This is a genomic window from Deltaproteobacteria bacterium, from assembly GCA_020848905.1.
Classification (GTDB): Bacteria; Myxococcota_A; Polyangia.
The window spans coordinates 1-57,671 of record JADLHG010000031.1; the positions used below are offsets into that span (position 1 = coordinate 1).

Below are 57,671 nucleotides of genomic sequence, written 5' to 3' on the forward strand. Positions count from 1 at the left end.
AGCCGGCAGCGGGGCGGAGTGGGCCGGCGCAAGCGGCGGCTCGGGCCCTCGCGCCAGCCGCGGATTGGGGGGAGGGAGGGCGGCTGGCACTCGGGACGCCGCCCGGGCCTCGCGTCACCTCGCGCCCCCTCCGTACCCCCATGTCCGAGAACTCGACCGCCCTGCCGCGCGCCCTTCCATTGACCCGGCGGGTCCGGCCCGGCTACACCTGCGTGCGATAGTTCGACGGCTCCTCGGGAGGGTCTCTCGTGACGACGCGCATTTCGATCGATGGGCAGGTCGGCGACGAGGGCTCGGCCAAGATCTCGGTCCTCGACCGCGGGTTTCTCTACGGGGACAGCGTCTACGAGGTCCTGCGGACTTACGGGGGGCGCCCCTTCGCCCTTCCCGAGCACCTCGAGCGCCTGCGCCACTCCGCCGAGCTGCTCGAGCTGCCGATGCCCCTCGACGACGCGGGGCTCCGGCAGGAGATCGCGGCCACCATCGCCGCCACCGGGAACGCCGAGTCCTACGTGCGGGTGATCGTGACGCGCGGCGCGGGACCCATCGGGCTCGACCCGGCCCTCGCGGCGGGCCCGTGCCGCGTGATCATCGTGACCGCGCTGAAGCGCTGGCCCGACGAGCTCTACGCGCAAGGAGCTCCTATCGCACTGGTGCCGACCGGTCGCCCCGCGGAAGGGCCCGCGGGAGGGGCGGCCAAGAGCGGAAACTACCTGACAAACCTCCTGGCGCTCGGGCGCGCGCGTCGGTCGGGCGCGCACGAGGCGTTGCTCCTCGACGCGGAGGGGCACGTGGCCGAGGGCTCCTCTAGCAACGTCTTCGTGGTGCGGGAGGAGGGGCTCCTCACGCCCCCCGTCGAGGCGGGGATCCTGGAGGGGATCACGCGGCGCAAGGTGATCGCGCTGGCGCGCCGGGCGGGGATCGCGGTCCACGAGCAGCCGCTCACCCCCGAGGACCTCTTCGGCGCCTCGGAGGTCTTCATCACCAGCACGCTGCGAGAGGTGATGCCCGTGACGCGCGTGGACGACCGCGCCGTTGGCGGGGGCGTCCCCGGTCGCCTCACCACGCGCTTGCGCGAGCTGTTCACCGCGTACGTTGCGGCCTGGCTCGCGCGCGCGGACTGACGCGACCCGAGCTACAGCACCGGCGCCAGGGTGCGGGCGAAGCTCTCGGCCATGCGTCGGCCGAGCCCTCGTCCGTCCAGGAGCTCCTTGGTGATCTCCTCCGCGTCGCGTAGGTCCTTCTCGAAGAGTTCGGCGAGCTGTCGCGCGAAGTCGGGGCCGTAGACCACCGCGTTGATCTCGAAGTTGAGCCGAAAGCTCCGCATGTCCATGTTGGCCGAGCCGACGGTGGCCCAGCTCTGGTCCACGACCATCGTCTTGGCGTGCAGGATGCCGGGCCGGTACTCGAAGACGCGCACCCCCGCCTCGAGCAGCTCGTCGTAGTAGGACCGGCCGGCGTGGAGCGCGAGCGACTGGTCCGAGCGGCGGGGCAGGAGCAGCCGCACGTCCACGCCGCGCAGCGCGGTGGTCTGGAGCGCGACGAGCATCGCCTGGTCGGGCACGAAGTACGGGGTGGTGAGGTAGACGCGCTCCTTGGCCGAGGTGACCACGGTGAAGAAGATGCGCTGGATGGGCTGCGTGTCGGTGTCGGGACCGCTGGCCACGATCTGCACCATGAGATTCCCGGCGCGGTGCTGCTCGGGGAACCACTCCGGGTCGTCGGGCTCTTCCCCCGTCGAGAAGAACCAGTCCTCGGCGAAGGCTTCCTGGACGTGGTGCACCGCCGGCCCTTCGAGCTGCACGTGCGTGTCGCGCCAGAGGCCGACCTTTCGCTTGCGGCCCGTGTACTCGTCGCCGATGTTCACGCCGCCGGTGAAGGCCACGCGTCCGTCCACGACCACGTTCTTGCGGTGGTTGCGCAGGTTCGCGTGCCAGTGGCGGGAAAAGAGCCCCACCGGCAGAAACTCCGCGAACTGGCCGCCGGCCTGCACGAGCGGGATCATGAAGGTGTCGAGCCCGAAGGAGCCCACGCCGTCGGTGAGGACGCGGACCTTGACCCCCTCCTTGGCCTTCTGGATCAGCAGGTCGCGAAAGCGCAGCCCGGTGTCGTCCTCGTTGTAGATGTAGAACTGGAAGTGCACGTGCTTGGTGGCGGCGCGGATCGCGTTCTCCATCGCCTGGTAGGCCTCGTTCGCGTCCACGAGCAGGCGCACGTCGTTGCCGAAGGTGGGCTGCCGACAGCCCATGCGATTCGAGAGCCGCACGAGCTCGCGGTCCGGGGGCCGACTGATCGATACGGAGTCGAAGCGTCCCGAGCTCTCGGTGATCTCGAGCCGCGCGAGGTGCGGCTCGAGCGCGGCGGCTCGTGCCCGCCGCCGGCGTACCTGGCGGGTCAGGCGGTGCCGCCCGAGCAGCAGATAGAGCAGCACCCCGAGATACGGCACCAGCATCATGGTGAGCGCCCAGGCCAGGGTGGCCGTCGGCTCGCGGCGCTGCATCACGATGCGCAGAGTGACGGCGAAGGCCAGCAGGTAGCCGCCGACGACGATGATCCAGTTGGGAATCACGGGGGCAGTCTGTGGGCCGCGTGGCGCCAGGGCCCAGTCTACCCGAAACCGCCCTGCTTTGCTCGGCGCGGGGCCGAACGGGCTGTTGAGCGGCCGGACAAAAGCATATAGGGTCGCCTCGCCTCGGAGGCCCCCGCGCGGTGAAACCCAACGAAACGAGCGACCTCAGCTCCCTCGCCGACGTGCGGCAGCTCGGTCTCTGGGCGGCCATCGCCAGCCTGAGCTACGTCTTCTGGATCGTCGGCGTGATGGAGATGATCGAGCGGCTGGCCTACTACGGGGTCAAGGCCGTGGCCACCCTCTACGCGCGCGACCCCGCCTCGAAGGGAGGCCTCGGCCTGGACATGTCCCAGTTCGGGACGATCCTGATGGTCTGGGCCCTGCTGCAATCCGTGGTGCCGGTCTTCACGGGGGGGCTCTCCGATCGCTACGGGTACAAGGAGACGATCTTCGCCTCTACGGTGGTGAAGATCGCGGGCTACCTGGTGATGGGCTTCTTCCCCACCTTCAACGGCTTCTTCGCCGGCGCGGTGCTCCTCGCCACGGGGACGGCGATCTTCAAGCCCGGCATCCAGGGGACGCTGGTGAAGTCCACGACCCGGCAGAACAGCTCGATGGCCTGGGGGATCTTCTACCAGACGGTGAACATCGGCGGCTTCATCGGGCCGCTCGTGGCCGGGAAGATGCGAAAGCTGGCCTGGCGCAACGTGTTCTTTGCGTGCGCGGGGATCATCTCCTGCAACTTCCTCATGCTCCTCACCTACCGCGAGGTGGGAAAGGACGAGCGGCTCCGGCGGGCCCGTCTCCGCAAAGAGGGGAAGCTCGAGCAACGGAGCCTCGCCGGCGAGGCGCTGCGCGAGCTCGGCAAACGGCACGTCTGGGTCTACCTCCTCATCTTCTCGGGCTTCTGGTTCATGTTCAACGCCATCTTCGACGTGTTGCCCGCGTACCTCGAGGACTGGGTCGACACTCGCGGCGTGGTGACGACCCTCTTCGGAGCGGGGGGGGCCGAGAGCGCGCTGGCCAAGTTCTTCATCGTGATGAGCAAGGACGGCAAGGAGATCCAGCCCGAGGGGATGCTCAACCTCAACGCCGGGTTGATCATGACCACCTGCTTTCTCTTCGCGGCGCTGAGCGGACGCCTGCGCGCTACCTCGAGCATGGTGATAGGGACGCTCTTCGCCGCGCTGGCTCTGGTCCTTTCGGGCTACGCGACGGTGGGCTGGCTCTCGGTCTTTGCGATCCTGGTCTTCAGCGTCGGCGAGATGCTCTCCAGTCCCAAGTTCAGCGAGTTCATCGGCAACTTCGCCCCCGACGACAAGAAGGCCATGTACCTCGGGTTCTCGCAGATCCCGCTCGCCGTGGGCTGGACGCTCGAGGGGAAGGTGGGCCCCTGGCTCTACGAGACCTTCGCCTCGAAGGATCGGTTTGCGCGGGAGCTCCTGCGCGACAAGGGGCTCCCCGCCGAGCGGGTGGCGAAGATCCCGAACGGCGAGGCCTTCGACCACCTGGCGCTGCTGACGCAGGAGAGCGGCGCCCTCGATTCGTCGCGGATGGCGCTCCTGCGCGACCCGGACGGTGCGGCCCGGGCGCTCCTCGCCCGCCAGGGGATGTCGGCGGGGGAGCTCTCGGAGCTCAAGGTCGGCGGCGCCTTCCGGGCGCTGGCAGAGCGGATGGACAAGGAGCACAAGTGGCAGCTCACGCGGGCGCTCCACCGGACGCACCCGCGGATCGGCATGGTCTGGTACATCATGGCCGCCGTCGGCCTCGTGACGGCCCTCGGGATCTACCTCTACGGCCGGTGGATCGCGGGCCTCCGGGAGAAGGCGGGGCGGCGAGCGACCGAGGGCAGTCCCTCGTGAACGGAAGGAGCAAGGTCAGCATGAGGACGAGCGAGCCGAAGAGGCGACGGTGGGTCGGAGTAGCTGTCGCCGCGCTGTGGGTCGTGGCCGCGCCGGCGACCGGTCGAGCGGACCCCGCGGCGCTCCCCGCGAAAGATCGCGATGCGTTCTGGGGTAGCGAGGAGGATCTCCTCGACAAGAAGGTCTGCGAGGGGACCCGCAAGCGGGTGATGCTCACCTGTCGCGACGCGACCTCCTACGTCGTGATGAACGAGTGGTACCACGAGCTCTGGCGCCCCTACCTGGAGAAGGCCGGCGGCGCCTACGTCGGGATCGCCTCGGACCAGAACTTCACGCTCATCGCCTGGCAGCGGGCCGAGCTGGCCTGGATGATGGACTACGACCCGCTCGTGGTGCGCGTGAACCAGATGCACGTGGCCTTCATCAAGGCCTCGGAGAGCATCGAGGCCTACCTCGCGCGGTTCGACAAGGCCGAACGCGAGAAGAGCCAGGCGCTCCTGCGCAAGGAGTACGAGAAGCACGCCGAGCTGAAGGAGATCCTCGCCGCGCATCGTGGCCTCGCGAACAGCATCGGCGCTCACCTGCGCAAGGTGCGCAGCATCGGCAAGCGCAGGGTCTCGCACTGGCTCCATTCGGCGGAGGACTACGCCTACCTGCGTGGGCTGATCCAGGCCGGGCGGCTGCGCGTCCTGAAGGGGGACCTGCTGAAGGACAAGACCCTCGCCGGGATCGGCAAGGTGAGCCACCAGCTGAAGGTCCCGGTGCGTGCGATCTACCTCTCGAACGCCGAGGAGTTCTGGCCCTACCCGAAGACCTTCCGGAATAACTTCATCGGGCTCAACATGGACGACCGGACGGTGGTGCTGCGGACGCGCCACAGCAACAAGTACGGGCCAAAAATCGGCCAATACCTGTATATCGTGCAAGGCGGGAAGGACTTCCAGAAGCGGCTCGCCGACCCCGCGACGCACGGGCTCTGGAACATGATGAACGCGCGCCAGCCCGGCCGCCCCGGCTTCTTCACCATCGGTATCCCCGTGCGGCCCGAGTCCAAGGTGGTGCCGCAGGCGCGTGGCGGCGAGAAGGAAGCCGCCGACGAGGGACAGTGAGCTAGGGGGGGCGCCTCGCGGCCGAGGTGCCCCTGACTACGGCAGGCGCTCCAGGTACGACGCAGCGGCCTGAGCCGCGCTCGCCCCGCGTCCCATCGCGTTCGCCACCGAGGAGCAGTCGGGGCCGAGGATGTCTCCGGCGCCATAGGCCCCGGTCGCTTCGAGGACGCGTCCGTCGGCGTCCGTCCGGAGGTAGCCACGCTCGTCCAGCCACGCGGTAGGGAGCGCCTCGTTGTTCGGACGCCAGCCGATGCGCAGGAGCGCGGCGTCGGCCGGCAGCGCCTCGGGTCCCGACGCCCCGTGCAGGAGCACGCGCTCGAGCCGCTCCCGTCCCTCGAAGCCCACGACCGTCGTGGCCAGTCGCCGCTCTAGCTCCGGGTGCTGCAAGACCGGTCGCCGGAACTGGCCTCGCGCCGAGAGCTCGGCGCCCCGGTGGACCAAGGTGACGCGCGCTCCCGCCTCGGCGAGGAGCAGCGCGTTCTCGCAGGCCGCGTCGCCGCCTCCCACCACCACCACGCGCCGTCCCGCCAGCTCGCGCGTCCCCTTGGCGGCCGTGGCGAGCAGGCCTCGTCCGGTGAGCTCGGCCTCGCCCGGCACGCCGAGGGTCCGGCGCCGCACGCCGGTGGCCACGATCACCGTACGTGCGCGAAGGGTCAGCGGCCCCTCCGCCGCCGCGGCGCGCAGCAGGTAGCTTCCGGCAGCGGGCTCCACGCGCTCCACGCGGGCGCGGAGCCAGACTCCGTGGTGGAGCTCGAATTGCCCGAGGAGGCGTCGCGCGAAGGCCGGCCCGGTGAGCGGCGGCAGCCCGAGGAGGTCCGGCATCGGTCGATGCGCCAGGTGGAGCTGGCCGCCGAGCCGCTCTTCCGACTCGACGAGCACCGCGCGGTGCCCGAGTCGCCAGCACCAGAGGGCCGCGCTCAGCGCCGCGGCGCCCCCTCCCACGATCGCCACCGGCTCCTCGGCGCGCAGGGCCTCGCGCGCGGTCGCGAGCGGGTGGACGTCGTCCCCCTCGCGATCCACGACCACCTCCACCCCGGCGGCCGCGGCGTGTCGCAGGCAGGCGAGCTTCTCCAGGCGGACGCGCACTCTCTCGGCCCCCGGGCGCGCCAGCACCGCCCGCGCGACGGCGGTGGCCAGGCTCTCGACCAGGGGATAGTGGCGCTGCTCGACCACTCGCCGCGCGGTGCGGGCGATGGCCACGTAGTCGAGCGTCTCGCGCAGGGCCTCGGTCTCCGCGGCCCGGTCGAGCTCCGCCACCTCCACGTCGAGGTCCAGGGTGATCGGCTGCTCGGCCCCGAGCTCGGCGGGGTTGACTCCCACTCGCGCGGAGAGTCGCAGCTCGCGCACGAAGATCGTCGCGTGGCGAATCGGTCCGTCGCTCATGCCCGCAGCATACGCGGCGCGGAGCGCGGAGGCTACGGGGTGGTCTACCAGCCCGGGCGGCGCGGATACTCGCTCGGATAGACGACGGTGACCCCCGCCACGACCAGGTGTCGCGTGAGGTCCGGCACGGGGGCCGTGGCGCTCGCGTGGCGTTGCGCGCCGAACTGGTACCGCAGCTCGAGCTCCACGTGGTCGGAGAGCCGCCACTGGAGCGCGCCGTCGGCGAGGACCAGATGCGCCGCCCGGTCCAGGCGGCTCAGCGTGGCGCTGATGCGCTGGCCGTAGAGGTACGAGCCCTCCACCGAGACGAGCACGCGGTGGCCGGGATCCAGCGGCAACGCGCCCTTGAGGTGGACGCGGTCTCCGATGAGCGTGTCCCCGCGCAACAGGTTCGGCGACGCGTCGTGGTCGTAGCCGAGCTCGAACCCGGCGCGCAGCGAGAGGTGCTCGCGCACCTCGCGCCCCTGAAAGCGCACGAGGACCTGGCCCGTGGGCTGCACGACCCACCAACTGCTCGAGTCGCCGCGCAGCGCGAAGAGCGCGCCCGCGGCCAGCCGCAGATCCCACGCCCGACTGAAGGCGTGCCGCCAGGCCGCGCTTCCGGCCGCGAGGACCTGCTCGCTCTGAGGAACCGCGGAGCCGTCGAAGCCGGTGTAGCCCAGGCTGTGCGCGTAGGTCGTGCTCAGCACCGCGCCGAGCTGGTCGTCGCGGAACTGGCGGTAGACCTCGGCGTTGCCGTCGAGCTGCAGGCGGCTCGGCCAGGTATCGCCGTCCACGTAGGCCGGCACCAGCGCGCGGATCGTGAACCACTGCGAGAAGTACCAGTGGGGGGTGATCTGCCAGTCGAAGGCCTCTCGGGCCCGCGCCGTGACGAAGATGGCCTTCGCGGGACGGTCCGAGCCGAAGAGCACGTACGTGCCGGCCCAGAGGAGATTTCCCAGGTTGTACTGCTCCTCGATCCCCGCCAGCTCGAGGGTGAGGTTCGTGTTGCGGGAGGTCTCGAGGTTGACCCGGTAGAGCAGGCGCCCGCTGTAGAGGTTGTAGCGCGTGCTCAGGAAGTTGAGTCGGCCGAGGAACTCGCCCTCGATGAGGTGATTCGACGCCGGGCGGTCCACGCGCAGCACCACGCGGGGCACGACCTCCACGAAGCCCTCGTCGCGACGCGTGGTGGGGGTCACCACCGAGCCGGCCTCGGGCGCGTCCACGTTCCCTTCGTAGCCGGAGGTGGTCTTGAGGAGGCCGCGCAGCCTGGTCTGCGCCTGCGCGTCCATGGGCAGGTGGAAGAGCGTCGTGATGCAGGCCAGCGCGAGCGTTCGTCGCGTCGCGCGTCGAGGCGGGGGTGGAGATAGCGCGCGCCTGGCGCCCCGCGAGCTCTTGCGCTCGAGCATTTCGAAACGATATCCTGCTTTGGTCGACAAGTCACCACGACGACCTCGTCAGGAAAGCGACACCGGACCATGCGCGCTGTAGCTCTGGGGTGGGCCGCCCTGCTCGCCTGCTCTCACACCGCCCACGCCGAGCTCGCCGCGGTCTGGGCCCTGGACGACGGCACGAAGGTCAACGCAGATCAGCTCGCGCACCCGCTCCGGGCGGGGAACGCCGTCTTCAGCAAGTACCCGCCCCTCGTGCGGCTCTTCGCCGCGCGTAACGAGACCGTGGCCTTCCAGGTCATCTTGCAGGGCGGCGCGGCGGAGACCGCGCGAGTGGGCGTCGAGCTCGCGAACGTGGGCCCGATCCGCAACGTCCGCACGACCGACCAGCCCGACCGCTACTTCGTCGGACGCCGCATCGAGCTCTTGAAGGAGCTCTACCTGCCGGTGAAGCAGGGCTCGAAGGGGTTCGTCTGGCGCGCCGGCAGCGCCGCGGAGCCCTCCACGGCCAAGGGGCTCGTCCCCGATCCGCTCGTGCCGCTCCGCGCGGGCGAGCGCTTCACCGTCCCCGGCCGGCGCAACCAGGGCGTGTGGATCGACGTCTACGTGCCGCGCGACACGCCGCCGGGAACCCACCGCGGAACGGTGCGCGTCAGCATCGGCGGGGCGAAGTGCGCGCTCCCCACCTGTGAGCTCCCCGTGGAACTGCAGGTGCTGCCCGCGACGTTGCCGGACGTCTCGTCGACCAAATCGATGCTCTACTTCTCGGGCCACCCCGAGGAGCTCTCGCTCTCGCCGCGCTACTTCGGCCGCGGGGCCAAGGTGGCGCCGAAGGTCTTCGACGCGCTGGTCCTCCGGCACCACCGCCTGGCCCGGCGGCACCGCGTGGAGCTCTTCGCGGGGCACGACAAGGCCCCCACGGCGCTCATGAAGGAGCTCCACTCGGGGCGCGCGTACACCGCGGCAGCGGGGTACGAGGGGCCAGGAATGGGGGTGGGGCAGGAGATCTATTCCATCTCCACCTACGGGGGAAAGCTCAGCGGCAGCCAGGTGGCCCTCTGGACCTCGTGGTTCGCGCGCCACGCGCCCAAGACGCGCTTCTTCCTCTACGTGAAGGACGAGCCCGGCCGGAAGGACTTCCCCGAGATCAACCGGGTGGCGGCGGCGGCTCGGCCGGTCCTGTCGTTCGTGACCAACCGCTTCGAGTCCGGTCTCGAGGTGGACATCTATTGCACCTACGCTGGGGAGTTCTCGGTGCGCCGCATGGCCCAGGCGCAGAAGAAGGGCAAGCACGTCTGGATCTACAACGGCAGCCGTCCGTTCAGCGGAACGCTCCTCACCGACGACAGTGCGATCGCTCCCCGCGTGAATCCGTGGATCCAGTACAAGCACGGCATCCCGTGGTGGTTCTACTGGGAGTCGACCTACTACGACGACTTCCAGGGCAAGCGGGGGCCGACCAACGTGTACGCCGACCCGCTCACCTTCACCAACACCCACGGCGACCGTCTCCTCGGGGACGGCGTGCTCTTCTACCCGGGCCGCGACCGGCTCTTCCCGAAGGAGGATCGCGGGATCGACGCGCCGCTGCCGAGCATCCGGCTCAAGAACTGGCGCCGCGGGATCGAGGACGTCGAGTACCTGGTGCTGGCGCGGCAGAAGGGGCACGGCGCGGCAGTGGACGCCCTCCTGCGCGAGCTGATCCCGCAGGCCCTCTCCGACGAGACGAAGGTGGGCGAGGCCGTCTCCTGGTCCGAGGAGGGGCAGGACTGGCTGGCCGCTCGCAAGCGCCTGGCGCGGCTCATCGCCGGCAGCGCGGGCGGAAAGCTGCGCTGAGCGCTGGGAGCCAGGGCATGACCCCGCTGTGCGCCGAGGAGATCGCCTGATGCGCGTCGTTCATTTGATGAAAGGGAGCGCGTGCGTCTACGGCGCGGAGCGCGTGCTCCTCGCCGAGCTGGCGGAGCTCCGAGCCCAGGGGGTCGACGCGCGCTTCGTCATGCTGCAGGAGGCGCGGCTCGGCGAGCAGTCCGACGTGCTCGGACAAGCCGTGGAGGCGCTCGGGCTGCCCGTGGCGCGGGTCCCGGTGGAGAGCGTGTTCTCGCGCCGGGTGGTGGCCGACCTGCGCCGCGTCCTCGAGGAGGAGCGGCCGGCGGTGGTCCACTCGCACGGCTACAAGGCCGACGTGATCGGCCTGCTCGCCTGCCGCCTGGCGAAGCTCCCGATCGTGGGCGAGGTCTCGGGCTGGCTCTTTCCGAAGGAGGACTACAAGGTCCGCTTCTACGAGTGGCTGGACGTGCAGGCGCTCAAGCGAATGGACCGCGTGATTGTCCTCGCGGATCACTACCGGCGCATGACGCTCCGCATGGGGATCGGCCGGGAGCAGCTACGGCTCATCCCGAGCGGCGTGGACCCTGCCAGCCTGCGCGCGCGAGCCGGTCGCGCAGAGCTGCGTCAACGGCTGGGCCTTCCCGTGGGAGTGCCCACCGTGGGGATGCTCACCCGCCTCAGCCCGGAGAAGGGCGTAGACATCTTTCTGCGGGCGGTGGCCCTCGTCGCGCCCGCGGTGCCGAGGATGCGCGCCGTGATCTTCGGGACGGGGCCCGAAGAGGAGACGCTACGGGGCCTCGCCGCCGAGCTCGGCATCGAGCAGTGGGTCGTCTGGGCCGGCTACGTGGACGAGGCGATGGATGCGCTCCTCGCCCTCGACGTGGTGGCGCAGACCAGTCGCACCGAGGCGCTGCCCCAGACGCTGATGGAGGCCATGGTGATGGAGCGACCCGTGGTGGTCACGGCGGTCGGCGGCTGCCCGGAGCTGGTCGTGGACGGCCGGACGGGCTTCGTCTCGCCGTCGATGGACCCCGAGACGATCGCGGCCCGGATCCTGTGCCTCCTCACGCGGCCCGAGCTCCGGCGGCAGATGGGAGTGGAAGGGGCGCGGCGCATCGACGAGCGGTACACGCTCAGGAAATGGGCGCAGGACACGATCCAGCTCTACGAGGAGTTCCGGCACTGAGCCGGCGTCACCGGTTGCGCGTGCAGTGCCCCGTGTAGGGCAGGCGCGGGCCGGCGTCCACCATCTCGAAGTCCGTCACCTTCAGCTCTCGCAGGTCCTCGGTGTCGAGGAGTCCGCGCCACTTCGCCTGGGTGTTGCGATCGCTCTGCACCGGCAGCACGGCCTCGCCCCCGTCGGCGAGCAGCATGCCGTAGCGCTGGAGCGCGACGGCCAGGACACGCGCCCCCTCGCTCGGGAGCCGCTCGACGGGGAAGTTGGCGCGCAGACGCAGGCGGGCCCCGTACGGCGGCTTGTCGTCGCCGCCGGCGGCGGAGGGGGTGGAGTGGGTCGCGGGGTGCACGTACACGCCGGCGCGAATGCGTCCGTTCGGCAGGATGAAGCGCATGGCGTGCTCGACCGCCCCCGATTGCACCTCGTCGGCCGTGGGGAGCAGGGGTGCGATGGGCATCCCCGCCGCGTCGGCGCTGCTGCACTGTTCGCCGCGCCCCGACGGACCGTAGTCCCGGTCGAGGTCCCAGGTGGCCAGGCAGCCCCCGCGGAAGCTGCTGCCCTGGATGTCGGCCCGCCACATCTCGTAGAGCCTCCGCCGGTCCCGGTGCACCACGATGAGGTGGCAGTCCTGGTCGGGTCCGGGGCACCGGTAGTCCGGCGAGCCCTCGACGGCGCCACCGACGGGCACGGGCATCGGTTCGTGGTCGCAGTCCGGCGTGTAGAAGTCCTCGGTCGGGGTGAAGGTCTTCACCGGCGAGGCGTCGTCGGCGATGAGGACCGTCATGAGGAAGTTCACCACGAAGACGCCGTGGGCCCAGCCCCCGGCACGCTGCAGGCCGTCGATGACCTTGTCCGACTCGGGGTCCTTTGCCCGGGTCGAGACGTCCTGGTACCAGGGCGCCGTCGAGGGAAAGTAGGGCGTGGAGCCCGACGAGCAGCCGGCGAGCGCCACGGTGGCCGTGGTGCAGAGCAGCGTCGCGCGCGTCCTCAGTCGGAGCGATGACATCGTCCCGATGCTAACCCAGAGGGGTTGGCTGTCAATTCGAGCCTTTGGGCCCGGCGCCACGGCGCGGCAGCGCGCGCGTCTCAGGGGTTCCGCACGCAGCGGGCGGTGTAGGGGATGCGTTGCCCGCCATCCACCACCTCGAAGTCGCTGACCTTCAACGCGGACAGGTCGTTGTAGGCCAGAAGCCCCTTCCACTTGGCGGTGGTGTACCGGTCGTGCTGGGCCGTCAGCGTCGTCCCGCCGCCGTCGGAGAGGAACATGCCGTACTTCTGCAGTGCGCGAGCCACCACGCGCGCCCCCGCGTTCGGCAACCGGTCCATCGCGAAGCTGGCCTTCAGGCGGAACCGGACGCCGTAGGGCGCCGCGTCGGAACCTCCCGAGGTGGAGGGGGTGGAATGCGTCGCGGGGTGGAGGTAGACCCCGTTGCGAATGCGGTCGTTTGGCAGGACGAAGCGCAGGGCGTGATTGATCGCACCCGCCTTCACCTCGTCGGCGGTGAAGGTGAGCGGGGCGATCGGAAAGCCGGCCGCGTCGGCGCTGGTGCATTGCTCGCCCCGCCCCGATGGGCCGTAGACGCGCGTGAGATCCCAGACCGCCAGACAGCCGCCGTAGAACTCCCCGTCCACGAGGTTGGCTCGCCACATCTCGTAGAGCTTCTTGCGCGTCTTGTGAACCACGATCAGGTGGCAGTCTCGGTTCAGATTCGTGCATTCGAAGCCCGATTCGCCCTCGATGGAGCCGACGCTGGGTACCGGCACGGCCACCTTGTCGCAGTCGGGGTTGTAGAAGTCCTCCGTGGCGATGAAGTGCCGCGAGGAGGTGGAGTCGTCCACGTAGAGCACGTGCAGCAGGAAGTCGATGGTGAAGCTGCCGTAGGCCCACCCGCCGTTGTTCTGGACCGAGGAGATGATGGACCCTGATTGGCTGTCCAGCGGGGCCTTCGAGATGTCCTGGTACCAGATCGATTGGATGGGGAAGTAGCCGGTGGGCGGTGGCGCCGCCTGATCCGTCGTGGGCGGGCGGGAGTCGCGGGTCGGCGGCCTCAGGTCGTAGGGGCTTGGGCCGTCGCGCAGGATGCCGCGGTCGTCGACCCAGCCGCCTCCGTCGGGATACCCGTAGTCGCTCTCGGCGAGGTCCCCGGTCCCCCCCGACAGCCGTGCCGTGCACCCGCACACGCTCGCGATGCAGAGCGTCAGAGCCGTGCGGAGACGCGGCGTATGAAGCATCCCTACATATGCTATCGCGCGACGCGGGGGTGTCAATCGCGCAGGTCGAAGCGTGGTCCGGGACTTCCCGGGTTTCGTACGCCGCAGGGCGCCACGCGCAGGGCTCAGCGCCGGGCCAGGAGCCGTGCGCGCAGCCGCAGCCACCGCTCGCCGCCGAGCCGCTTGAGCGGCTTCTTGAGCTGCCAGACGGCCCACTGGCGATAGCGCGGCACGAGGTCCCCGCGGGCCATGGCCGCCGCCTCCACGGCGGAGGTGTCGCGACGCACCGCGTACCGGCCGAGGACGGCGCACGTGCCCTCCTTCCGCACGCAGGTGCACGGCTCCGAGGTGAAGAGAAACCGGACCCCCTCCTCGGCCGCGAGGCGCTCCACCTGGCGCGAGGTGAAGCCGCCCGGCACCGACGCGAAGGGCACCTGCTGGCCGAGGAGCTGCTCCAGGCGGGCGAGGCTCTCCTTCCATTCGCGCCGGATCTCGTGCTCCGGAAGCTCGCTCATGCGGGGCGGGTGGCTGCACGAGTGCGAGCCGATGCCGTGCCCGCGCCGCGCGAGCTCGCGCAGGTCGGCCTCGGTCACGAACCCCGGGCTACCGATGCGGCCGGTCGTGACGTGAAAGATCCCGCGCCAGCCGTGGCGCTCGAGCAGGTCGGCCGTCTCCGGCAGCGCGCTCGCGCCTCCGTCGTCGAAATGGAGCAGCACGCCGTGCCGCGGTAGCGCCTCGGCGGGCGGAGCCACGCGCAGCGCTCCGGTGGCGCCGACCGCGCGCAGGTGCGCCTCGAAGACCGCCGGCGCGACCTTGTAGAGCGCCGCGTCCGCGCTCGGGAAGCCGCTCGCGGTGGCGCGGTCGGGATCCACCACGTCGTGATACATGAGGGAGACGAGGCTCATCCGGGCTCCTCCGTGCTGCACCGGGCGCATGATATACTCGGGGCCGTTCGTCCACAGCCCCGAGGAACCTCACCGTGTGGATTTCCACCACCGCGCTCTACTGGTCATCGCTTGGCGTGGTCGCGTACACCTACGCGGGCTACCCGCTGCTCATCAACGTGCTCTCCCGGCTGCGCCCGCGCCCCTCCTCCGAGGCGCTGGACGCGTTCGAGCCGGTGGTCACCGTGGTGCTCGCCGCCCGCAACGAGGAGGCGCGCCTGGCCGGCAAGCTCGAGAACCTGCTCGCGCTCGACTACCCGGCGGAGAAGCGACAGATCATCGTGGTGAGCGACGGGTCCACCGACGGTACCGACGAGCTCGTTGGCCGCTACGCGCACCGCGGCGTCGAGCTCGTGCGGCTCGACCCGGCGGGGGGCAAGGCTCGGGCCATCAACGCGGCCGTAGCACGCGCGCGCGGGGAGCTCCTGCTTTTCTGCGACGCGCGCCAGCGCATCGACCCGCAGGCGCTGCGCTCCCTCGTCCGCGTTTTCACCGACCCGGCCGTGGGCGCGGCGAGCGGCGAGCTGATGCTGGGGCGCGAGCAGGGGCCCGGCCTCTACTGGAGCTACGAGAAACTGATCCGCCAGGCCGAGGGGCGCTTCGATTCGGTCGTCGGGGCGACGGGGGCGCTCTACGCGATCCGGCGCGCGCTCTTTCGCGAGCTCCCCGAGGGCTGCCTGCTCGACGACGTCTTCGTGCCGATGAGCGTCGTGCGGCAGGGGAGTCGCGTGCTCTTCGTCCCCACGGCCCAGGTCTTCGACGACGAGGCGGCGATCGAGGGCGAGTTCTCCCGCAAGGCGCGCACCCTGGCCGGGAACTTCCAGCTCCTGACCCAGCTCCCCTGGCTGCTCGACCCACGCGAGAACCGCCTCTGGATGCAGTTCGTCTCGCACAAGCTCCTGCGTCTCGTCTGCCCCTTCGCCCTCGCCACGCTCTTCGCCTCGAACGTGGCCCTCGTCGCCACCGGGGCTCCCGGCTGGCCGCTCTACGCCGCCACGCTCGCGGCGCAGCTCGGCGTGTACGGCCTCGCGGCCTACGCCCAGCTCGCGGGCCCGGCCGAGGTCGGACGCCTCGCCCGGGTCAGCCACACCTTCGTGGCGTTGAACGCGGCGGCGGTGGAAGGACTCCGACGCTTCCTGATCGGCGACCTGGGCTGGACCACGCACCGCGCGCCGGCGTGAACGGCGCTAGGCGTCGTCGCCCGCGCTCCCGACCCCCCGATAGCGACCCGCGAGGCGCTGGGGCATCGTCTTCGCCAGGTGCCAGCCGAGGTCGCCCCACCGGCGCAGAAAGGGGGCGGGGTCGTCCGGGGCGAAGAAGGCCTCGACCCTGACCCCGGCGAAGGAGCGCAGCCAGTCGAGCACCGGGAGTTGGCCCCGCCGGAAGAGCGTCGCCGCGGCCACGAGGTCGCTGTCGAGGCCCAGCCACCGCACGCCCTCGGTGGGCTCGTGCAGCGCTGGTCTCTCGCCGAGGACCAGGTCGGAGTAGGCCAGCCACTCCAGGTCGCACCCCGCGGCGGCCGCCAGGCGGTTCTGCATGATCGGGCGCGCGTTCACCTCGATGAGCTTCTGCACCCCGTCCCGCGGGTCGAGCGCGAACTCGAGCTCCGCGAGGCCCTGGTGGCCAATGCGTCGCAGGAAGTCGTTGCCCTCGGCGATGAGCGCCGCCTCCTGCCGCGTCTCCACCAGCGAGCCCACGCCGAAGTCCACCGGCCACTGGCGTCGCTTGTGAAAGCCGACCGAGGCGAGGGCTGTGCCGTCGCGCGTGAGGTAGGTGGCATAGCAATAGAGCGCGGGGTTCGGGATGCGCTCCTGCACCACGGCCCGGATCCCCTCTCGCTGGCAGAGCTCGACGTAGCGCGCGAGCTGCGCCTCGTCCTCGGCGAAGAAGCACTTGCGCTGGTAGCGCTCCCAGAAGGCCGGGGAGTTGGCCGGCTTGATGATGCACGGCGGCGCGAGCTCGGCGCGGACCTCCTCCAGCGAGAGCGTGGGAGTCAGGGGCACGGTAAGAGGGTGCGCGATGGGATGCCGACGCAGGAGCTCGGCGAACTCATCCTTGAAGACCAGCGCCGACACGAGCTCCGGGCCGGGCAAGGGGGCGAGGCAGCGGTCGCCTCCGAGCTCGGCCTGAAGGCGCGACGTCGCCACCGCGGTGCGGTCGCAGGTCGGAACCACGAAGACCGGGGCGCCGAGCCGGCGGCCCACCTCCAGCACCAGCGCCGCGAGCTCCTCTTGCGTCTCCGGCCGGTCGATGGAGCCGACGGTGCGGTGCTCGCCCCCGTAGCGCGAGGGCGAGGGGTGGCCCCCTTCGAAGCCGACCTGCACCAGAGCCAGCCCGTGACGGCCGTAGCAGCGAAGCACGCCGAGCTGCGTGACGGAGGGGTTGCCGAGGACCATCACCGGAACGGGGGATCGCATGCTCAGGCTCCGACGCCGCGAAGGGCGACAACGACCGCGCGCCCGCTCACTCGTGGCGCAGGATCGAGACCAGGGTGATGTCATCGTACTGGGACTCGGTGCCGGCGTGGCGCTGTAGCTCGCGCAGGACCGACGCGATGGCGTGCTCCGGAGGGCTCGCCGCGAAGGCGCGACCGGTCCGGTGCATGCCGAACTCGTCCTGGGCGCTGTTCTTCGCCTCCGCCACGCCGTCGGTGCAGAGGAGGATGCACTCGCCGGGCAGGAGCTCGAGCGACTGCTCCTGGAAGTCCTGGTCGGGCAGCACGCCCACCGCCATGTTGGAGGGGCCCTCGAGCTCGATCACCTCGCCGTCCACCTGGCGCAGGAGCGGTCGCAGGTGGCCCGCGTTGCAGAAGGTCACGACCCCCGTCGCAGGGTCGAGGACCAGGTAGAGGACGGTGGCGAACATGTCGTCCTGGCCGGTCAGCAAGAGGTTCTCGTTGAGCCAGCCGAGGACCGAGGCGGGGCTCGCCTCCGCCGTCGAGTAGTGGCGGATGTCCGAGGTCAGGCGCGCCATCAGGAGCGCCGCGCTCACGCCCTTGCCCGTCACGTCGCCGATCACCACCCCGACGCGGTCGCTCGAGGTGGTGATGAAGTCGTAGAAGTCGCCTCCCACCCAGTAGAGCGGCTGGTAGTTGCGGTCGAAGAGGTACCCCGGCACCTCCGGGGGGCCGAAGGGGAGGAAGCTCTCCTGGACCCGGCGCGCGAAGCGCAGGTCCATCTCGAGCCGCTGCTGGCTCATCAGCTGCTGGTGAAGCTGCGCGTTGGCGATGGCGATCCCGGCCTGGGTCGCGATCCCCGTGAGGAGCTGCAGCTCGGCGTTGGAGAACGAGGGCATGCCGCGCTTCCCCTCGATGTGCAGGATCCCGAGCGTCTGCCCGCGCGCGACGAGCGGGGCGCAGATGCGAGACACCGCGCCGGTGCGGTCCGCTCCCGCCCCCTGGCTGAGCACCGATTGCCCGCCCCCCAGCACCTCCGCCACCACGGTCTGCGAGATGGTGAGCCCCTCCGTCGCCATCGTGGCGCGCCGCTGCAGGATCGCCGCCGGCACGAGCTGCTGGCGCTCGTCGAGCAGCAGGATGAACCCGCGCGCCGCGTTCGGAAAGACGTTGAAGAGCGACTCGAGGATCGTGTTGAAGAGCTTCTCGGGCTCGAGGATCGATGCGATGGCGGAGGTCACGGCGTAGGTGGCCTCCAGCATGCGGTAGGCCTGCGCCAGCTCCGTCTCCATCTGGGACTTGGTCTGCAGGCGCTCGAGGCCCGGCGGCGCGAGGGCCAGCTTCGCCTCGGTCATGGTGGCGATCAGCGCGCCGTGGTCGTCCGGAACCACCGTCAACACGTTCTGCAGCATCTTCTTGGGCGCGGCGTCGGCCTCGAAGCGGAAGAGGAAGTTCCCGACCATCACCTCGTCGCCGTCGGCGAGCATGCGCCGCGTGGCGCGCTGGCCGTTGACGAAGGTCCCGTTGCCGCTGCCGAGGTCTTCGATCTGGTAGCCGTCCGGGACCTTGACGATGCGCGCGTGCTCGCGCGAGACGGAGAGGTCGCCCAGGTAGACCAGGCACTGGGCCGTTCGTCCGAGCAGGCACACGTCCTCGAACGGATGCTCCGTCCGTCGGGTGGCTCCGCCTAGCGTGATGAGCTTGGGCACGTGCGCGAACGCAGATGACTAGGCGAAGGCCGCCTCGGCGGCTTCGAGGCTGTCGAAGAGGGGGAACGCCCGGTCGAGCGAGAGGAGCACGAAGACCTCGCGAGGCTGGTTCACCAGCCGGACGAGCTTCACGTCACCGCCCCGAGGCCGGACCTTCTTGAAGAGCGAGACCAGGACCGCGACCCCGGCGCTGTCGATGAGCGTCAGCTCGTGCAGGTCGACGATCACGCGCACGTGGTTACCGTCGACGAGTTCTTGAACGAGCTGGTTGAGCTGATGGCGGCTCGACACCGTCAGCTCGCCCCGGAGCGACAGGAGCACCGTCTTGCCCCGGAATTCCTGCTTAACTTCCACCATGCGCACCCTCTCGATCCGAAGGTACCGCGACAAGGGCACTCTACCACGATCGACCGGAGGGGGTAAGTTGGGGCGTCGGCACCTCGGGGGAGGGGCGCGGCGAGGCGTCTCGAAGCGGCGCCGCGAGCGTCTCGCCTTGACGCGGACCCGCGCCGACTGACATCCTGAGGCAGCCAGGGAAAACATGTTCAGTATCGCAGGGCTCTTGGCCCTGATCGTGACCATCTACCTCCGGCCGCACAGCTTCATCGAGGCGATTCGGAACGCGCCGCTGTACGAGGCGTTCAGCGGGCTGGCCGTCGTCGGCGTGCTGCTGGACGTTCGTCTGCGCATCACCCGCCTGCAGCGCACGCCGCAGGTGCGGTGGGTGGTCGCCCTCGTCCTCTGGTCCATCCTCACGCTCCTCATCAGGGCCCCGCGCGCGCTCGGTGGAGCGCTTTCGTCGATGATCACGCCGCTCAGCGTCTTCGCGGTGATCGTCGAGGGAGTGCAGTCCTTCACGGGGCTGCACCTCCTCACCGGCACGCTCGTGGGGTCGATCTCGATCGTCTGCCTGCTGATGATCCACCAGGGGCTCTCGCCCTTCGGGTGCCTGGTGGTCAAGGACGTCTCGCCCCACGGCTCGCTCTTCGCGGTCCCCGACGGACGCCCGTGCGTCCGGCGCGTGGACTGCGAGGTCCAGCCCGACGTGGAGTACGTCTGCGAACGCGTCGGGTTGCTCGGGATCTCGTCGGTCGCGCACGGGCGCGTGCGCTACCCCGGCCTGCTGCTCGACCCGAACAAGCTCGCGCTGGGCGTCGGGATGGCCGTGCCGCTCTTCGTGGCGCTCTGGGAGCTCCGACGCACTCTGAGCCGCACAATCCTGCTGGCCCTCTTCCTGGTGGTCGCGGTGGCCTGCGTGTACTTCACGCGTTCGCGCTCGGGGATCATGGTCCTCGCGGCGACGCTCGGGATCTACGTCTGGCGGTGGTACGGCTGGAGAGGGCTGGTGGCGGCGGTAGGGCTCTTCGCGCCGATGGTGATCTTCGTGCTCGCCAGTCGCCCCGACGCTGCGGCGTCGTCCACCGAGCGGCACGAGATCCTGGCCATGGGGATGCAGATGTTCGCCTCGTCCCCGCTGGTCGGCGTCGGGTTCGGTCAGTTCGTCGCGCACTACTACATGACCGCCCACAACTCGTACCTGCTCGTGCTCTCGGAGCTGGGCCTGCCGGGGGCCTTCCTGTGGAGCGGGGTGGTGTACGTGACCTTCAAGATGGTGCTCTCCGGGGTGCGTCGCTACCGGAACCGCGAGGAGGGCGCTCCCGCCGCGACCTGGAGCCTGGCGCTGGTCACGGCGATGGGGGGCCTGATGATTGGCTCGCTCTTCCTCTCCATGTCCTACGACGTGCTCTTCTGGCTGCAGCTAGGGCTGTGCGGGGCGTTCTACCTCTGCACGACCGGACACGATCCTGCGTGGCGGGTGCGCATGGAGGGGCGGGACTTCGGCCTGCTGGCCCTGATCAACGGGGCCTTGATCGCCGGGCTGACCTGGACCACGCGCGGCGTGGCGATCTCGGGCGGCCCACGGTAGTGTGGGGGAGCTTGGACCAACCGATGACGAGGAAGCTGCCGTGAGGAGAGCCCTGCTGCTGGCATTCGCGCTCGCCGGGATGACCGCGTGCCCGACGACCTTGCCCCACTACAACTACGGCGCCGAGCCGGACCCTCGCCGCAAGGAGTTCGTCGTGGGGGCGGGCGACGAGCTGACCGTGAGTGTCTGGAAGAACCCCGACCTGTCCACGAACATGCGGGTGCGCCTGGACGGCACCGTGAGCATGCCGCTCATCGGCGACGTGAAGGCCGCGGGGCGCACCGTGGCCGAGCTCCGCGAGGAGATCACGGAGCGGCTGGTCCCGTACCTCAAGGAGACGAGCGCCGTCGTCACGGTCTCCGTGGGAGAGATCCACAGCTACTCCTTCACGGTGATGGGGAACGTGGACCGTCCTGGGATGTTCAACCCGCGGCGCTACGTCACGATCATGGAGGCGCTGGGGATGGCGGGGGACGTGAACCGCTTCGCCGCGGCCGAGCGCATCGTGATCGTCCGCAAGAAGCCGGGGGGCAAGGCGGTGCGCATCCCGATCGACTACCGGGCGATCGCCTCGGGACGCAGGCCCGACCAGGACCTGGTGCTCGTCTCCGGCGACGTGGTGTACGTGCCGTAGGTAGGGCTAGGGCTCCTACGGGTCGAGGCTGCGGTAGGAGAAATCGTCGAACTGCGCCTTGCCTTCGAAGAGCGCGAGGCCGACGTGCCCGGCGTAGAGGTGGGGGGCCGGGGAGGGGTCCTTGAACTTCTGCGTCAGCCCCGGCGTGGAGGGTTGCGTCGGGCTGCTCGCCGAGAGCTCGAATTCGCTGCCCACGAGAGACACCACGACGCGGATGTCCTCGCCCCTCGGGTAGCCCTCTCGGTACGCGCAGCTCTTGCAGCGCTCCGCCTTCGTGCTCCAGGCCTGGGTCGGGTCGCTGATCAGCACGCCGTGCTGGGTCTCCGACGTCTCCTCGATCTTGAAGACGGCCAGCTCGATGCCGTTGTTCGGCGCCGTCTCCTCCCAGAGGCGCACGCGGTAGAAGCTGCGGGAGCGCTTCGTGGGATGGAGGCGCAGGATGACGTCCGTCCAGCGGTCGAAGGTGGGGTCGGGGTTGCGCCGCACGGTGACCTCCACGCGCACGTCGCGCGCTTCGGGCCACGCCGTGAGCGACGAGGAACCCGGGCGGTGGAGGGCGGTCTCGCAGGTCAGTCGGTCCTGCTCGAGGGTCCACTTCGTCTCCTCGTCGGGTTTGCGCCAGCCGCGCTGATCCAGGTCCAGCGCCGGTCGGTTGAAGTCGTCGCGGAAGGTGCCGTCCCACGCGGCGAGGTGCGCCTGCGCCGAGTGCCGCGTTCCGCGCGCGCTGACGGCCGTCAAGGTGGGGAGGTAGAACCCGACCTTGGTGAAGGAGACCTTTCCCGGGGTGAGCCCCGTCGCCGTCTGGCCGTTGCCGAGCGCCCACTCGTAGGAGCACGGAGCCCACGAGCCCGCGCACGACGCTTCGCCGCGGAGCTCCAGCGCTTGCCCGAGGCGCAGCCCTCGATAGTCGTAGTCGAGGGCGATCCGTGGGGCGGGGGCCGGGTCGTTCGTCCCGGTCTCCGTCGGGCCGCCGCCGTCGGGGTCGGTGTCGCGGGCGTTGTGGCAGCCCGGAGCGAGGGTCGCCAGGAGGACGAGGAGAGTCAGCCGGTTCATGTTCCTTTCCCTTCTGCGGCGGAGTCGGTGGCCTCGCTCGCGGGGGGCGTCGTCGTCGCAACCTCGGTCTTGCCGCGCCGCCGGGAGAGCGCGTCCCGCACCACGCGCAGCAGGTCCAGGGCCGTGCCTCGCACGAGGACGAGCGCGAGGGCGACGTAGACCAGGCCGCCCGTGGCGATCTGCGCGGAGAGCGAGAGGAGTCGGCTCGTGAGGCCGACGGCGGCCAGCCCGCGCTTCACGCCGAAGACGGCCGCGACCATGGGACCCGCCGCGAGGAGCGGACGGACCGCGGCACCCACCAGGCCCAGCATCGAGATCCCGTCCAGGCGGGCGACGACCCACATCCCCGCGAGGGCGTGCAGGGTGAAGGCCAGCACCACGGCCCCGCAGGCCCAGATGAGGCCCAGCCGCGCCGAGAGGGCGATCCCGGCGAGAAGCGTGGCCACCTTGAAGATCTCGAGCCACATCACGGCGCCCGGCCGGTCGCGCACCGGGAGGTACGACACGACGGTGGAGGCGGCGACGCGGCCGAAGGCCGAGAGGGCGAGTACGGCCACGAGCGGCGCCAGGCCGACCCAGCGCGCGTCGAAGAGCAGCGAGACGAGGGTGTCGGACACGGCGGCCAGGCCCGCGGCGGCCGGCGCGACGACCAGGGCGAGCAGCGCGGTCGAGCGGACGAGGCTCGCCGCCCGCCGATCGGGGCTGAGCCGCGCGAAGGCGGGGAGCAGCACGACCGCCATCTCCTCGCCGAGGTAGCTCGCGGGCAGCTCCGCGAGGTTGTAGGCCAGGTTGTAGAGTCCCACCGCGGCCGGGCCGAAGACCCGGGAGATGACCAGGTTGTCCCAGCGGCGCGAGGCGAAGCTGGCGATGCTTCCCACCGAGAGAGGGAGGCCGAAGGCGAAGAGCCGGCGCGTGGGCTCCCAGCGCAGCGGCGTCGGCGACAGCCACTCGCGTCGGTCCGCGGCGCGAACGATCAGCAGCAGCACCACCAGGGCGCGCGCGATGTTGCCGAGCACCACCGAGGTGGCCCCCCAGCCCGCCATGGCGAAGCCGATGGTCACGATGCTGTAGACGACGTCGCCGGCGGCCGAGGAGAGACGGACCGTGCCGTAGCGTAGGTCGCGCCAGAGGATGCGCGCGGGCCCGAGCGTGAAGCGCTCGATGACCACGGCCAGCGCGAGCCCCGGCAGATAGAGGGCCATCCTCGGCGCGTCGAAGAGGGGCCCGAGGGGCCAGCGGAAGGCGAAGAGCAGCCCCGCCCCGAGGAGGATCAGCACCAGGTTGTAGACCGTGGCGTGGAAGATGTCGGCGCGGTCGGCCTCCGGCTTGGCCAGGAAGTACTGGAAGAGGCCGAAGCGAGAGAGCACGTCGGTGGTGTAGACCAGCACGACGGCCACCGAGAGCTCGCCATAGTCCCCCGGCGACACGTAGCGCGTGATGAGCAAGGTGCTCACCAGGCCGAGTGCACGGGTCGCGATACCGAGGGCTATCGTCCAGAGGGCGCCGCGAGCAGCGCTGGTGGCGAGCGACACGATGGGGGCCTGACGTTGGTCCGATGCGAAGGTTCCGCTCATCGTACCACAGGCGCTCGCGCGCCCACCATGCGGTGTCAGAACCGGCGTGCGTGCTATACTGGCCGCCCCGGCGGAAGAGGAGATGCTCGAGCGATGGAGCGGCTGACGGAGGAGAAGTTCTGGGACGATTCGTACGCCGGTCGCCAGCGCGCGGTCGACGAGGGTGCGGCCGGCCGCTCGCTGAAGGCGCGACTGAAGCAGACGGCGCTCTATCGGGCGTTCCACGAGCTCGAGCGATCGTATGCCAACCACTTCGTCTGGAACATGCTCATGCCGCGGTACCTGCCGCGGGGGAGCCAGTACAAGCTGGTGGAGGTGGGCAGCGCCCCCGGGCACAACCTGATCACCTTTCGCCGCAACCAGGGCTATCAGGTCTACGGGGTGGAATACACCGAGCACGGCGTCGAGCTGAACCGGCGACTCTTCGCGGAGCACGGCATCGACCCCGCCCAGGTCATCCACCAGGACTTCTTCTCCGACGCGTTTCAGCGCCAGTACGCCGGGGCCTTCGACGTGGCCTTTTCGGACGGCTTCATCGAGCACTTCGGCGATCCGGCGCACGTGGTCGGCTTGCACGTCAACCTCGTGCGCCCCGGCGGGTACGTGGCCATCGACATCCCCAACTTCAGGGGGATGGGCGGCGTGCTGATGCGGCTCATGGACCCGAGCCTCTTCGAGGTCCACAACCTGGACCTGATGACGCTCGAGGGGTTTCGCCAGGCCTTCGCGCACCCGGAGCTCGAGCCGCTCTATTGCGGCTACGCGGGGACCTACAACCTCAAGGTGCTCGACAACCGGGACACGCCGCTCAAGACCCTCTTCACCCACGCGCGCCGGGTGGCCCAGATGGGGCTCGACGCCGCGCTGATTCGCGCGGGCTTCGGCGGCTACGAGACCGCCTTCTTCAGCCCGTACCTGGTCTACATCGGCCGACGGCGGGCCGGGGCGTAGCGCAGCGGCGAGGAGGGCTCGACCCATGCGCATCCTCTTTCACACCGGGCAGGTGCCCTATCCGGCCGACACCGGGGGAAAGATCCGGTCCTCGAAGCTGCTCGAGGAGCTGGCTCGCCGGCACGAGGTGAGCGTGGTCTGCTTCCGTCGGGAAGCGGACGCGCCGGAAGACCTCGACCGGCTGCGCGCGATCGCGGCCCGGGTCGAGACCGTCCCCTGGGCCGACCCTCCGCGGGGGAGTCCGCGCTACCTCTTTCAGCTCGCGCGGAACATGGTCTCTTCGCTCCCCTTCAGCGTGGCGCGGCACTACGCGCCGGCGATGGAGCGGGCCATCCGCCGGCTCGTGGCAGAGGTCGAGCCGCAGGTGCTGGTGTGCGACTTCCTGCACACCACGCGCAACATGATGAACGTGGCCTTCTTCCCGAAGATCCTCTCCCAGCACAACGTAGAGGCGGTGATCGCGCGCCGGCGCTTCGAGCAGGAGACGAACCCGCTCGCGAGGGCCCTCTATCACCTGCAGTGGCTCAAGCTCCGCCAGTACGAGGAGGCCGCCTCCAAGAGCTTCCATCACAGCATCATGGTCTCGGACCAGGACCGCGAGACGCTGGCCAGCGAGTACGGGGTGACGACCACCTCCACCATCCCGAACGGCGTGGACGTGGATTACTTCCACCCGATGGAGACGCCCGCCGAGGGGACGGACCTGGTCTTCACCGGGTCCATGGACTGGCTACCCAACGAGGACGGGATCTCGTACTTCGTGAAGGAGATCCTCCCGCTCGTGCGCCAGCAGGAGCCGGCGGTCAAGGTGTGGGTCGTGGGACGGCAGCCCACGGCGGCGCTCAAGCGGCTGGCCGAGGCCACGCCGGGGGTCGAGCTCACGGGGACGGTGCCGGACATCCGGCCCTACGTGGCGCGCGGACAGGTCTACGTGGTGCCGCTCAGGATCGGCGGCGGAACGCGCATCAAGATCCTCGAGGCGATGGCGATGGGCAAGGCGATCGTCTCGACCCGCATCGGCGCCGAGGGGCTCGACGTCACCGACGACGAGGACATCCTGCTCGCCGACGAGCCGGCGTTCTTTGCCCGACGCGTGGTCGAGCTCTTGCGCGACCCGGAAAGGCGACGACGCCTGGGGGTGGCGGGGCGCGCCAAGGTGGTGGACGTCTACACCTGGCGCGCGGCCGTGGCCCGGTTCGACGCGATCCACGCGGAGCTCGTGCGGCGGGGCTGAGCGCGCTGGGCCCGACGGGCGGGAAGCTTGACCTGTCAGGGCCGCGACCGTCATACTGACCAGCAACCGTAGCCCATCGCGATGATTCCGTCGGTTCGCATTGCCAAGCGCATCCTGGACCTGGCCGTCGGCGGGGCGGCCCTCGTGGCCGCGGCGCCGGTAGCAGGGGTCATCGCCGCCGCGATCCGCGCCTCGTCCCGGGGCCCCGTCTTCTACCGGCAGCGACGGGCGGGGATGCTGAGCGGTGCCGGGGACGGCAGCTTCGGCGAGTTCTGGGTCTACAAGTTCCGCACCATGGTGGTGGACGCCGAGGCGAAGAGCGGGGCCACGCTGGCCAAGCAGGGAGATCCGCGCATCACCTCCGTCGGTCGCGTGCTGCGCAAGACGCGGCTCGACGAGCTGCCGCAGCTCTACAACGTGCTGCGGGGGGACATGAGCCTGGTGGGGCCACGCCCCGAGCGCCCGGAGCTCTTGCGGAACCTGGCCCTGACGATCCCGTTCTTCGAGGAGCGGATGCGCGGCGTGAAGCCGGGGCTCACCGGGCTGGCGCAGGTCAGCCTCTCGTACTCCGGGCGTCTCGCGCAGGACAGCGAGCTCGCCGAGCTGAAGCGCACGCTCATCAATCCGTTCGAGATCGACGGCATCGACGACTCGGTGGCCGACGACATGCGGACGAAGATGCTCTACGACTTCGCCTACTCGGTCGTCCTCGAGGATTTCTGGGAGTTCGTCCGGACCGACCTCCGGATCATCGTCATGACGCCGCTCGTGATGTTCTGGCACCGCACCGGGCGCTGACTCGCCTACCCGATGAGCAGGACGCTGATGCTCGGCGCGACGCGGAGGTCGTAGCGCAGCCGGAGGAGCTGGTCCTCCGTGACGTGACCCGCGCGCGCCACGATCACGATCGCATCGAGGAGCTCCATCGCGTTCAGGTGGTCGCCCAGCCGGAAGAACGAGGACAGGTCGGCGAGCAGGTGCGCGAAGTGCGGGCGAGCGTGGTGCAGCGCCAGACGAAGCTGCGGTCCGGCGGCTCCGGCCGGTCCGGCGGCGCGGGGGACGATGGCCCGCAGCTTCGGGCCGCACTCCACGACGGTGAGCAACGAGTCCGGCGGTCCGAAGGGGGCGGCGCCGGTGGGCTCGATGAAGGCGCCGCTCACGTCGGGGTCGATCGCGGCCACCGGCTGGTCGCTCACATCCACTAGCGCATGGGCGAGCAGGAGCATCGCCGGCGCGACGCAGACGCGCGCGTTCGCCGGGCAGAGGCCGACGCACTGCCATCCCGCCGCGCGGAGCTGCTGCGCCACGCTGATGCATCCGGCGCGCACGGCGTGACTCGGCCAGGGTCTCGGTAGCGGCGCGGCGTCGACGGCGAGCGGGGCGGCGCGCACCGAGGTCTAGGCCTGGAGCAGGGCGACGCCGAGCAGGCGAGCGGTGGTCAGCTGGTCGATGGCCTGGCGCAGGTGGCGTCCCCTCGACCGTCTGGCCCACAGCGCGAAGAGCACGCCGTCGGCCGCGTCCTGCATCAGGTTCACGTCGGCGTTCCCGAGCACCGGTGGGGCGTCGATGACGATGTGGTCGTACGGGAGGCGCTTGAGCTGATCGAGGGCGATCTCGAAGGCGCGACCGTCGAAGATCCCTTTTCGCTCGGGAGAGCCCGGCGCCACCGCCGCCATGTGCAGCCACGGCGAGCCCACCTGCAAGATGGACCACGGGCGTCCGGGCCGCTCCTTCTGCGCCAGCGCCTGCTGCAGAAAACAGGGCGGGGAGGGGATGCCGAAGATGCCAGCCAGCCCCGGGGCGCGCTGATGACCGTCCACGAGCAGCACGCGGGCCCTGCCGCATTCGGACATCGCCGCGGCGAGGTTCGCCGCGCAGGTGGTCTTCCCCTCGCCGGGCAGGGCGCTCGTGACCACCACCGTGCGCGGGTCGCCGCGCTCTACGAGGCGGTGGCGCAGCACGCGGAAGGCCGCGGCTTGCGGTGACTCGGGGTCGAGGAAGACGAAGAGTCGCCGGTCCCGCAGCGACGCGCCGCCGTCCTGTACCTGGATGCGGACCATCTCCGCCGGCTCAGGCGCCGAGCGGGGCTCGCTGCTCGCCTCCTGCACCTCGCTCCCGTCGGCCACGCGGGTCGCGCGGCTCGAAACGATCACCGTGCGGTTCATGAAGTCGGTGGGGAGCGCGTCGAGCCCGGCCGGGCGGGGCGGGGCGGTCGGGATCGGCTCGCGCGGCGGGGCGACGGCCGGCGCTGCGGCCTTGGGGGCCTGAGCCGGCGTCGCCGCATCGTGGCCGCCGCTCGGGCGACGCGGGGGTGCCGCGCGCTCGCGCGTGGCGGGGAGCGGGCGGGGAGCCGCGCTCTCGTCGGACCAGTCCACGGGCGGCACGGGGCCAGCGCCGACGGGGGTGGTGAGCGAGGTTCGCGCGCCGTGAAGCCCGCCCTCCTCCGCGTCCCACGCGGAGCCGCCCACGCTGCCGGCGACGTTGGTCATCTCGTTCATCTGCGACCCGGCGAACTGGCGGGCGTAGGGGGTCGTGTGCGGCGACGCGACCTGCCCGCGTCCCGGTGGCTCCACCGGAGGTCGTCCCCCCGACCCGTCCTGGTGCGGGGGCTGCTCTCGCGGACGTTTCACGCGTGGGTCACTCACCGATCCCTCCTCCCCGGCGCGCGGCCTTCGGTGCGGCGGCGTGCGGCTTGCGGCGCAGCGGCGTGCGGGGCACCGCCACGAGCAGCGGTGCGAGCTCGAGACGCGACACGTCCGCGCGGTAGCAGATGCGGTCGTCCACCAGCGCCAGGCCCAGCATGATCAAGAACCCGAGGAGGAATCCCCCCGCCGCGGAGAGCGCGAGGATCAGCTTGGGCGCCAGCCCCGTGGGCTTGCTCGGCAGATTCGCACCGTCGATGATCGCGCGCTGCGCGGACTCGCCGCTGACGTCCGAGCTGGCGGCGAGCGAGGCGCGAAACTGGCTGCTCTCCAGCAGGGCGTAGCGGGCTCGGGCCTCCGTGGCGTCGCGGTTCAATCGGGTCCACTCCACTTCGAGGGCTACGATGCCCTTGACCTGCTCGTCGTCGCGCGCGGCCTTCACGCTCTTCGGCGTGCGGGACTTGCGGCCGGCGATCTGCTCCTCGAGCTGCGCGAGCTGACGCCGCAGCTCCTCGGGGCTCGCCGTCGGAAGGACCGCCTTCGTCCCCGCGGCCATGGCCCGCTTGACCCGCTCGTACGCCGCGCGGGCGGCCGCCAGTCGCGCCTTCGCCGCCCGCACGTCGGGGTGCATCTCCGTGAACTGGGTCCGGCGGCTCGCCAGCGTGCGCTCGGCCTCCGCCAGCTCGTCGCGGGCCGCGTCGCGCACCGAGGCGAGCTGCGGATCTTCTCGACCGCCACTCGCCCGTCCGCCGCCGAGCTGCCGGCGGATGCGCTCCGCCTGCCGCTGCAAGGCTAGCGTGGTGCGATCGGCCCCCTTCTCCTGTTCGCGACGCGCGACGCGGATCGACGCGCCGAGGCCCCCCGAACCGTCGCCGCTGCCGGCCTGCGTCTCCAGGGCGAACTCGGGGTGCTTGGCCAGAAAGCGTGCGACCCCCTCTTCCTTGCGGCGGAGCTCCAGCTCCGCGCGGCGGCGCTCGCCCTCGAGGAAGCGCATGCGGCCGGTGGTCTGTTCGTGCCGCAGGCGAAGGTCGTCCTCGATCACGGACTCCGCCAGCTCGCGCGTCACCGCCTGCGCCACCTGCGGCGCCGGTCCGCTGTAGGCCACGCGAAAGATGTCGCCCCCCTGGACGGTGAAGCTGACGTTCTTGCGGAAGAGCTCGATCGCCTCCTCGGTCGCCCCTCGCGCGAGCAGGTCGCCGTGCAGGCCATGCTTGGCCATCAGGGCGTGGAGCCGGGGCCGCGCCAGGAGCAGCTCCTTCAGGCGGGGCCCGATGAGCTGGGTGGAGATGCGCTCCTGCTCCACCGCCCCGAGGGCGGCCGTCTGCGTGACGTCGCGGTAGAGGAAGCTCGTCTCGGAGACGAAGGTGGGTTTCAGCCGCCGCGCCACCAGGCCGCCGCCGATCGTGCCCAGGGCGGCGAGGACCAGGGCGATCCACCAGTGACGGAGACTGCGCCTGACGGTGAGCCAGGTCCTGAGGAGCTGGTCGGCTCGCTGGCCCTCATGCCACGCACTGGCTGCCTGCAGGCTCATGAATACACGGATCCTATCATATGCGCCTTCCTTCCGGCTCCTGGATGATCTGCAGCAGACGGGCGTGCCGGTCCATGCCCTTGAACGGGGGGAGGTGACCGGCCGTCCCGAGGCCGAGCCGGCGGAGATCCTCGGTCAGGTAGACCCGCGTGTCGAGGAGCCCGGCGGCCACGGCGCCCGCGAAGAGCAGCCCGAAAAACGCTCCGAGACCGAAGAGCACGTGCGATTCGCGCCGCGTGAGCCACGGCCGGTCCACGATCCCGTCGTCCATGGGGTGGAGCTGCAGGGTGAGGCGCTGGCGCTCCAGCCCGGCCCCGAGCTGCGCGGCGGCGAGGCGACGCTCCGCCTCGCGAACCTGCTGTTCCGCCGCGTCGATCTCGGAGGTGAGGTGCGCCACGTCGGTCCGAAGGCGGTGGCTCGCGACTCCTCCGTCGGCGGGGAGCTGGGCCAGCTCGGCCACGCGGCGGGTGCGCTCCTTTCGTAGTTGCCCCAGCGCGGCGCGTTCGCGCTCCGCCACGCGCGCGGCCGTTCGGACCAGGGCCTCGGCGAAGCTCTTGCGGGCGGCGGCCTTCTGCTCGAGCAGGACCTGGCCGATGTCGCGCACGACGTCGAGCGCGAGCTGCGGCGCGGACGCGGTGAAGTGGAGCGTGATGCGAGCGGAGCGGGGGGCCTCCTCGGGGATCTCCTCATCGAGGAAGTAGTCGCGGAAGATCTCGACCTTCAGGTTGCGGCTCATCGCCTCGAGCGCGGTCGTGGGGTCCGCGAGCTGCTGTGCGCCGAGGAGGCCCCGTCGCCGCATCACCTCGAGGAGACGCTGCTTGGTGAGGAGGCCGTGGACGAGGTAGCTCTCCAGGTCGCGACGCGACAGGATCTCGGCCCGACCGCGGAGCCGCTCCTCCTCGAGGCGGAAGGCGATGCGCGCGGTGTGCCTCGGAACGCGCCGGGCGTCGAGCCAGGCCACGGCTGCGGCGCCGAGGACGGCTACCGGCAGGATGATCCACCACGCGGCGCGCGCGCGGCGAGCCAGCCGACGAGCCTCGTCGCGAAGGCGGTGGAGCCCCGGTTCCCTTTGTAGCCACGCGTGCATGATGACGAGAGTAGTCTCTGATGATACGCGCGAGCCGCGCGGGCGAGCAAGACGCTGGTGCCGCGAGGCCGGGGGCCGCTATCATGGGGCGAATCCGTCGGCAGCGGGGCGACGCGGTGGACGCGGGCGACGGACCGAGAGAGCAACGTTCGACGACGAGGAGGCGCACGCGTGAAGGTCTTGGTGACTGGAGGGGCCGGCTTCATCGGTTCCCACCTGGCGGAACGGCTCGTGGGAGACGGCCACGAGGTGGTGGTGCTCGACAACCTGAGCAGCGGACATCGAGCGAACCTGGCCTCCGTGGAGCGCCGGCTGCGCTTCGTCGAAGGGGATATCCGCGATGCGGCGCGGCTCTCCGAGCTGGCGACCGGGTGCGAGCTGGTCTTCCATCAGGCGGCGATCGTCTCGGTCCCGTACTCGGTGGAGCACCCGCAGGAATCGCACGACGTGAACATCCAGGGGACCTTCAACGTGCTCCAGGCGGCTCGAGCGTGCGGCGTGCGGCGGGTGATGTTCGCCTGCTCGGCGGCGGTCTACGGCGAGGATCCGAGGCTGCCGAAGGTCGAAGAGATGGCCCCCGCCCCGGTCTCGCCCTACGGCGTGGAGAAGATCACCGGCGAGTACTACCTGGGCGTGTTCAACCAGATCTACGGCGTCGAGACGGTCTCTCTGCGCTACTTCAACGTCTTCGGGCCGCGGCAGGACCCGCGCTCCCCCTACTCGGGGGTGATCAGCGTGTTCGTGGACCGCGCGCTCACCGGCGCGACGGCGCTCGTCTTCGGGGATGGCGAGCAGTGTCGCGACTTCGTCTACGTGCAGAACGTGGTGGACGCGAACCTCCTCGCGGCGACGGTCCCGGCCGCGCGGGGGCGCTGCTTCAACGTGGGGTGTGGGGAGCGCACCTCGCTGAACGAGCTCGTGGCGATTCTGGGTCGCCTGGCGGGCCGCCCCCTGCAGGTGGAGCACCGCGAGGCGCGGGCCGGCGACATCCGGGCTTCCGTCGCGGACATCGGTCGGGCGCGCAGCGAGCTCGGGTATGCGCCGGTCGTCGGCGTGGACGAGGGTTTGCGTCGGCTGCTGGAGTTCGAGCGCGCGAAGCGCCGCTGAGAGCCCGGCCCTTCTCCGTCCCGCACGGTTGTCCGATCAACGCCTTCGCGGCGCGCCCGCGCCGAACGGGTCCTTAAGGTCGACCTGCGAGGGGCGGTGCTCGGTTCCTCGGTGCGGCGGCGTGGAACCGCGGTGCGCGGCCTGACCTGCGGTCTTCCGGCCGCGCGGCCCGTGCGCGGCCTTCGGGCGACCTCCCGGCCGGGCGGTGGGGCGGGGCCCGCGCGCGCCGGGGACGACGGGGGGCGCGTCCGCCTCATCCGATTCCGCTGCCTCGGGAGGGGCAGCGCCTCCGGTGGCGCCAGGGTCGTGCGGAGCGGTCACCTCGCCTGCACTCGGGGGCGCACCCACGTCGTCCGTCGCGGGGCCCGCGTCGAGCGTCGCACCGCCCGGCAGCGCGCTCTCGACGGATGCCGGCGGCTCGCGCAGAACCCAGACCGCCACTGCGGCGGCTCCGCCCACGAGCGCTGTCACGAGGCCAGCGATGGCGAGGCCCTTGCCCCAGTCGCGGGGCGGTGGGCCGACAAGGGCCTCGACGGGGGCCCGGGGCAGGGCGACCCGCTCCTCGTCGGTCGGAACGGCCACCGGAGGGGGCGCGAACGCGGCGAGCGGCGGTCGAGCCGCGGGGCCGAGGGGAGCTTCGGCGTCCTCGGGCGGTGGCGCCGCCGGGCCGTCGGGATCGGTCACCGGCAGCCCTTGCAGCTCGGGGAGCGTGGTCTCGGGCGCGGTCGGGGCCGCGGCGCTGCCGACGGGCGCGCCGTCGCTCGGTCCAAGCCAGGGACGCGTGGGGAGCTCGAGGATCGCGTCGGGGCTCCCGGGGAGCGCGGCCGATGGAGTCTTCGCCGCCCCGGGACGCACGGGCTTGAGATCCTCCACGGTGATGACGTGCAGCTCGCGGTGCCGGAGCAGCGGCGCGGAAGGTTTCGGCGCGGTCGGCGGAGGTGGCGCCCCGCCCGGCGGACGATCTGAGCGCGACATGGGTGGCGGTCTCACCTCCAGTGTGTCACAGGCCGGCCGGTTTGCCGAGGGGCGGGGGGCCCGACCGGGAGAGTTCGAACCCCGTTGAAGGGCGGAGGGCGGCGCGCTCGCTTTCGCGCGATCGGATAGGCTCGAGGAGCGCAGCAGCGCCGCACCAGGAGACCGCGCGTCGATGACCCCGGAGAGCGCACCGAGTCCCTTCCCGTCGACCCGGAGGTGGTGGGGGAGCGTGCGTGTGGCGCTGGCCCTCCTCGCGCTGGCCGGCGGCGTGTACTGGATGCGGCGCCTCTACGTCCGGAGCTGGTTTCGCGACGGCCCGCCCCGGGTGGTCTCCTGCCGCTCCGTCGATCCGGCTACCCCACCCGCGCTCCTCGGGCGGCTGCGCGTGGTGCTCGTGGACGGGCTCTCGCTTGCCGCGGCCGATGCGCTGCCCGAGCTGCGCTCTCTCTGCGACCGGGGTCTCTCGCTCGACCTCGACGTCGGCTTTCCCTCGATCTCCTTGCCGGTCCAGCACGCCCTGTGGACCGGGGCGTGGCAGCAGCGCACGGGGGTTCTCTTTCGCGAAGAGGGGCTCGCGAAGCCCGTCGTGCCGTCGCTCGTCGAGGTGGTGCGTGCTGCGGGAGGCACGGCCATCGCGGTGGCCGAGGGGTACCGGCACCTAGTCGCCTCGTTCCCCTTCGCCCAGATCGTGGCGCCCGCCCGTCGGGGGGAGCTCTTCGCGCCGACGGTGATGCGACGCGAGGTGGCGCGCGCCTCTGCCTCCTCGGCCGCGCTCGTCTTCGTTCACCTGCTGGCGGTGGACCGCGCGGGGCACCTCCACGGGGGCGCGTCCCCGGAGTACCGATGGGCCGCGGAGGCCGCAGGCCGCGTGGTCGGTCAGGTCGCGGCTGCTCGACGGACCGGTGAGACGGTGGTCGTCCTCTCCGACCACGGCCACCTTGCAGAGGGGGGCCACGGAGGCCTCGAGCGCGAGGTGCGGTACGTGCGGGCCTGCGCGGTGGGAGCGGGGCTTCCGGCGGGCACCCGGCGCGCGGCGGCCATCCCCGAGCTCGCGACGCTCTTCGCCGGCCAGCTCGGCGTGCCTCCGCCCCCCTGTGCCGAGGGGCGCACGCGCGAGGCGCTGCTGGCCGGGGCTCCGGCGCCGCTCCCTCCCGCTCCACCCGAGCGGAGCGCCGCCGAGTGGGCGTGGCTCCTCGCGCCGCTGCTTCTCGTCGTGCCGTTTCGCCGCGGGCTGCGGGGGGTGAGACGCGCCGGTCTCGCCGCGCTTCTCGCGCTCCCCTGGAGCCTCGCTTGCGCGACGGGGACGGTCTGGCTCGTCTACGGTGCGCCCTCCCTCTCCCGGGCCTACGTCTACCCTGCGCTGCCCGGCAAGCTCCTGCTGGCGAGCCTGGTCGCGCTGCCCGTGCTCGGGTTGCAGCTCGTGGGGCTCGCGCGCCTCGGGCTTACGATCGCGCGTCGCGCGCTGCTGCTCGCGCTCTCCTCCCTCGCGCCGGGGCTCGCCCTGCTCTGCGCGTCGGGCGCTCCGTGGCGCACGCCGCCGCTCGACGCCGTCTGGACGCCGTGGGCCTCGACCGCGCTGGGGGTCGGGCTCGCGCTCCTCGGCGGGCTGGCCCTCTCGGCGCTCTGGCCCCTCAGCGAGGGCGGCGCACCGCGCTCAGGCGGTCGATGACGGGGAGCTGGTAGCTCCCCAGAAGTCGCGAGAGGGAGCGCGCGCGGTCGGGCAACGCGTCGACCAGGTTGCTCGTCTCTCCGAAGTCCGAGGCGAGGTCGTAGAGCTCGGCCAGCCCCTGGTCCCGCCAGACGAGCAGCTTCCAGGGCCAGACGATGATCCCGTGCTGCTTGACCTCGTTCAGCAGGAGCGGGCGCTCGAGCGAGCGGAGCTCGTTCTGCCGCAGGCCGAAGAGGTAGGGGAGCAGGCTGAGGCCGTGGGTCTCGCCGGAGGGGAGACCGCAGAGGTCGGCGAGCGACGGATAGAGGTCGGCGAGGCTGACGGGCACCGCGAGGCGGCGGCCGGGAAGGCCCGGTAGACGCATCCCGAGGGGAACGTGGATGAGCGGGTTGAAGAGCACGTCGCCGTGGTGGAGCGGCAGGCGGGGCGCCTGAGCCAGACCCTCGCCGTGGTCGCTGGCCAGCACGACGATGGTGCGGTCGTCGAGCCCGCGCCGCGAGAGCGCGTCGAGGAAGCGTCCGATCTCGCCGTCCACGTAGCGCAGCAGGCTGCGATAGAAAGGGAGGCCGCGTCGCGCCCGGTACGCCGCGGGGTCGGGGAGCGTGGCGGGGTCGATCTGATGGTGCTCGTGCACGTCGAAGAAGTGCAGCCAGAGGAAGAAGGGACCGCTGCGGTGCTGCTCGAGAAAGGAGATCCCGGCGTCTACCACCATGCCGGCGGTGGCCTGCGTCCCCACGTCGCGGCGGTAGGGGTCGTTCACCACCAGGTGGCGCTTCGTGAGCCCCCTCTGGAAGCGGATCTGGCGCCCCAGCCAGCGCTCCACCTCTCGCTGGTAGACGCCGTAGGTGCTGTAGCCGCCGCGCTGAAAGCGCTCGAAGAGGGTCGGGTGCCCGTCCCGGAAGGGGTCGAGCTGGCCCGTGAGCACGGTGGCCATGCCGATGTCGGTTCCTGCGCCAGTAGAGAAGGCGCGCTCGAACGACTGGGCCGACGCGAGGAGTCCGGTCAGCCGGGGGTAGCTGCGGCGCGCCTCGGCGGAGGGGCGGAGCACGTCGGCTCTCAGCGTGTCGACGAGCAGCAGGACCACGTTCATCCCCTTCGTGCGGTCCAGGTGCCGGCGGAAGTCGGGCTGCGCGCGCCACCCGGCGAGCCTCCGGCGGTACGCGGCGGGGTCCGTGACGCGGTCCGTGCGCGGCGGCGGGGGCGGGCGGCGAGCGTCCACGCCGTCGCAGTCCTCGTCGCGCCCGTTCTCGGGGAGGTCCTCGGCGAAGGGGTGCACCGAGGGGTCGTGGTTGTCGCAGTCCCGGTTGCCGAAGACGACGGAATGACCGTCGCGGTCCAGGTCGAGCAGACTCCGGTACGTGGCGACCAGGCGGGCGGCCACGTGCGTGCGCTCGGCGAAGAGCTGGCGCGCGCGGTGGGTGGGCAGCGCGTGGAGGGCGGCCCAGACGAAGGGGCCGAGCGACGCGACGAGCGCGGCGGGCGCGAGCCACCGCACGGCGGTGGGACGCAGCCGGGCAAAGAGCAGAAGGCCGCCGGCGAGCAGGCAGAGCGTGGTGAGGAGGAGCAGCACCCAGTGCAGGTATTCGTACTGGTTCGGGTAGAGGCGGCGGTCCGCGAGGCCGACGAGCAGGGCTGCGGCGAGCGGAGCCGTGGCGAGCGGGGCGAGAGGCCAGCGGGCGCGCTCGAGGCGGGGCGCGAGGGCCAGCGTCGCGCGCGCGCCGAGGAGCGTCGCGGCGAAGAGGAGCGTCGCGGCGAGGTAGGGCCCGTAGCTCGCCACCGGGCGCGCGGCGATACCGGTCCCGCGAAAGAGAGCGAAGCTGACGGGCAGGGTCACGGGGAGCGCCAGGAGCGCGAGGGTCAGCGCGCGTAGCCAGGGGGCGTGTCCGAGGCGAGTCAGCCAGGCGCCGAGCCGCAGCGCGACGGCCGCGAGCGCCGCGGTGAAGAAGATGGTAGCGAGCGCGACGGGAATGAGTCCGGCCCCCTCGCGGGTTGGGGAGGTCGCCAGGAAGAGCGCGTCGGCGAGCCCGAGGAGGAGGGCGGCGAAGAGCGCGCAGAGCTCGGGGAGGAGGGCGCTCGGTGGCGGCGCGGTGGCCGGGGCCGCGCGTCGGCCGAGGTCGGAGCGCATGGTCCGCGCAGGATAGCAGGAGCCCGATGGTCGTGGCGAGCGCGGCCGCTGCGGCTTCCATTGACACGGTGCCGCCGCGGCGTGCAACGATGAGGGCCACGTGGCGATCGTCAGAGAAAGCGAGTGTGGAAGCTGCGGCTTCGCGAATCCGGGCGGCCACCGCTATTGCGGCGCCTGCGGGGAGCTCCTCGCGGGGGTTGAGGCCGGGGCGGTCGACGGGCGGAGCGCGCGGCGCGGCGAGCTCCCCGACGAGATCCGCACGGTCAGCGTGGCCTTCGCCGACGTGGTGGACTTCACCAAGCTCAGCGCCCTGCACCGGCTCGAGACGATCAAGGCCCTGATGGACCAGATCTTCGAGCGCATCTATCAGGTGGTGGTGCAGCACGGCGGGACGGTGGACAAGTACATCGGCGACGGCGTGATGGCGCTCTTCGGGGCGCCGATCGCCTACGGTGACGACGCGGTGCGCGCGGTGCGTGCGGGGCTCGCGATGCAGCGGGCGATGGCGCAGCTCCGCGAGGAGCTCCAGGCCCGGGGACTGCCGGCGGTGTCGCTCCGGGTGGGGATCAACACGGGCTCGGTCATCGCGGGACCCGTGGGAGCGGGTCCGCCTCGCCGGTACACGGTGATGGGGCACACGGTGAACCTCGCCTCGCACCTGCAGGAGGAGGCGCCGATCCACGGGGTCTTGATCGGTGAGGGGACCTACCGGCGCGTGCGGGGACTTTTCGAGCTGCGGCAGCGGGGCTCGACGGCGACCTACGAGGTCGCCTCGGAGCGCCAGGGGGGGCTCTGGGTGCGTCCGCGCGAGGTGCTCGGCGCGGAGGCCGAGATGGTCGGTCGCCACGAGGAGCTCGCGTTCCTCGAGGAGCTGCTCGAGCGGAGCGTCACCGAGAGCCGCACCGAGCTGGTGCTCGTGACGGGTCCCGCGGGGGTCGGCAAGACGCGTCTGGCCTACGAGTTCCTGGCGCGGGTGGAGCAGCGCCGCCCCGAGGTGCTGTGCGCGGTGGGGACGGCGCACCCGCTGACGGTGGACGTCCCCTTCGGCGTGGCCGCCGACGCGCTGCGGAGCAAGCTGCACCTCGGGCCCGACGAGGACTCGGAGGCCGTGCGCGTCGCGTTGCGGAGCTTGCTCGCCGGCGTGGGGCGGGAGAGGCCCGCCGAGCTCGAGCTGCTCTCGCGCCTGCTCGGCGTGGATGACGCGGAGGAGCCGACGCTCACGGAGCGGCCGGCGGCCCGCCAGAGCACGGAGCTCTTGTTGTCGCTCGTGGATCGGCTGAGTCGCCTGCGGCCGCTCGTCCTCCTGGTGGAGAACCTGCAGTGGAGCGACGCGCCGAGCCTCGAGCTGGTGCGGACGATCCACCGTCGCCTGGCGGACCGGCCGCTGCTGATCGTGGCTTTGGCCCGTCCCGAGCTCCTCGTCGACCCGGTGGCGCTCGTCGACGGGCCACGGAGCAGCCGGCTCGAGGTCGGCCCCCTGTCGGATGCGGCGGTCGCGGAGCTCCTCGAACGCGTGGTGGGGCCCACGGCGGCCTGCGCCGAGCTCGTGCAGCTCGTGATGCGCCACGCGCAGGGGAACCCGTACCACGTCGAGGAGCTCCTCCGCACGCTCGAGGAGCGCAAGGTGCTGGTCCGGCGCCTCGAGAGCTGGGACCTGATGGATCTGCCCGAGGAGCTCGACCTCCCGCCGGGGATCGAGGCGGTGACCCAGGCGCGCCTCGACCACCTGCCACCGAGCCAGGCGCAGCTTCTCCGCCTGGCGGCGGCCGTCGGGCGCGTCTTCTGGGACGGGCTGCTGCGCGAGCTCGCGCCGGGGTGCTCGCCCCTCGACCTCTCGGCGCTCGTCCGCCGCGAGCTGGTCCTCCGGCAGCACGGCAGCCGCTTCCGCGGACAGCAGCAGTATCGCTTCCTGCACGAGCAGACCCGCGAGGTGGCGTATCGCATGATCCCCGAGCCCCAGCGCACGGCGCTGCACCGGCAGATCGCCGACTGGCTCTTGCGACAGGGAGAGAGCTCGCCCGAGGAGCTCGCGCTCGTCGGGCGGCACCTCGATCTGGGGGGCGACCGCGGGCGCGCGAGCGACTACCTGCGGCGCGCGGGCGACGCGGCCTACGGCGCGGCCGCGTACGTGGCGGCCGTGCAGCACTACGGTCGGGCGATCGAGCTATGCGAAGCGCCGGCCCGCCTCTTCGAGCTGCTGGCTCGCCGCGAACGCGTGCTGAACGCGCTGGGTCGCTGGGCCGAGCAGCGCACCGACGCCGAGCGCATGGTGGAGCTCGCCGAGGAGCTGGCCGACGCGGGGCGGCGCAGCGAGGCCCTGCTCCGCCTCGGGCGCGCGCTGTTGAACCTGGGCCTTCACGACGAGGCGAAGCGGGCCCTCGAGGGGGCCGCGGCGCTGGCGGCGGAGCGCGGGGACCCCGAGGCGCGCTGTCGCTCGTTGCGCTGGCTCGCCATGTACCACTTCAATCGCAGCGAGCATGCGCAGGCCCAGCCGCTCTTCGAGGAGGCCTTGCGCGTGGCCGAGGGCGCCGGGCTCGACGCGCTCTCCGCCGAGCTGGCCTACGAGCTCGGCGTCACCGTCGGCACGCTCGGAGACTACGTGCGGGCGCTCGAGGTGTCGCGACGCGCGCTCGAGGTCTTCCGTCGCCAGGGGAACCGCTACCAGGAGTCGTTCTGCCTCGGGAACCTGGGGTGCTTCCATCTCTACCTCGGCGAGTACGTCGAGGCGGCAGAGGCGCTCGCCGCGGCGGCTGAGCTCGGCCGCGAGCTGGAGCTGCCGCTCGCACGCGCCTCGGCGGAGGCGAACCTGGGCAACGTGCTGCGGCTCACCGACCGGTCCGAGGCGAGTCTCGCGCTCGAACGCCAGGCGGAGGCCGTGGCGCAGGAGATCGGGGACCTTCGGCTGGCCGTGGACGCGCAGATCTACGGGGCGCTCGCCGCGGCGGAGCTCGGGGGCGAGCAGCTCGCGGTGGCCGAGACGCTGGCGCGCCGGGCGCTCGAGAGCGTGGGTCAGGCCGAGATGCCCTCGGCGCGGGCCGCGGCGCTCATGGCCCTCGCGCGCGCGCTCGACCGCCAGGGAAGGCTCGCCGAGGCGCTGGAGGCCTCGGCGGACGCTGTGTCCGTGCTGGAGGCGGTGGGCGCCGTGGAGGGTTTCGAGACCGAGATCCGGCTCGTGCACGGAGTGCTCTGTCGGCGGGCGGGTCGGGAGGAGGAGGCGCGGCGCACGCTGGCACGCGCCCGACAGGAGCTGCTGCAGAAGGCCGAGCGCATCGGCGGCGTAGAGCGCAGGCGGCACTTCCTCGAGCGCGTGGCGGCCAACGTGGCGGTCCTGGCCGAGACGCCGTCGTAGGGGGCGACGCGCGCTACGCGCGGGGGCGGGCTGCTGCGTGTGGCTCGACCCGCGGACGCTTCATCGACAGGTCCTGCCGCTGAAGCCACGCCCCGATCGCGGCGTTCGTCTCGCGGGGCAGGGTGTGCGGGCAGCAATGACCGCCCCCCTCGATCACGACCCGTTCCGCCCCCGGGATGCGTCGCCGCAGCTCGTCCGCGGTATCGGAGAGGACGACCCGGTCCTCGCTCCCCGAGAGAACCAGGGTCGGCGCGCGGATCTGTCCGAGGCGCTCGGTGTGGCGCACCTTGAGGCCGGCGATCAGGCGGTCGGCGTACGCCGCCGCGCCACAGGCCGTGCCGTAGTCCAGGATGTGGTCGGCCAGCGCCGCGTTGCCCGGAGAGGGGTCCATCACGAAGCCGCGATGGCGTCCCACCCAGTCGAGGGCGCGCTTGCGTTGCGCCCGCGTGAGGCCCGGTGCCAGGACCGCGCCGAAGTGGGCGAGCGTCGCCAGGGTGAAGAGATTGACGCCGAAGCCCCCGGGCCGCGGGCGATCGAGCGTGTTGCAGAGCACGAGCGCGGCCACCCGGTCGGGGTGGGCCAGCGCCAGGTGCTGCACGACCACGCCGCCGAACGACTCGCCCACGAGGACCGCGCGCTCGAGCGCGAGCTCGTCCATCAGCGAGAGGACCTCCGCGGCGTAGTCGGCGACGGTGCTCGCGAGGCTCGGGGAGCGCCGGGCGAGGTCGCAGGCGATGGCCCGATACTGCCCGCCGAGCTCCTCGAGCTGGTAGCGCCAGAACCAGCGCGAGCCCTCCATCCCCGGCACCATGAGCAGCGGGAGGCCCGCCCCGGCTTCGACGTAGCGCGGTTGATTCGAGATCGGACGTTTCATGGACGCCTCCGGAGCCGCAGCGGCGGACGCAGTAGCAGGATGCCGAGCAGGACGAGCCACCAGGTTCCCTGGCTCCCGTCGGGAGCGCCGACCGCGCACCCTCCGCTCGAGGGGGCCTCGGGGCTTGTTCCTGGCGCGACGGCGGGGTGGTCCACGAGGCCGAGGGGGGCCGCAGCCTGGGAGACGTTGCCGGCGCGGTCCCGCACGCGTACCTCCACCGGCGTACCGGGCGCGACCTCGAGCGACGCGCGGGCCCCGAACGGGGAGAAGGTTCCTCCGCCCACGCGGAAGCTGTACTCGAGGGCGGCAGCCGGGCTGACCTCGTCCCGCCCCGACGCGCGGACGCCCGTCGCGGTGCGCTCGAGCGCGACCTTTGGCGCCACGGTGTCGATCTGGAGCTCCACCGCCACGGGGGTCAGGTCCGCCGTGAACGGCCGGCCGACGAGCCGGGCCACGACCTCCACACGGTGGCGCCCCTGCAACCAGAAGGCCGGGTCCTCGACCTCGAGGCGGCTACTCTGCACGAAGGGGCGAAAGAAGCCGCCGTCCACGCGATAGGTCCACTCGACGGGCCCCTCGGCGCCGGCCGGCCTCCGTGCGCCGAGGCGCAGAATCGCCGTCGGGGGGCGGTCGGTGCCTCGTCGTTCGGCGACGGAGAAGGCGCGGGTCTCGGGGAGGAGGACCTCTTCCAGCGCGACCTCCGTCTCGAGGCGCGGCGCGGGCGCGCTGGCCGTGGTCCCCCCGGTCACGACCTTGAGGAGACTGAGCTTGCCGAAGATGGAGAGGACCTGCTGCGCGTCGGTGGAGGTGATCGACCCCTCGTCGAGGAGGAGCGAGATCCCCTGCACCTCGGGGAGCTTGATCGGGTCGAACCCCGAGGCGAGGAAGTTCGCTGCGAGGCTCACCACCGTCGGGAAGAGCTTGGCGAGCTGCCCGGGGCTCTCCGAGACGAGCTCGCTGTTCTCGATCTGGATGTTCGTGAACGCCTTGGTCAGATCCCCGAGCACCGGCTGCAGCGCGCCGTTCGCGTCCACCGTGAGGAGGACGGGGACCGTCAGGTCGCCGAGCACGGTGAAGATCCGCACCGGGCGATCTTCGAGCAGCGCGTAGATGTCGAGGCCGAACTCCTTCGCCGTGATGGTGAGCAGCGGGTCGTCGATCACGGTCTTGCCGGTCGGGTCCTTGTGGCTCGTCCCCTTGCCGAGCGAGACGGTGGGCGGCTGGCGCGGACGCACCGCGAGCACCATCGGGACGCTCTTGCCGGCGGTGAGGGCGGCCAGCGACGGGACCAGCAGGCCGAAGAGGTCGCTCGTGAGCTGCTCGACGCTCTTCGTCCCCACGTCCAGACAGAGGGTGCCGCTGTCGAAGACCGCGTAGGCCGCCTGGATCAGGGACTGCTGGTGGACGCCGATCCCCACGTCGAAGTCCTTGCCGTCGGGGCGTACGTTGCCGCGGAAGGTCGTCGAGCGCGGGATGGTCGGCTTCGGGGGGGCCGCGCACTTCGCGCCGGGTCCTTCGCACCGGGGGACGCAGGGGTTGTGCGTGGGAGCGCGGAAGCCGCCCAGCACGCCGAGGGAGAGCCCCCCTTGCTCGGCCTCGCTGTAGCCGCCGCCCCAGAGGAGGAAGTCGAGCTGGCCGCTCGTCGCGGGCGAGAAGCGGGCGAGGAAGCTCGCCAGGTCCACGCGCCCCTCCTGCCCCTTCGGGAGCCCCGAGAGGAGGCCGTCCACCGCTTTCTCGATGGTGCCCTTCAGCTGCGTCTCGATGGAGCCGCGGAAGAGCGGACAGAGCCAGTCCGCCACCGTGCAGTACCAGGCGCCCGTGATCTCGATGTCGCCGCACTGGAAGTCCCGGATCTCGGAGCTGGTGCGCGTGATGTTCAGCTTGTAGCCGTCCATGAACTGCGTGGAGAACTGCACGTTCGCCGCGAGCGTCACGGCGGGCGGGTCGCTCTTGGCCGAGTCCAGGGTCACGTCGCAGGTGAACCAGGTCAGGACCTTCTTCTCGTATTGGATCTTGTTGGTCTTGATCCTGGCCTGGATCGCCAGGTCCAGGTTGTGCGGGGCCGAGGGCGTGAGAGAAACCTTGTCCAGGGTGGCCGTGGCCGTGCACTTCGCGCCGCCGCAGCAGAGCTTCTGATCGTCCGAGGTGCAGCCGGTGGGCGGGATGTCGAAGGAGAGGCCGCCGGGGACCAGCTTGGTCAGGAGCGTGTTGAAGTTGCTCTCGACGAAGCGGAGCGCCGTGGGAGTGACTCTGACCTGCATGGCGTTGTCGAAGCGCGCGGCGTGCGGAAAGCCGCCCGGGATGGGCTGCGTGCTGCACCCCTGGCAGCCCGAGGACCCGCAGGCGGCTGCCGTGGCGAGCACGGCGATTCCCCCTGCCAGACGCCAGAGGAGGCGCGACCGGACCGACGGCGGCATGGATACTCCTTAGTACTGGGTCGAAAGAGCGCCCCGTGGCGGCGGGACGAGTTTGAGCATAGCGAGCGGCGGGCGCGCCGTCTACGGGGCTTTACCCTCGTCGAGGGCCCGTGTTAAGTCGCTCCGCTGTGATTCTCGGCCGATACATCTGGCTCGCGGCCCAGGCCGGGCTCGGCAGCGGGCTCGTGGCCGCCGCGCTGGAGCTGACGGCGCTGTCGGCTGCCGACCGCACCGGCAAGATGGCCCTGGCCTCGGCCGGGCTCATCCTCCCCGCGTTCGCGCTCCTGGGCGCCCTCATGGGTGCCCTCTTCGGTCTGCTGCACCAGGCCGCCGCTCGGCTGGCGCGGCGCCTCGGGAGCCTCCGGACCCACGGGTACACGGCGGCGTTCGCGGCGGGGCTGGCGATCGCCCCGCTCGCGTGGCTGCTCTCGCGCCTCGCCGCCGGGCGGCAGGCTGCGCGGCTGCTCGGGCCCTGGTGGGTCAAGGCCCTCCTCGTGGCCGTGGCGGCGTGTGCGGTGTTCGCGGCGGTCTGGGCGGCGCAGAAGGTCGCCCGGTGGCTCGTGCGCGACCGAAGACGGTGGCCCTCCGCCGGCCTGGCCCTGCTCCTCTTCGGCCTCGGGGCGGCGCTCTTCTGGATCGACGCCACGGCGTATCGACGCCTTTACGGCTACCTGCACGCGGCGCTGCTCCTCGGCTACGCCGCGGCGGGGACGCTCGGGGCGCTCCTCCTCGGGCACGCCCTCTCGCTCTCCGCGCGGGGGTCGCGGCGCGTCCGGCTCGTCGCGCTCGGCGTCGTGGTGGCGCTCGTCGGCGGAGGCCTCGTGGGGGCGCGGCGCAAGATCAACACCGACCCCGGCCTGCGCTTCGCCGCGGTGGAGCTCACGACGGTCTCGGTGCAGCTCCTGTCCCTCTGGCCCCCGCAGAGCGACGCGGAGCCGCCGGTTTTCCTCGACGCCCCTCTGGCTGGACGCAAGGTCGCGCGGGAGACCTTCCGCGTGCCGGGGGCCCACGTGGTGCTCGTCTCCATCGACGCGCTCCGCCCCGACCACCTCGGCGCGTACGGCTACGCTCGCCGCACCAGCCCGAACATCGACGCGCTCGCCGCGCGCTCGATCCGCTTCGACGCGGCGTACTGCCAGGCCCCACTGACCTGCTACTCGATCCCGTCGCTCCTCACCGGCGACTACCTGCGCTCGACGCTGCCCCTCCTGCCGAAGCCGCCGCCCACGCTGGCGCAGGTGCTGAAGGCCCAGGGCTACACGACCGCGGCCTTCTACAACGAGAGCATCTTCTTCTGCGACGACAAGCGCGCCACGAGCTACGGGGACACCCACTTCGGCTTCGGGTACGCCGAGACGCCCCTGCGCACCGCGCCGATGCTCACCGACCGCGTGATCGAATACCTGCAGAACGTGCGCGAGGCGGGGCTCTCGCAGAAGCTCTTCCTCTGGCTCCACTACTTCGACGTGCACGAGCCCTACGAGTCCCACGCCGAGTGGCCCTTCGGCGCCACGGCGATGGACCGCTACGATTCCGAGATCGGTCGCGTGGATGCCGCGATCGGGCGACTCGTCGCCGCGCTCTCGCAGCTCGACCGGCCGACGATCCTCGTCCTCACCTCGGACCACGGCGAGGAGTTCTACGAGCACGGCGGCACCTACCACGGCTCTTCGCTCTACGAGGAGCAGATCCGCATTCCGCTCATCTTCGCTGTGCCGGGGCTGAAGCCGGCGGTGGTCACGGACCCGGCGCAGAACGTGGACGTCGCGCCCACGATCCTCTCGCTCCTCGGGCTCAAGGTCCCCGAGAGCATGCGCGGGACCTCCCTCGTCCCGCAGCTCGTGGGCAAGAGCGACCCCGACCAGGCCGCGTTCTCCGAGGTGCACACCAAGAAGACGGTGCGCGTCGGGAGCTGGAAGCTCATCCACGACTACCGGCGGAGCACCTACGAGCTCTACGACCTGGCTGCCGACCCGCGCGAGCGAACGAACCTCATCGGGCGGCGACCGAAAGAGGCCGCGCGGCTGAAGGCGCGGCTGCACGTCTGGTTCGACAAGCTGCGCAAGACGGGTGCGGGGCAGGAGGCACGCCCCGAGGCCATCGATCTGGCGCGGCTCGGCGACCGGCGCGCCGTGCCGCTCCTGGCGGCGCTGATCTCGGAGGTGGACGCCGACCCGCGCTGGAGGCGGGAGGCGGCGCGTCTCCTCGGAGAGCTCCAGGACGCCCGTGCCGTGCCCGCGCTCTGGCAGGCCGCCGCGGATGACGACCGCCAGGTGGCGGACGAGGCCGCCATCGCGCTCGGCGAGATCAAGGACATCCGCTCGCGCACGCTGCTGCCGCGGACCATCCTGACCAGCGACGTGGACGTGCGGCTGCGCGCCGCCATCGCCCTGGCGCGCGTGGACCGGCGAGAGGCCACGCCGGCGCTCATCGAGGCGCTCTACACCAACAGCTGGGAGATCCAGAATCGGGCGGCGCACTACCTGGGGTTCGTCGGAGACACCCGTGCCGTGGGCCCGCTCATCGCCGCGGCGGCGCAGCTCCAGATGCGACCGCGGTCCGCCATCGCGCTCGGCCGGATCGGCCGACGCTTTCGCGACGGGCGCATCTTTCCGTTCTTGCTCAAGCTGGCCCAGCACGAGGAGCACCTCGAGTCGCGACTGCGGGCGATCGCCGCGCTCGGGTACCTCGAGGACCGACGCGCGGTCCGCCCCATCCTGCGGATCCTGGCGGCGGAGCCCCAGCTCCCGGAGCCGCCGGAGACGCTCACCCGGCTCGGCGCGCTCGGCACGGTCTCGTTGCCCGGGCTCGACTTCGGTCCGGGGCGCAAGGGCCTGAAGGGCGGCTTCGGCGAGTGCCAGCGCCTGGACCCGCGGCTCTACGATGAGTTCCTCGGCGAGACCTTTTGCGCCATGAGCGCGCTCACCGCGGAGGTCGCGTTCCCCCTCTCCCGCGTCCCCACCTCGGTGCGCCTGATGGTGCGCGTGCGACCGGTGCGGCCCGAGCTGGCCGGCGGCCGACTCACCCTGTCGGTCAACGGCACGGCGCTGCCGGCGGAGACCCTGCGGCGAGGCTGGCAGGTGGTGCGGCTGCCGGTCTCGGGGCGACTCCTGCGTCGGGGCGAGAACCTCGTGCGCTTCCGCCTCGAGGGCCCGGGGGCCAAGGCGCCGTCTCTCGACGGCGGCCTGCTCGAGGCGGACTACCTGTTGCTCGCGCCGACGTCGTGAACCTCCGCGTCCCCGAGACCGCCGAGGAGGCGCGCCGTTCGCACGTGGAGGCGCCGGTCTTTCGCCGGGCGCTCCTCTGGGGCCTGCGGAACGTGCCCCTTTCGACGCAGGAGGCGAGCCTGCCCGGCTGGGCCACGCTCTTCTATCTGCAGGTGCCGCATGTCCGTCGCGCGCTGGAGGCGAACCTCGCCCACCTCACGGGGCTCGGCTTCCCGTGGCTTCAGGCGGCGGCCTTCGGCGCGTTCGTGAACTACTGCCGGTCGGTGGCGTCGGCCTACCGGCTCCACGCGGGGCTCGAGAGCGGCGTGCGTGTCTCGGTCGAGGGGCGCCACCATCTCGAGGCGGCGCTCGCGGCTGGGCGCGGGGCGATCCTGGCCACCGGGCACCTCGGGCACTGGCAGGTGGGGCCCTACCTGCTCAGGGACGAGCGGCTCCCGCCGACGACCGTGGTGATGGCCGAGGAGCCGCACGAGGGCGTTCAGGCGCTGGAGGGCGAGCTGCGGGACAGCCGCCTGCGCGTGGTCTACCCCGCGCGCACGCCGTTTCTGGGGCTGGCCCTGCGCGCGGCGCTCGCGAAGGGCGAGTTCGTGGCGCTGCAGATGGATCGGCCGTCGAGCGCGGGGGGCGTGGAGGTCGCGTGCCTCGGCGGGGTGGCGACCTTCGCGGCGGGACCGGCGCAGCTCGCGCGGCTCTGCGGCGCCCCGGTGGTGCCGGCGTACTTCCCTCGCGTGGGGGACGAGGTGCGGGTGCTGATCGAGCCGGCGCTCTGGAGTCGGCCCGGCGTCGCGCCGGAGGTCGCCGAGCGGGAGCTGACGGCGCGGCTGGCGGAGAGCTACGGCCGGCAGGTACGAGCGCACCCCGAGCAGTGGTACAACTTCTACCGCTTCTGGCGGGAGCCGGAGGGCTCCGAGGACGCGCATGCACGCGGCTGAGCTGGCTGCGGCCGGACTCGTCACCTGCTTCGGGCGCGGGGTCGTGCGCTCCTGGGACGCGCTGCTCGCGGGCCGCTGCGGCTTCGTCTCGCGCGCTTTTCGCGACGGGAGCAGGGCCGCGCTCGTCGCGCCGGTCCCCGAGGAGGTGCTCCCCTGGGAGGCGCACGGGGAGGATCGCGCGCTGGCCCTCGTGCGGCTCGCGGTGGAGGAGCTGGCGGGAGCTCCCGCGCTCGAAGCGGTTCGCCCTTCCCGCCTCGGCGTGGCCGTGGGGAGCACGCAGGGGACGATTCGCGCCTGGGAGGAGGGGCAGCGCCGGGGTGCCGATCCGAGGTACCGCCCGGCGCTTCCGCACCCGAGCGAGCCGGCCCTCGAGGTGGCGCGGCGGCTCGGGGCAGCGGGGCCGCTGGCCAACCCGTCGATGGCCTGCGCCTCGGGAGCGGCTGCGGTGGGGCTCGGGCTCTCCTGGCTCCGGCGCGGCGAATGCGACGCGGTGGTGGTGGGAGGCGTCGACGCGCTCTCGGGCTTCGTCCATGCGGGCTTCTCCGCGCTGCGGGCGCTCGACTCCGGGGCGCCGCGTCCCTTCGACGCCGCGCGGGCCGGGCTCGGCCTGGGCGAGGCCGCCGTGCTGCTCGTGCTCCGCCCCGCGCGCGAGGGGTCGGAGACGCGGGTCACGGGCTACGGGTGCGCCGCCGACGCGCACCACCTGACGGGGCCCGATCCCGCGGGGGGCGGGGCGCGCCGCGCGATGCAGGCGGCCCTCGCGGACGCCCGGCTCCCCGCCGATGCGGTGGACCTCGTGAGCGCGCACGGGACGGGCACCCCCTACAACGATCTGATGGAGAGCCAGGCGCTCGCCGGCCTCTTCGGCCCCACCGTCGGGACGCGGCCGGTCCATTCGGTCAAGGGAGCGTTCGGGCACACGCTCGCCGCGGCCGGGGCGCTCGAGGCGCTGGTCTGCGACCTCGCCCTGCGCGAAGGGCTCTTCCCCGCCACCGTGGGCCTCGAGCGACTCGACCCGGCGATCGCGCTGGACGTGGTCCGCGGTGCCCCCCGCCGAGGGGACTTTCGCGCCGCGCTGAGCCTCTCGGCGGGCTTCGGCGGGATCAACGCGGCCCTCGTCCTCGAGAGGCCGCGCGCGTGACGGTCTATCTGCACGCCGTCGGTTGCCTCTCGCCGCAGGGGAGCGGCCTTATCCCGACCCGCGAGGCCTTCGCCGCCGACCGGCCTTGCCCGTACGCTCGGGGCCCAGAGGAACCTGCGAGGCCCTCGCTCCCCGACGCGGGGTGGGTGGCAGAACTTCGACGCCCCAATACCGCGCTCGTCGGGCGGTTCGCGCGAATGGACCGGCTGTGCCAGCTCGCCCTCGGGCCGGCCCTCGAGGCTGCGGCGGCCGCTCCGCCGACGATCGTGCCGCCGGCGCGGCGCGGGCTGGTGTTCGGCACGGCGATGGGGAGTCACTCCGTGAACGAGCGCTACTACCGTGGCCTGCTCGCGGAAGGGGCGGCCGGGGCGAGTCCCGCGCTCTTCGCGTACACGCTCCCGAGCACCCCCGCCGCCGAGCTCTCGATCCAGCTCGGGCTCGAGGGTCCGCTCGTGACGCTGGCCCTCGGGACGGGGGCGGGGTTGCAGGCTCTCGGCGAGGCCGCGGTGCTGCTCGAGGGCGGAGCGGCGGACTGGATGCTCGCGGGGGGGGCGGAGGCGCTCGGGGAGACGCTCCTCCGCGCGTGGCTCGGGGTGGAGACGCCGCTCGCCGAGGGGGCCGCGTTCGCCGTCCTTTCCCGCGTGGCCGACGGTGCGTGGGCACGCGTCGCCGGGCACGCGCGCGCGTTCGGTCCCGACGCCGGGGAGCGCGCCGTCAGTGCGGTCCTCGCGCGAGCGGGCCTTCGCGCCGCCGAGCTCGGCACGCGCATCGATCCGGGCAGCGCGTGCGACCGGCAGTCGCTGCGCGTTTTCGGCGAGAGCCTGGCGGCTCGCCCGCTCCTCGCGCTCTCGTGCTGCCTCGAGTCGGTCGCGTGCCTCCCGCTCCTCGTCGTGGCCGAGGATCCGTCGGGCCTCGTGGATGCGCTGTGCCTGACCGCTCCCTGATCGAGCGCGTCGCGGCCTTCTCCACGCGCCATCCGAAGGGGGTCGTGGGGGGCACCTTGCTCCTCGCGCTCGGGGCGGCGGCGCTCCTGCCGCGCCTGCAGATCCGCGGCGAGATCGACGACCTTCTCCCGACGCGGCCCGGGCCGGTGGCGGAGCTCGGTGCCTTCCGTCGGCTCTTCGGCGGGGAGCAGGAGCTGGTCGTGCTCCTCCAGGGACCGAGGCCTCCGGAGGTCGAAGCCACGGCGCGGTGGCTGGGCGAGACCTTCGAGCGCGCGCCCTGGGTCCGGCGGGTGGACGCCGGCCTCTCTCCGGCGGCGCTCCTCGGACTCTGGGAGCGCGCGGCCTTCGCGCTCGTCCCCGAGCACGCCTTTCCCGCCGTGAGGGAGCGGCTCACGACGGGGCTTCGCGCGCAGGTCAAGCGTCTGCGGCGACTGCTCCTCTCCCCGCTCTCGGCAAACACCACGGCGCTGCGGGCGGATCCCCTGGGCCTGGCCGAGCTCCTCCTCGGCGAGGAGGGACGTCGCCGCGGCGCTCCGGCGGGCGCCTACGCGAGCCCGGATGGTCGGGCGCTCCTGCTCTTCGTGCACCCGCGCGGGGCGACGAGCGATGCGACCTTTCTGCGCCAGCTCGACGCCGAGCTGACGGCGATCGCCGCGCGTCGTCCGCACCCCGAGGTGAGCCTCTCCTTCACGGGGGGCTACAGGTACGCCTGGTTTCTCTCGGCGCTCGTGCGTCGCGACCTGCAGGTCTCCAGCGTCGCGGCCACGCTCGGGGCTGTGCTGCTGATCCTGCTCTTCTTTCGCTCCGCGCGGCTGCTCCCGGCGGCCGCGGTCGTCTCGGGCCTCGCCGTGCTCGGCACGCTGGCCGTGGCGACGCTGACGCTCGGCCGGCTGAATCCGCTCACCCTGGCCTTCGCGGCGATCTGCCTCGGCCTGGGCGTCGATCCGCTCCTACACGTCGTGGCGCGGAGCCGCCAGTTCGCGGGGCTCCCGCCGCCGGCTCGCTTCGCGCAAACCGTCGGGGCGGTCGCGCCGGCGCTCCTCGCGAGCAACCTGACGACCATCCTGACCTTCGCGAGCTTCGCGGGGAGCAGCTTCCGAGGACTCCGGCACATCGGGCTCCTCTCGGCCTGCGGTCTGCTCCTGAGCCTGCTCCTCACGCTGGTCGTTTTTCCCGCGCTGGCCGTGCTGCTCCCCCCGGGGAGCGGCCCGGCGAGGCCCACGGCCCTCGACCGCGTGATGACCTGGCTCCCCGCCGCGCTCTCGCGGAGGCGGCGCGTCGTGCTCGTGACCGCGCTGGCCGTCGTGCTGGGCGCGGCGTGGATCGGTCGCGGGGCCTCCGTGCGCGGCGACCTCGCGCATCTCGCGCCCGCCGAGCTGCCCCCGGCCGAGACGGACCGGCGCATCGCCGCGGCCTTCGAGCAGAGCCCGCACCGGCTCGTGGTGCTCCTCCGTGGCCGCGACGAGACGCGCCTCCTCGAGGCCACCGACCGCCTGGCGGTCCGCACGGCCGAGCTCGTGCGCGCTGGCCGCGTCGCGCAGGTGCGCAGCCTCTCGAGCTGGCTCCCCGCCCCCTCGACTCAGGCGCGCCGGCTGGCGGCGCTGCGCGATCTCGATCCTCCTGCGCTCTCCCGTCGGCTGCACGCCGCGCTGACCGCCGAGGGGCTCGCTCCCGAGGCCTTCGCGCCCTTTCTCGCGCGCCTCGCCGACCCGCGGACCTTCGCGCGGGCAGATCTTCCGCCGGCGCTGGCTCCCCTGCTGGCGCGTCACCTGGCCCGAGACGGCGACGAGATCGTCTCGGCCACGCTGGTCCATCCGCGCCCCGGCAGCGACGAGCTGGCGCTGGCGCGGGAGCTCAGCGCGTTCGCCGCCGACCCCGCGGTGCAGGTCACCGTGACGGGGACCGCCCCCGCGACCGAGCAGGTGGCCGCGCTCGAGCGCCGCGACCTGCTCCTCGTCGGGGGCCTCGCGCTCCTGGCCGTGCTCCTCGCCGTCGGGTTCCTCCTGCGCCGGGCCTGGCCGGCCGTGGCGGTGCTCCTCTCCCTCGGCGCGGCGGTGGCCCTCTACGCGGCGGCGCTCGTGCTCCTCGAGCTCCCCGTGGACCTCTACACGCTCTTCGTGGTCCCCGTGCTCATCGGGTACGGCGTGGACAACAACCTCTACCTGGCGCGGCGGACGCTCGAGGCGGGGCTCACCGAGTCTTTGGCCACGAGCTCGCGCGCCGTGCTCGTCACGACCCTGACCAGCGCCGCGGGCTTCGGAGCGCTCGGCCTCTGCCGCCTCCCCGGCCTGCGCGCGCTCGGGCTCAGCGCGGTGGTGGGGCTCCTCCTCAGCCTCCTCGGGGCGTTCGTGCTGCTGCCGACCTTGCTCGGCCTCGGCGGAGAGAAGCCGAGACCGTAGCTCTCACTCGGCGGAGCGGCGAGCCAGCCACCGCGCGCTCTCGCGCCAGACCTTCTCGGGAGCGTGGCGCCCGGCGAAGACCCCCATGTGCCCCCCGGGCACGAGTCGCAGGTCCTTGTCGGTGCTCGAGACCAGGTTCACGATTTCGGTCGCGGCCGACGGAGGAACGATCACGTCGTCGGCGCCGACGAAGGCGAGGAGCGGGCAGGTGATGCGGGTCAGGTCGGCCACCTTGTCGCCGAAGACCATCCGACCGTCCTTGAGCTTGTTCTCCTTGACGAAGTCGTTCAGGAACTGGCGGAACGCGCTGCCGGGATAGTCGAGGAAGTGCTCCGTCCACTGGTTGAGCGCGTCGAAGCCGTTCACGTACTCCTCGTTCCACAGGTTGAGGAAGAGCTCGGCGTAGCGCGTGACGTTCTTGAGCGGCTTGACCATCTTGAAGGCGCGGCTCGAGAGCTCCCCGGGGAGGTTCCCCATGCGCTTCGAGAGGAACTCGAGCTGATCGCCCCCCATGCGTACCACCCAGGCGAAGATCCCCATCTTGTGCGCGTCGACCGGGGAGGCGATGGTCACGATGTTGCGGACGCGCGGGTCCTCATTGACGGAGGTGTGCATGAGCGCGAAGAGCCCGCCCATGCAGTAGCCGATGAGGGAGAGGTCGTCCGACCGCGACGCGCGGCAGACGGCGTCGACCGCCATCGGGAGCCAGTCGAGCACGTAGTGGTTCAAGGTGACGCATTCGTCCGCCTTGTCCGGCTCGCCGAAGTCCACCAGGAAGACGTCGTAGCCCTCCTTCAGCAGGGTCCGCACGTAGGACCGGTCGGGGACGAGGTCGAAGATGAGCGGCCGCACCATGAGCGGCGGGATGAGCAGCACCGGCGTGCGATACCTCCGCCGCTCGACGCGCAGCGTCTCGGTGCCGAGCTCCCACTCCTCGGTCGTCTCGAGGGGCAGGTAGCGCCGCACGACCAGCTTCAGATCGTGGAGGACCTCGGTGTACGGCGTGCGGTCCACGATCTGCGAGGGGTCGCGCATCCACCAGTCCACGCCGTTCACGAAGCGCGAGACGGCGCGGTCGGCCCCCTTCCGGAGCGTGCGGGCGGCCTGTCGTAGGGTGCGATTCTGCGGGGGGCGGCGCGGGGGTGTCATGGATGGGGTCGAGTATAGACCGTTTCCCCGCCGTGCTGCGCGGCGGTGTCCCGGGGCGCGGGAATCAGCTGCAGTCGGAGTCGGTGCTCGAGTTGCAGCCGGGAGGGCAGCAGCCGTCGTTGGGCTGGCACTCGGTGATCGGCGAGTTGGTGCACTGCGCGGCGCAGGTGCCGCCGTTCAAGAGCACGTCCGCGGTGCAGGCGTCGTTGTCCTTGCAGCTCGCCGGGCAGGCTCCCGCGTCGGGCGCCGCGATCTTCGTGTCGCAGACCTCCGGGGGCTCGACCACGCCGTTCCCGCAGCTTGGCGAGCAGTCGCTGTCCTTCAGCGCATGGCAGCCCGTGGGGCAGCAGCCGTCGCCGTTCTGGCAGTCGGTGATCGGAGTGAAGGCGCACTGCGCGGCGCAGGTGCCCCCGTTCAGCAGGGCGTCCGCTGTGCAGGCCTCCTGGTCGGCGCAGGTCTGCGGGCAGGCTCCCGTGGCCGGGGCGACCAGCTTGGTGTCGCAGGTCTCCGGCGGCTCGACGACGCCGTTGCCGCAGCTCGGGGAGCAGTCTCCGTCGCTGAGCGCGTCGCAGCCCGAGGGGCAGCAGCCGTCTCCGTTCTGGCAGTCCGTGATGGGCGTGGAGGAGCACTGCGCGCCGCAGGTGCCTCCGTTCAAGAGCGCGTCCCTCGTGCAGGCCTGCTGGTCGTCGCAGCTCAGGGGACAGGCGCCCGGGTCCGGGGCGGCGAGCTTGGTGTCGCACTTCTCGGGGTTCTCCACCACGCCGTTGCCGCAGGTCGGGGAGCAGTCCGAGTCGGTGAGGGCGTTGCAGCCCGCGGGACAGCAGCCGTCGGCCGCCTGGCAGTCGGAGATCGAGGTGAAGGAGCACTGGGCGCCGCAGGTCCCGCCGTTCAGGAGCGTGTCCGTGGTGCAGGCCTGCTGGTCGTCGCACTTCGCCGGGCAGGCCCCGGGCTTGCCGGCGGCGAGCTTGGTGTCGCACTGCTCGGGGGCCTCGACCACGCCGTTGCCGCAGGTCGGGGAGCAGTCGTCGTCGGTCGTGGCGTCGCAGCCGCTCGGACAGCAGCCGTCTCCCTTCTTGCACTGGGTGATCGGCGAGTGCCGGCAGAGCGCCCCGCAGGTGCCGCCGTTCAGCAGGCTGTCGGCCGTGCAGGTGTTCTGGTCGTCGCACTCGGCCTCCTGGGGGCAGGCGCCGGCGCTGGGGTAGGGGATCCCCGTGTCGCACTTCTCCGGCGGCTCCACCTTGCCGTTGCCGCAGCTCGCGGAGCAGTCGGCGTCGTTCGCCGCGTCGCAGCCGCTCGGGCAGCAGCCGTCCTTGCCCCCGCAGGCCGTGACCGGTCGCTGCGAGCAGCTCGCGCCGCAGGTGCCGCCGTTGAGGAGGCTGTCCTCGGTGCAGGTGTTGCCGTCGTCGCAGCTCGCCGGACACGCGCCGGGCGTGCCCTCGGGGATGCCGGTGTCGCAGCGTTCGAGCGGGTCGACCTTGCCGTTGCCGCAGAGCGCGGAGCAGTCCGCGTCGGTCGTGGCGGTGCACGAGGCGGGGCAGCAGCCGTCGCCTGCGCGGCAAACGGTGATGGGGGTGAAGGTGCAGCTCGCCCCGCAGGTGCCGGCTCCCGAGTGCACGTCGGCCGTGCAGGCCTGCTGGTCATCGCACGCGGTGAGGCACGCCCCGGGCTTGCCGGCGGGGATCTTCGTGTCGCAGCTCTCGCCGGACTCGAGCCGGCCGTTGCCGCAGGTGCCGGCCCCGTCGAGGCTTCCGTCGACGACGCCGTCCCGCGTCGCGCCGCCGTCCGCCGGGCGGCCCTGGTTGGCGCAGCCGGAGGCGAAGAGGGTGAGGGACAGAGAGGAAGAGACGACCACCGCCCGCACGAGTCGCAGCATGTCTTCAGGTCCGTTCGCTAATCGAGGCCGCCATTATAGCCGCGGTCGCCGGGCAATGCGTAGGGCCCGGATGCGCCCGCGGTCCGCCGGAAACGGTAGACCTTCGCCGGCCTCGCGCCGGTGACCCGCTTGCCGGGGGCCTCCTCGATCGTGCCGTCTTCGAGGAGGCGGAGAAACCGCCGCCGGAAGTTCCCGGGGTCGTAGGCCGTCCCCTTGATCGCCTCGTGCACCGCGCGCAGCTCGGCCACGCTGAAGGCGGGAGGGACGAGCTCGAAGGCCGCGTCGCCGTGCTCGACGCGCTCGCGCAGGCGGGCGAGGGCCAGCGCGACGATCTCGTCGTGGTCGAAGGCCAGGGCGCGCGCCGCAATCTCCCCCGTCGAGCACCACCCCGCCTCGGCGGCGTCGCTCCCCGCGTGCACGAAGGGGGCGAGGTCGGGCCGGATGAGCGCCGTGTAGGCCACGCTGATGACCCGGGTGCGTGGATCGCGCCCCGCCCGGCCGAAGGTGTGGAGCTGCTCGAGAAAGAGGCGCTCCGCCGGCAGGCCCGTCTCCTCGGCCAGCTCCCGCCGCGCCGCCGCGTCGAGATCCTCCCCCTGGTCGTCGAAGGTGTCCCCGACCCGCACGAAGCCCCCGGGGAGGGCCCACCGGCCTCGGAACGGGTGCTCCTTGCGCCGGATGAGGAGCAGCTTCAGGTCCGCATCGAGGAGCGTGAAGATCGCGAGGTCCACCGTGACGGCGGGGCGCGGATAGACCTGCGCGCGGTACGCGGCGAGAAAGGCCTGCTCCTCGCGCGAGGCGCTCGACGCGCCGGCCTTCGGCCGCTTCGGAGGGCTGGGCACCTTTTTGGGCATGGGCTGACCATCATAGCCACTCCGGGGTCACGGCGTGAAGAAGCCCGCCTGCGCCCCCGGCTGGATCATCCCCTGGCTGACCCGGATGGCCGACTGGCTCACCATCTGGAAGACCTTGCGCAGCCCCTGGGCCGTCGCGCTGCTCTGCACCGTGATGCACCCGTCGGGGATCCCCATGCTGCGCGCCACCGCGCGAAAGTCGGTGGAGCCGCCCACCCCCACGAAGGCCAGCACGAACTGCTCCGAGGCGAGCAGGTCGCGGCTGAGCTGCGCGCAGTCGGGCGCCCGCCGGCTGGAGCCCACGTCCTCGCCGTCCGTGATCACCACCACCACGCTCCGGCAGGGGGTCCCGCTGTCGCGGAGCTGCTGCGCGTAGGCCAGGTTCGCCGCCAGCGCGTCGCACCAGGTGTCGTAGAGCGCCGTGCTCCCGCCGCCGCGGTAGTTCGAGGCGTCGAGGCGCACCGCGTCCGGCACCGGCAGGTAGGCGTGGACCACGCGCGCCTGCTGGTTGAAGGTCCAGAGGGCCACGAGCAGGCCGTCCCGCTCCTTGCTCCCGGCGAAGGCGTCGAGGAGGGCGTGCTGCCCCTCGCGCACCGCCTGCTCGAGCCCGCGGTCCGCGATGCTGGACGAGGCGTCGATGAGCACGGTGACCAGGGTGACGTCCGAGGCCTGGATGTTCTCGGCGTCGAGCCCGGCGGCGCCGGCCACCACCACCGCCCCCAGGTGCCCGCTCAGGAGCGTGGAGGTGGTGGAGGTGATCGTCCCGGCGGCCACCGCGTTCGCGAAGAGGTTCGTCAGCTGCGTCGAGTTGCTCATGATCGTCTCCTTCCTAGAGAACCACGGGGTCGGTGGTCTTCACGATGTGCATGCCGGCCTGGCGAAAACGCTCGATCCCCTGGGCGGCGATTCGCGGGAAGTCGAGCCCCGGGGGGAGCGGGTCGAGCGGCGGCGGGGGGACCGGGCTCATCGCGTCCTCGAGGATGTAGACCTTGTCGAGGAGGCCCGGGTCGGTGGCCTTGATGTGCTGCTCGAGGTCCTGGAGCGTGGCCAGCACGCAGTGGCTCTTGGCCTGGCCGAAGACGTAGACCCGGTCGTAGTCCATCAGCAGCTTGAAGAAGGCGCTGTTGAAGCCGCCCACCACCTGGCTGCCGAGCTCGTGCACCTCGGGGGAGAGGACGGAGTAGTTCTCGGTCATGGCGTGCGTCCCCTTGGTCTCGAAGTGCGTCTGGTGCAGCCGCGTCAGGCTGTGGAAGATCGCGGCCTCCATCAGCGCCGGGACGAGCGCGTGGCTCACCCCGCCGAGGAGTGTGTGGTAGGGCCAGATGGTGAGCACGTACTTGCCGGTGGCCTCGAGCTTCTTGCAGTACTCGAGGCACTCGCGCGGGTGCGAGATCGGGCGCCACTTGCCGGAGCGCACGTCCTCGTAGGTCACGGGGGTGAAGGGGCCGGG

The 57,671-nt window shown here is 71.9% G+C and carries 43 protein-coding genes (1 of these 43 running past the window's edge); 19 read left to right on the forward strand and 24 right to left on the reverse strand.

Annotated elements, in window-relative coordinates:
* Window positions 1–248 precede the first annotated feature (248 nt).
* On the forward strand, window positions 249–1,124 hold the full coding sequence (locus IT371_12215) for an aminotransferase class IV (GenBank protein MCC6748418.1): 876 nt from the start codon (window positions 249–251) through the stop codon (window positions 1,122–1,124).
* Between the two features lie 11 nt (window positions 1,125–1,135).
* On the opposite strand, the gene cls is transcribed toward IT371_12215, so the two are convergent.
* Window positions 1,136–2,569, reverse strand: a complete 1,434-nt coding sequence (gene cls / locus IT371_12220; protein ID MCC6748419.1) for a cardiolipin synthase — start codon at window positions 2,567–2,569, stop codon at window positions 1,136–1,138.
* Window positions 2,570–2,817: 248 nt separating this feature from the next.
* Between cls and IT371_12225 the strand changes: the two genes are divergently transcribed.
* Together IT371_12225 and IT371_12230 are read left to right on the forward strand one after the other, a co-directional pair.
* Complete coding sequence (locus tag IT371_12225) at window positions 2,818–4,431, forward strand: MFS transporter (protein MCC6748420.1); 1,614 nt, start codon at window positions 2,818–2,820, stop codon at window positions 4,429–4,431.
* A 20-nt stretch (window positions 4,432–4,451) separates the two neighbouring features.
* Window positions 4,452–5,540, forward strand: coding sequence for a hypothetical protein (locus IT371_12230; GenBank protein ID MCC6748421.1), 1,089 nt, complete (start codon window positions 4,452–4,454; stop codon window positions 5,538–5,540).
* Window positions 5,541–5,576: 36 nt separating this feature from the next.
* Here the strand turns inward: IT371_12230 and IT371_12235 are convergent, their stop codons facing one another.
* Both IT371_12235 and IT371_12240 read right to left on the reverse strand, forming a co-directional pair.
* Window positions 5,577–6,923, reverse strand: a complete 1,347-nt coding sequence (locus IT371_12235) for an FAD-dependent oxidoreductase (protein ID MCC6748422.1) — start codon at window positions 6,921–6,923, stop codon at window positions 5,577–5,579.
* Between the two features lie 44 nt (window positions 6,924–6,967).
* The gene (locus tag IT371_12240; protein ID MCC6748423.1) at window positions 6,968–8,311 is read right to left on the reverse strand and encodes a hypothetical protein; all 1,344 of its coding nucleotides are present in this window, start codon (window positions 8,309–8,311) and stop codon (window positions 6,968–6,970) included.
* Window positions 8,312–8,380: 69 nt separating this feature from the next.
* On the opposite strand from IT371_12240, the gene IT371_12245 reads away from it, so the two are divergent.
* Complete coding sequence (locus tag IT371_12245) at window positions 8,381–10,129, forward strand: DUF4091 domain-containing protein (GenBank protein MCC6748424.1); 1,749 nt, start codon at window positions 8,381–8,383, stop codon at window positions 10,127–10,129.
* Window positions 10,130–10,178: 49 nt separating this feature from the next.
* Entirely contained in the window at window positions 10,179–11,306 is a 1,128-nt protein-coding gene (locus IT371_12250; protein MCC6748425.1) for a glycosyltransferase, read from the forward strand.
* Between the two features lie 7 nt (window positions 11,307–11,313).
* Here the strand turns inward: IT371_12250 and IT371_12255 are convergent, their stop codons facing one another.
* The 3 genes from IT371_12255 to IT371_12265 form a co-directional block, all read right to left on the reverse strand.
* Complete coding sequence (locus IT371_12255) at window positions 11,314–12,303, reverse strand: hypothetical protein (GenBank protein MCC6748426.1); 990 nt, start codon at window positions 12,301–12,303, stop codon at window positions 11,314–11,316.
* A gap of 80 nt (window positions 12,304–12,383) precedes the next feature.
* A complete protein-coding gene (locus IT371_12260; protein ID MCC6748427.1) occupies window positions 12,384–13,529 on the reverse strand; it encodes a hypothetical protein in 1,146 nt (381 codons plus the stop codon).
* A gap of 104 nt (window positions 13,530–13,633) precedes the next feature.
* Entirely contained in the window at window positions 13,634–14,413 is a 780-nt protein-coding gene (locus IT371_12265; GenBank protein ID MCC6748428.1) for a polysaccharide deacetylase family protein, read from the reverse strand.
* Window positions 14,414–14,487: 74 nt separating this feature from the next.
* Between IT371_12265 and IT371_12270 the strand changes: the two genes are divergently transcribed.
* Window positions 14,488–15,633 carry a glycosyltransferase family 2 protein gene (locus tag IT371_12270; GenBank protein MCC6748429.1) on the forward strand — a complete coding sequence of 382 codons (1,146 nt, stop codon included), beginning with the start codon at window positions 14,488–14,490 and terminating at the stop codon, window positions 15,631–15,633.
* Between the two features lie 6 nt (window positions 15,634–15,639).
* Here the strand turns inward: IT371_12270 and IT371_12275 are convergent, their stop codons facing one another.
* The 3 genes from IT371_12275 to IT371_12285 are packed head-to-tail and all read right to left on the reverse strand — an operon-like array spanning window position 15,640 to window position 18,913.
* Complete coding sequence (locus tag IT371_12275) at window positions 15,640–16,869, reverse strand: hypothetical protein (GenBank protein ID MCC6748430.1); 1,230 nt, start codon at window positions 16,867–16,869, stop codon at window positions 15,640–15,642.
* Window positions 16,870–16,915: 46 nt separating this feature from the next.
* Window positions 16,916–18,556 (reverse strand): SpoIIE family protein phosphatase, encoded by a 1,641-nt coding sequence (locus IT371_12280; protein ID MCC6748431.1) that lies wholly within the window; start codon window positions 18,554–18,556, stop codon window positions 16,916–16,918.
* An 18-nt stretch (window positions 18,557–18,574) separates the two neighbouring features.
* Window positions 18,575–18,913: an STAS domain-containing protein gene (locus tag IT371_12285; protein MCC6748432.1), complete on the reverse strand. Its 339-nt coding sequence runs from the start codon at window positions 18,911–18,913 to the stop codon at window positions 18,575–18,577.
* A 184-nt stretch (window positions 18,914–19,097) separates the two neighbouring features.
* On the opposite strand from IT371_12285, the gene IT371_12290 reads away from it, so the two are divergent.
* Window positions 19,098–20,483 (forward strand): O-antigen ligase family protein, encoded by a 1,386-nt coding sequence (locus tag IT371_12290; protein ID MCC6748433.1) that lies wholly within the window; start codon window positions 19,098–19,100, stop codon window positions 20,481–20,483.
* A gap of 40 nt (window positions 20,484–20,523) precedes the next feature.
* Entirely contained in the window at window positions 20,524–21,117 is a 594-nt protein-coding gene (locus tag IT371_12295) for a polysaccharide biosynthesis/export family protein (GenBank protein MCC6748434.1), read from the forward strand.
* A gap of 15 nt (window positions 21,118–21,132) precedes the next feature.
* On the opposite strand, the gene IT371_12300 is transcribed toward IT371_12295, so the two are convergent.
* Both IT371_12300 and IT371_12305 read right to left on the reverse strand, forming a co-directional pair.
* Window positions 21,133–22,170, reverse strand: coding sequence for a PKD domain-containing protein (locus IT371_12300; GenBank protein MCC6748435.1), 1,038 nt, complete (start codon window positions 22,168–22,170; stop codon window positions 21,133–21,135).
* Window positions 22,167–23,624: an oligosaccharide flippase family protein gene (locus IT371_12305; GenBank protein ID MCC6748436.1), complete on the reverse strand. Its 1,458-nt coding sequence runs from the start codon at window positions 23,622–23,624 to the stop codon at window positions 22,167–22,169. The genes IT371_12300 and IT371_12305 overlap by 4 nt, the downstream gene beginning before the upstream one ends.
* Window positions 23,625–23,837: 213 nt before the next feature.
* Here IT371_12305 and IT371_12310 point away from each other — a divergent pair, with 213 nt between their 5' ends.
* The 3 genes from IT371_12310 to IT371_12320 all read left to right on the forward strand — a co-directional run bounded on the left by IT371_12310 (window position 23,838) and on the right by IT371_12320 (window position 26,727).
* Entirely contained in the window at window positions 23,838–24,695 is an 858-nt protein-coding gene (locus IT371_12310; protein MCC6748437.1) for a class I SAM-dependent methyltransferase, read from the forward strand.
* Window positions 24,696–24,720: 25 nt separating this feature from the next.
* Window positions 24,721–25,929 carry a glycosyltransferase gene (locus tag IT371_12315; GenBank protein ID MCC6748438.1) on the forward strand — a complete coding sequence of 403 codons (1,209 nt, stop codon included), beginning with the start codon at window positions 24,721–24,723 and terminating at the stop codon, window positions 25,927–25,929.
* Between the two features lie 81 nt (window positions 25,930–26,010).
* Entirely contained in the window at window positions 26,011–26,727 is a 717-nt protein-coding gene (locus IT371_12320) for a sugar transferase (protein MCC6748439.1), read from the forward strand.
* A gap of 5 nt (window positions 26,728–26,732) precedes the next feature.
* Here IT371_12320 and IT371_12325 read toward each other — a convergent pair whose 3' ends face one another.
* The 4 genes from IT371_12325 to IT371_12340 form a co-directional block, all read right to left on the reverse strand.
* Window positions 26,733–27,257 carry a hypothetical protein gene (locus IT371_12325; GenBank protein MCC6748440.1) on the reverse strand — a complete coding sequence of 175 codons (525 nt, stop codon included), beginning with the start codon at window positions 27,255–27,257 and terminating at the stop codon, window positions 26,733–26,735.
* Between the two features lie 69 nt (window positions 27,258–27,326).
* A complete protein-coding gene (locus IT371_12330; GenBank protein ID MCC6748441.1) occupies window positions 27,327–28,574 on the reverse strand; it encodes a hypothetical protein in 1,248 nt (415 codons plus the stop codon).
* Complete coding sequence (locus IT371_12335; protein MCC6748442.1) at window positions 28,567–30,102, reverse strand: hypothetical protein; 1,536 nt, start codon at window positions 30,100–30,102, stop codon at window positions 28,567–28,569. The genes IT371_12330 and IT371_12335 overlap by 8 nt, the downstream gene beginning before the upstream one ends.
* Before the next feature lie 16 nt (window positions 30,103–30,118).
* A complete protein-coding gene (locus IT371_12340; protein MCC6748443.1) occupies window positions 30,119–31,189 on the reverse strand; it encodes a hypothetical protein in 1,071 nt (356 codons plus the stop codon).
* Window positions 31,190–31,360: 171 nt separating this feature from the next.
* Here IT371_12340 and IT371_12345 point away from each other — a divergent pair, with 171 nt between their 5' ends.
* Window positions 31,361–32,296 carry an SDR family oxidoreductase gene (locus IT371_12345; protein MCC6748444.1) on the forward strand — a complete coding sequence of 312 codons (936 nt, stop codon included), beginning with the start codon at window positions 31,361–31,363 and terminating at the stop codon, window positions 32,294–32,296.
* A gap of 36 nt (window positions 32,297–32,332) precedes the next feature.
* Here the strand turns inward: IT371_12345 and IT371_12350 are convergent, their stop codons facing one another.
* A complete protein-coding gene (locus tag IT371_12350) occupies window positions 32,333–33,271 on the reverse strand; it encodes a hypothetical protein (GenBank protein MCC6748445.1) in 939 nt (312 codons plus the stop codon).
* A gap of 172 nt (window positions 33,272–33,443) precedes the next feature.
* On the opposite strand from IT371_12350, the gene IT371_12355 reads away from it, so the two are divergent.
* On the forward strand, window positions 33,444–34,940 hold the full coding sequence (locus tag IT371_12355) for an alkaline phosphatase family protein (protein MCC6748446.1): 1,497 nt from the start codon (window positions 33,444–33,446) through the stop codon (window positions 34,938–34,940).
* On the opposite strand, the gene IT371_12360 is transcribed toward IT371_12355, so the two are convergent.
* Complete coding sequence (locus IT371_12360) at window positions 34,903–37,065, reverse strand: sulfatase-like hydrolase/transferase (GenBank protein ID MCC6748447.1); 2,163 nt, start codon at window positions 37,063–37,065, stop codon at window positions 34,903–34,905. The two genes, IT371_12355 and IT371_12360, sit on opposite strands and share 38 nt — an antisense overlap.
* 100 nt (window positions 37,066–37,165) lie before the next feature.
* Here IT371_12360 and IT371_12365 point away from each other — a divergent pair, with 100 nt between their 5' ends.
* Complete coding sequence (locus IT371_12365; protein MCC6748448.1) at window positions 37,166–40,414, forward strand: AAA family ATPase; 3,249 nt, start codon at window positions 37,166–37,168, stop codon at window positions 40,412–40,414.
* A gap of 13 nt (window positions 40,415–40,427) precedes the next feature.
* Here IT371_12365 and IT371_12370 read toward each other — a convergent pair whose 3' ends face one another.
* Window positions 40,428–41,288 carry an alpha/beta hydrolase gene (locus tag IT371_12370; protein ID MCC6748449.1) on the reverse strand — a complete coding sequence of 287 codons (861 nt, stop codon included), beginning with the start codon at window positions 41,286–41,288 and terminating at the stop codon, window positions 40,428–40,430.
* Complete coding sequence (locus IT371_12375) at window positions 41,285–43,705, reverse strand: hypothetical protein (GenBank protein MCC6748450.1); 2,421 nt, start codon at window positions 43,703–43,705, stop codon at window positions 41,285–41,287. Before IT371_12375 ends, IT371_12370 begins: the two co-directional genes overlap by 4 nt.
* 128 nt (window positions 43,706–43,833) lie before the next feature.
* On the opposite strand from IT371_12375, the gene IT371_12380 reads away from it, so the two are divergent.
* From IT371_12380 to IT371_12400, 5 genes are all read left to right on the forward strand, one after another.
* A complete protein-coding gene (locus IT371_12380) occupies window positions 43,834–46,932 on the forward strand; it encodes a sulfatase-like hydrolase/transferase (protein MCC6748451.1) in 3,099 nt (1,032 codons plus the stop codon).
* A complete protein-coding gene (locus IT371_12385) occupies window positions 46,929–47,864 on the forward strand; it encodes a lysophospholipid acyltransferase family protein (protein MCC6748452.1) in 936 nt (311 codons plus the stop codon). The genes IT371_12380 and IT371_12385 overlap by 4 nt, the downstream gene beginning before the upstream one ends.
* Window positions 47,851–49,005, forward strand: a complete 1,155-nt coding sequence (locus IT371_12390) for a beta-ketoacyl-[acyl-carrier-protein] synthase family protein (GenBank protein ID MCC6748453.1) — start codon at window positions 47,851–47,853, stop codon at window positions 49,003–49,005. The genes IT371_12385 and IT371_12390 overlap by 14 nt, the downstream gene beginning before the upstream one ends.
* A gap of 197 nt (window positions 49,006–49,202) precedes the next feature.
* Entirely contained in the window at window positions 49,203–49,949 is a 747-nt protein-coding gene (locus IT371_12395) for a hypothetical protein (GenBank protein MCC6748454.1), read from the forward strand.
* Window positions 49,931–52,348 carry an MMPL family transporter gene (locus IT371_12400; GenBank protein ID MCC6748455.1) on the forward strand — a complete coding sequence of 806 codons (2,418 nt, stop codon included), beginning with the start codon at window positions 49,931–49,933 and terminating at the stop codon, window positions 52,346–52,348. Before IT371_12395 ends, IT371_12400 begins: the two co-directional genes overlap by 19 nt.
* 3 nt (window positions 52,349–52,351) lie before the next feature.
* Here IT371_12400 and IT371_12405 read toward each other — a convergent pair whose 3' ends face one another.
* From IT371_12405 to IT371_12425, 5 genes are all read right to left on the reverse strand, one after another.
* Window positions 52,352–53,497 (reverse strand): alpha/beta fold hydrolase, encoded by a 1,146-nt coding sequence (locus tag IT371_12405; protein MCC6748456.1) that lies wholly within the window; start codon window positions 53,495–53,497, stop codon window positions 52,352–52,354.
* A gap of 64 nt (window positions 53,498–53,561) precedes the next feature.
* Window positions 53,562–55,370 (reverse strand): hypothetical protein, encoded by a 1,809-nt coding sequence (locus IT371_12410; protein ID MCC6748457.1) that lies wholly within the window; start codon window positions 55,368–55,370, stop codon window positions 53,562–53,564.
* Between the two features lie 17 nt (window positions 55,371–55,387).
* Complete coding sequence (locus IT371_12415; protein ID MCC6748458.1) at window positions 55,388–56,221, reverse strand: NUDIX hydrolase; 834 nt, start codon at window positions 56,219–56,221, stop codon at window positions 55,388–55,390.
* Between the two features lie 27 nt (window positions 56,222–56,248).
* Complete coding sequence (locus IT371_12420) at window positions 56,249–57,037, reverse strand: VWA domain-containing protein (protein MCC6748459.1); 789 nt, start codon at window positions 57,035–57,037, stop codon at window positions 56,249–56,251.
* Between the two features lie 13 nt (window positions 57,038–57,050).
* On the reverse strand, window positions 57,051–57,671 hold the 3' portion of the coding sequence (locus IT371_12425; protein MCC6748460.1) for a nicotinamidase. 351 nt of this gene lie beyond the right edge of the window; 621 of the gene's 972 nt are visible here — the last part of the coding sequence; the start codon falls outside the window, past its right edge; the stop codon is at window positions 57,051–57,053.

What these genes read in the sequence shown, in the direction of transcription:
- IT371_12225 (MCC6748420.1), top strand. Translation starts at nt 2,818, where the DNA reads ATGGAGATGATCGAGCGGCTGGCCTACTACGGGGTCAAGGCCGTGGCC.
- IT371_12230 (MCC6748421.1), top strand. Translation starts at nt 4,452, where the DNA reads ATGAGGACGAGCGAGCCGAAGAGGCGACGGTGGGTCGGAGTAGCTGTC.
- IT371_12235 (MCC6748422.1), bottom strand. Translation starts at nt 6,923, where the DNA reads ATGAGCGACGGACCGATTCGCCACGCGACGATCTTCGTGCGCGAGCTG.
- IT371_12240 (MCC6748423.1), bottom strand. Translation starts at nt 8,311, where the DNA reads ATGCTCGAGCGCAAGAGCTCGCGGGGCGCCAGGCGCGCGCTATCTCCA.
- IT371_12245 (MCC6748424.1), top strand. Translation starts at nt 8,381, where the DNA reads ATGCGCGCTGTAGCTCTGGGGTGGGCCGCCCTGCTCGCCTGCTCTCAC.
- IT371_12250 (MCC6748425.1), top strand. Translation starts at nt 10,179, where the DNA reads ATGCGCGTCGTTCATTTGATGAAAGGGAGCGCGTGCGTCTACGGCGCG.
- IT371_12255 (MCC6748426.1), bottom strand. Translation starts at nt 12,303, where the DNA reads ATGTCATCGCTCCGACTGAGGACGCGCGCGACGCTGCTCTGCACCACG.
- IT371_12260 (MCC6748427.1), bottom strand. Translation starts at nt 13,529, where the DNA reads ATGCTTCATACGCCGCGTCTCCGCACGGCTCTGACGCTCTGCATCGCG.
- IT371_12265 (MCC6748428.1), bottom strand. Translation starts at nt 14,413, where the DNA reads ATGAGCCTCGTCTCCCTCATGTATCACGACGTGGTGGATCCCGACCGC.
- IT371_12275 (MCC6748430.1), bottom strand. Translation starts at nt 16,869, where the DNA reads ATGCGATCCCCCGTTCCGGTGATGGTCCTCGGCAACCCCTCCGTCACG.
- IT371_12285 (MCC6748432.1), bottom strand. Translation starts at nt 18,913, where the DNA reads ATGGTGGAAGTTAAGCAGGAATTCCGGGGCAAGACGGTGCTCCTGTCG.
- IT371_12290 (MCC6748433.1), top strand. Translation starts at nt 19,098, where the DNA reads ATGTTCAGTATCGCAGGGCTCTTGGCCCTGATCGTGACCATCTACCTC.
- IT371_12300 (MCC6748435.1), bottom strand. Translation starts at nt 22,170, where the DNA reads ATGAACCGGCTGACTCTCCTCGTCCTCCTGGCGACCCTCGCTCCGGGC.
- IT371_12310 (MCC6748437.1), top strand. Translation starts at nt 23,838, where the DNA reads ATGGAGCGGCTGACGGAGGAGAAGTTCTGGGACGATTCGTACGCCGGT.
- IT371_12315 (MCC6748438.1), top strand. Translation starts at nt 24,721, where the DNA reads ATGCGCATCCTCTTTCACACCGGGCAGGTGCCCTATCCGGCCGACACC.
- IT371_12320 (MCC6748439.1), top strand. Translation starts at nt 26,011, where the DNA reads ATGATTCCGTCGGTTCGCATTGCCAAGCGCATCCTGGACCTGGCCGTC.
- IT371_12335 (MCC6748442.1), bottom strand. Translation starts at nt 30,102, where the DNA reads ATGAGCCTGCAGGCAGCCAGTGCGTGGCATGAGGGCCAGCGAGCCGAC.
- IT371_12340 (MCC6748443.1), bottom strand. Translation starts at nt 31,189, where the DNA reads ATGCACGCGTGGCTACAAAGGGAACCGGGGCTCCACCGCCTTCGCGAC.
- IT371_12350 (MCC6748445.1), bottom strand. Translation starts at nt 33,271, where the DNA reads ATGTCGCGCTCAGATCGTCCGCCGGGCGGGGCGCCACCTCCGCCGACC.
- IT371_12355 (MCC6748446.1), top strand. Translation starts at nt 33,444, where the DNA reads ATGACCCCGGAGAGCGCACCGAGTCCCTTCCCGTCGACCCGGAGGTGG.
- IT371_12360 (MCC6748447.1), bottom strand. Translation starts at nt 37,065, where the DNA reads ATGCGCTCCGACCTCGGCCGACGCGCGGCCCCGGCCACCGCGCCGCCA.
- IT371_12370 (MCC6748449.1), bottom strand. Translation starts at nt 41,288, where the DNA reads ATGAAACGTCCGATCTCGAATCAACCGCGCTACGTCGAAGCCGGGGCG.
- IT371_12375 (MCC6748450.1), bottom strand. Translation starts at nt 43,705, where the DNA reads ATGCCGCCGTCGGTCCGGTCGCGCCTCCTCTGGCGTCTGGCAGGGGGA.
- IT371_12390 (MCC6748453.1), top strand. Translation starts at nt 47,851, where the DNA reads ATGCACGCGGCTGAGCTGGCTGCGGCCGGACTCGTCACCTGCTTCGGG.
- IT371_12395 (MCC6748454.1), top strand. Translation starts at nt 49,203, where the DNA reads ATGGACCGGCTGTGCCAGCTCGCCCTCGGGCCGGCCCTCGAGGCTGCG.
- IT371_12405 (MCC6748456.1), bottom strand. Translation starts at nt 53,497, where the DNA reads ATGACACCCCCGCGCCGCCCCCCGCAGAATCGCACCCTACGACAGGCC.
- IT371_12410 (MCC6748457.1), bottom strand. Translation starts at nt 55,370, where the DNA reads ATGCTGCGACTCGTGCGGGCGGTGGTCGTCTCTTCCTCTCTGTCCCTC.
- IT371_12415 (MCC6748458.1), bottom strand. Translation starts at nt 56,221, where the DNA reads ATGCCCAAAAAGGTGCCCAGCCCTCCGAAGCGGCCGAAGGCCGGCGCG.
- IT371_12420 (MCC6748459.1), bottom strand. Translation starts at nt 57,037, where the DNA reads ATGAGCAACTCGACGCAGCTGACGAACCTCTTCGCGAACGCGGTGGCC.